Here is a 57,671-nt window from a genome sequence, read left to right as displayed (position 1 = left end):
CTTCTCCGAGAGTGGATTCTCTTGAACCGAGTCCAAGGAAGAGAGCATACATCTTCTCACGGTCGGGCTGTCCGAGACGTGTCGAGATAAGGTCCCAGTGCTCGTCGATCTCCTTGTAGAGAGCGTATTTTACTTCCTGAACGGTCATTTTGTGATTGATAGCACGTATCTCTGCCGCAGAAGCATTGGCGGGAGTATTCCTTTCGCCAAAATTCAGCGGATTGCCCACGCCCTCATTCTGTATATCGCGTGAGGTATCGTGCAGGGGCTCGCAGGTCTCACCTGCATAGCACCATTCGTCGGCAGTAGCGCGGAGGCCGCTGTCGCCCAGACTTGTGACAGTTGCAGTGGAAGTGCACAGAACTGCTGCTGTCAGAAAGCCGAATAATTTTGTCAGTTTCATAGGTATCACCTCAGAAATTCGATCCGTTCCAGCCCCAGTCGTTGGTACCTGTGTACTTTACGTACACTCTGTCGGACGGTATTCCGATATTGTCCGTGAGTATTCCTGTGATATGGCTGGTGAGAGTTGTAAGTGCATTGGAAGAAGCACTTCCGAATATGGACACCTCCACCATTGCGGCAGGAGCATCCTCGCCCTTGAACCAGAGGTCGTACTCAGGTTCGATGCCTACCATGAGCCAGCCCTCGGATTTGCCGGGGATAGCAGTGATCGCGCGTCCGAGAGCGGACTTGATACTTGTTTTCTGTTCCGCTGATACGGAAACATTGGTCTTGACGTTGATGAATGGCATAATAATTCCTCCTCTTTTTTTAATAAATCAAAATTAATTTGTAGGGGCTGCCTTTGGCGGCCCGCGCCTTGCATTGCAGCCAACATGACACATTTTGCAGGGGGCGATGCCTGCATCGCCGCGCAAATATAATTTTTGTATCACGGGCGGATAATATCCGCCCATACAAACGTAAATTATGATTTATATAAGTCCTTCTGAAAATAATATGGGCGCAGCGAATACATTAATTCTAAATTTTAAGCAGTCCTTCTGAAAGCATTTCCTGTGCCGCGAGCATTACGCCCAGCTTGCCGCTTGTGTAGGTTATGCCGCCCTGCATCCATACAGCGTATGGCTCGCGGAGCGGAGCGTCTGCGGAGAGCTCGATTGAAGCGCCGTTGGTAAAGGCTCCTGCCGCCATGATGACCTGACTTGAATAGCCAGGCATATCCCAGGGCTCGGGAGTTACAAAGGAGTCCACGGGAGCTCCCTTCTGTATACCGCGGCAGAATGCACAGAGGTGCTTTTCGTCACCAAGCTTGACGGCGGTGATAATGTCGCCGCGGGGAGAGTTCTTGTCGGGAGAACACTCAAAGCCCAGCATAGTGAACAGCTCACTGGCAAAGGTGCAGGTCTTGACTGCATTTGCCACAACATCGGGTGCAAAGAAAAGTCCCAGCAGCATCTCGCGGTTCATGCCGAGAGTGCAGCCTACCTCTTTTCCCATGCCCACGCAGGTGAGACGATAGGAGCAGAGCTCCACAAGGTCGGCTCTGCCTGCGATATATCCGCCTGTACGGGCGATGCCGCCGCCTGCGTTCTTTATGAGGGAGCCGATGATGACGTCAGCGCCTGCGGCTGTGGGCTCACGGTCCTCGATGAACTCACCGTAGCAGTTGTCCACCATGACGATAATGTCGGGATTTCCCTTTCTGGCAGCCCTTACCATGCTCTCAATGTCGGCTATGGTGAAGGCTCCGCGGAGTGAATAACCTCGGGAGCGCTGTATATATGCGACCTTTGCGCCCCTGACAGCCTCGGTTATCTCTTCAAGTCTGGGAGTACCGTCGCTGTTCAGGTCTACCTGTCCGTATTCCACGCCGTAGTCCATGAGGGAACCGTTTCCTTTGCTGCCGCTGAGTCCGATGACCTCCTCGAGGGTGTCGTAGGGCTTGCCTGTGATCGAAACTATCTTGTCTCCTGTGCGGAGAACTCCGAAAAGTGCTACTGAAAGGGCGTGTGTGCCAGACACGAAGTTGAAGCGAACCAGTGCGTCTTCAGCGCCGAGAGCCTGAGCAAAGACCTTGTCGATGACCTCACGGCCCATATCTCCGTAGCCGTAGCCTGTTGAGCCGTAGAAGCAGGGCTCGCTGACCTTGTTGTCGGAGAATGCTTTCAGCACCTTGGCTCCGCAGTATTCGGCGTTGGAATCTATTTTTGCGAAGGCTTCGGCGCAGTTCTTTTCCGCCTGAGCTGCCAGCTCTGCAAGTCTGCTGTCGAAGCCATATAATTCGTTTATCCTGCTGTTCATTATTTGTCCTTTCTAAATCATAATTTATCTGTAGGGGCTGCCTTTGGCGGCCCGCGCCTTGCATTTCAGCCAACATGACACATTTTGCAGGTAGCGATGCCTGATCGCCGCGCAAATATAATTTTTGTATCACGGGCGGATAATATCCGCCCATACAAACGTAAATTATGATTTATCTTACTTAGATTATATCCTTTTTCGGTTATGATGTCAACGTATTTCCGCTAAAAAGCCTCAGACCCTGTAGCTTTCCGCTTCCTTGATGAGCTTTACGTCCACAAGGGCGTCGATAAGAGTGCCGTTTTCGGCGTATTCCTCGGAGAATATCTTGCCGTCCTGTCTGATCCTGCCGAGAAATGCTCCCTTATCGTAGGGGATAAGGAGCTTCATGCGCTTGGCGGTCTCCGGCAGATTCCTCATGATACATTCCAGAAGCTTATCGAAGCCCGTGTGCTCCTTTGCACTTATCATGACCGTGCTTTCGTCCTCGAATACCGTATCCGTGAAGGGGGCGGCGTCTGCTTTGTTCATAACGAATATCTGTGGTATACCCTCACAGCCCAGCTCGCTGAGCAGACTTGCCGTTACCTCTGCCTGTTCCCTGATCTCGGGGGAGGACAGATCCTGAACATTGAGGATTATATCCGCTGCCGCCGCTTCCTCCAGGGTGGATTTGAAGGCTTCTACCAGATTATGGGGCAGCCTTCTGATAAGGCCTACCGTGTCTATGAGCATGACGCTCCTGCCGTCGGGAAGTTCTATGGAACGCGAGGTTATATCCAGTGTGGCGAACAGCTTGTTCTCCGCAAGCACTCCCGCGTCTGTAAGGGCGTTGAGCAGAGTGGACTTGCCCACATTTGTATATCCCACAATAGCCGCACAGAGGATGCCGTCCTTTTTGCGGCGTGAGCGTGAGAAATTACGGTGCTTTTTCAGCTCTTCCAATTCTGCTTCAAGGTAGCTTATACGTTTGCGGATATGGCGTTTGTCGGTTTCGAGCTTTGTCTCTCCGGGACCTCTTGTGCCGATACCGCCGCCCAGTCTCGAAAGTGCCGTTCCCATACCCGTAAGGCGGGGGAGACGGTATTTCTGCTGTGCAAGCTCTACCTGAAGCTTACCTTCCTTAGTCCTTGCGCGCTGTGCGAATATGTCAAGTATCAGCGTAGTCCTGTCGATAACGCGGACGTCCAGTATCTGCTCGATATTGCGCACCTGAATTCCTGTGAGCTCATGGTCGAATATGACCAGCTCTGCTTCAATGGCTTCCAGCTGTTCTTTCAGCTCCTCCAGTCTGCCTGTGCCCATGCAGGTCGCGGGATCGTAGGAGGGGCGCTTCTGTATGACAGTGCCCACGACCTCAGCCTGAGCGGTGGATGCCAGCTCTTCGAGCTCCTTTATGGAGACCTCGGCGTCGAATTCGCCGGTGTCCACACAGGCAAGCACTGCTTTTACGGGACGTTCTTCGGTTTTATTCTCGTACATATCTGCTCCTTTGTATGTCCTCACGGCGGTACAGTCCGGCTTCATCCGAACCGAAAAGCTCCGCAAATAAACTGTTATCGGTTATAAGGCGGAGCTTTTTAGGCTTTGTGAGCTGTTTTATTCGATATTCAAGTCTGGAAGCGAGGCTGCGGTCAGGGCAGCTCCAGAGTGCTTCCAGTGAGAGTGCCCTGTGGGAACGGGTGAATTTTGCACATTTGTCCGTCCTGCCGAAATGCTCGTCCATACGTCTTTCCACATCCGTGGTTATGCCTGTATACAGCAGGTCACCCTCGCATTTTATAATATATATGTAATACATCGCTTATCAGGTCCAGAATGCGAACAGACGCTGTACCTCATATGCCATTTCAGGGAAATCGGGAGCATAGTCGTCATATCTGAACATCTGGTTGAATTCCTGAGTTCCCGCAACTACCAGTGCCCACATGAGTGAGAACCACATGAAGCCGTTCAGGAATTTTTTCTTGGTGGGATCGGTTATCCTTCCGTAAAGGAAGAAGATTATGGCAAAGGCGCCCAGCAGTGACTGCCATGCAAAGTCGGTCATATAGCGTGCTGCATAGCCGCTCTCCCATACCGAGGCGACAATGCCGAAGGGTATGAGCAGACATGGGATGCCTATGTATATTGCGGTCGATATCCTGTTTGCCCTGCCGCGTACAGCCTCCAGTGCCTTGACCGAGAAGAGATAGGCGAACATGGGGAGAGCAAGGAAGAATACACCTGATGTATTGTATGTGCAGCCGGTGTCGGCATAGAAGAAGCCGCCGCTGTTGAGGAACTGGAAATCGGTCCTTATGCCGGGATAGCCGGGAACGAAAACAGGCGGATTGAAGAAGTAGTTGTATATAGCCACCCATGAAAGACGAGGGTGAAACTGAGTTCTTGTAAAGTCGTTGATGGTGAGGGAATACTGTATGCCGAATTCAAAGGGCGAACCGAAACGGTCATAGTTGTACCACATCTGTACAAGTCCTATACATACCATTGGCAGGAGCGCGCAGACAAGGTAACGTATGCCGGAAGCGTTGAAGAGCTTATTTTCTTTTTTCTTTGCAGGAGCTTTTCCGTCTGCTGCGGCTCTGGGAAGAGCCATAAGCAGGAAGAGTCCCGCGGCAATACAGTAAAGCACAAGGGTAGGACGGCACAGTACCGAGAAAGCAAAGAGCGTTGAAGCTATGGCTGTTCTCGGAAGAGAAGGCTTGTCCTTGCCGATTATACCTGCCGAGATCAGGAAATAAGCTGCCCACGGCAGTACCGCAAAGCCGGCCGAAAGGGCTATCTCGTAGAACAGCGGTCTTCCTATGCTGAACCATATGCCGCTGACTGTCTGAATAATGATAAGTCCGATTATTGTAAAGCCTGCGGTGGTCTTGGGAAAGAGCTTCCTGATAAAGGCCATATACAGCTTGGTAAGTCCGATTATTCCTATAAGGGCAAACAGGAGTATTGCCATGGAATCGGGAAAATAGTACCCCGTGAGCTTATGATAGGGCAGGAAGAGCAGAACTACCGGACCTATGCCGTAGTAGCTGTAATACTTCTTGCCGAAGTATACGTGATCCCAGCTGTAAGGTATGCCCTCGCTGTCGAGATAGCTTGTTACATAGGGATCTGAAAGTGCATTGAGCTCCTTTGATGGCTCCTCCAGAAGATGAGTGCTGCCGTGCTCAAAGGCGTCTACCAGCTCCTGAGTCATCTGGTTGCCCGAGGAGCATTTCATTATGTCAAGAATGGAGTAGTTGTCAAGCTTTACGAAGGTGACCAGCACTGCTGCAAGACAGGCTATGTCGGTTATGAATATTGCCGCTGTACGGCAGAGGTTCTTGCTCTTTGAGTAGCTCTTCTGCATGGTCTTGCTGTACATCATAAGGTGCCAGAAGCAAACAGCCAGAACTATCAGGGCTATCCTTATCCATGATATGCTCATGGATATCTGCTTGTTGAAGCTTATCCCCTTTATGTAAACGGTGCCTCCGTAAAGAGGGAAGATATTCACCTTCATGCTGCTGATATTGCCCGAAAGGTGGAGCTGTGTGTAATGCGAATGGGGCTTGTTCCTTACAATGTTGTTTGATGCAATGCCGTATCTGTAAGTATCGGGAGTTGTCTCGTCACTGGCGTCTATGGAGACTCTTGCGGCCTTGGTGCCCTTTTCAAAGTCTATATCCACGTATACGTCAGCTACTTCTTCGCCGATATTGTCGAAGGTGAATACAGTGGAGTGATCTCCCTGAAGGAGTATATCGTTATTTCCGTGGCGCAGGGTCACGCTGCTGCTTTTTGCACATTCCTCCGCAGAGAAGCTCATCTCGCCGTAGCTTCCGAACCATAGGCGGTATGTGGGGATATTGAACAAGGTGACCTCGAGTATCACTGCTGCGAGGAGAGCCTTTACTGCTGCTGCGGCTGTATTGTATCTGCGCTTCTTGTTGAGCGTACATATAAGCATGGAGATGCCTGCCGTTGCGCCCAGAAGCAGAAAGGCGCCTTTGTACTCGGTTATCTTGATTATGCCGATGGCTTCTGCGGCTGCGATGAATATGAGCAGAACAGCTGTGCATCTTGCAAGTCCGCGCAGCTTAGCGAGTTTATCGTCAGCTTTTTCCTTGACTTTGAGGTCGCTTTTTATCTCATGCAGAAAAACTGCGGTCACAGCGACAGAGACCGCAAACATTAAAAGAAACAGGAACGTATTCATATTAACTCCGTTTTTTCGGCTATGGCCGTATTTATATCCTTGTAGCGAGAAGCTGGGAATATTTTCCGCGGAACTGCTCGAAGCGGTCTTTGTCAATGGCTTCTCTGATCTTTTCGGTCAGTGTATTGTAGAAATACAGGTTGTGCTGTACTGCCAGCCTGCCTGCCAGCTGTTCGTTGGCTTTGAAAAGGTGGCGTATATAGGCTCGTGAGAAATTGCGGCAGGTAGGGCAGTCGCACTGTTCGTCCACGGGGCGGGGATCGGTCTCATAGCACTTATTGTTAAGGTGCATGATGCCGCTCCAGGTGAATACCGTGGCATGGCGGGCGTTTCGGCTGGGCATTACGCAGTCGAACATATCAACGCCTCTTGCGACGGCTTCGATGATATTTGATGGAGTTCCCACTCCCATGAGGTAACGGGGCTTGTGTACGGGCATATACGGCTCCACAACGTCGATTATGCGGTACATCTCCTCGGTGGCTTCGCCTACGGCAAGTCCTCCTATGGCGTAGCCGTCAAGATCCAGAGCGGCTATGTCCTCCATGTGCTTTATGCGCAGATCGTCAAAGGTAGAGCCCTGATTTATGCCGAAAAGCAACTGATGCCTGTTTATGGTATCGGGAAGGCTGTTGAGACGCTCCATTTCCTCCTTGCAGCGTATGAGCCAGCGTGTGGTGCGCTCTATGGAGGCTGCCACGTACTTGTAAGGGGAGGGATTTTCGATACATTCATCGAATGCCATTGCAATGGTCGAACCCAGATTCGACTGTATCTGCATACTCTCCTCCGGTCCCATGAATATGCGGTGACCGTCTATATGAGAAGCAAAGTATACTCCTTCTTCCTTTATTTTCCTGAGCTGAGCCAGTGAAAAGACCTGAAATCCGCCGCTGTCGGTAAGTATTGGCTTATCCCAGTTCATGAACTTATGAAGGCCGCCCATCTGCTTTACCACATGGTCTCCCGGGCGAAGGTGAAGATGATAGGTATTGCATAGCTCTACCTGCGTCTTTAGTTCCCTGAGATCCACGGAAGAGATACCGCCTTTGATAGCGGCAGCGGTGCCGACGTTCATGAAGCATGGCGTCTGGAAGGTGCCGTGGACAGTCTCAAAGCTGCCGCGTCTGGCTTTATTGTCGGTTTTAAGAAGTGTAAACATAGCTTCTCCTTTATTGTTTTTTGGGATACCTGACCTGTCAGTCAAGGTCAAACTGCCTGCCCCGATCTGGATTTCTGTCCTCACGGCGTCCGTAAAAGCCGATGAGCTTTTCATTATGCTTCCTTATGGCAAGGATATACATATCTACATTATGTTTGCTGTCATGGAGTGCATAGACTTTATTGTTCTTTTTGTCCTCCTTGAACCATTCAACGCTCATAACCACCTTACTCATCATTTCCTCGTCCATAAGGCTTTCCAGGAGCTTTCCCTCAAGAGGTGAAACGGTTGAGTAGTAGGTGTTGGCAGCAGGATTTGCATAAACTATCCTGTAATCAAGATTGCAGATGACGATCGGTCCCTCCTCCGAATCGACGATCCCCTTAAAAAAATCAAAATATTCGGTATCTGACATTTTTATCTCCTTTTCCGATAGAATATTGCTTTCAAAGAATACACATACTGTCTCCGAAGCTGAAGAAACGGTAGCGTTCCTGCACAGCGGTCTTATAGGCATTCATGGTGTTTTCGTAGCCCATAAATGCGGAAACGAGCATAATAAGCGTACTCTCGGGAAGATGGAAATTGGTTATGAGTCCGTCAATGCATTTGAACTCATAGGACGGGTATATGAATATATCCGTATAGCCGTCGTGCTCCGAGATCTCGTTGTAAAAGGTAGCAACGCTTTCAAGGGTGCGGCAGGTGGTAGTGCCCACGGCAATGACTCTTCCGCCGTTTTTTCTGGTCTCGTTGATGAGATCGGCGGTCTCCTGAGGGAGAAAATAGTGTTCGCTGTGCATTTTATGATCGAGTACGTTGTCCTCCTTGACGGGACGGAAGGTTCCCAGTCCCACATGGAGTGTCACAAAGGCGGTCTTTATGCCACATGATCGCAGATCGTCCAGCATCTCGGGAGTGAAATGCAGTCCTGCTGTGGGAGCTGCTGCCGAGCCCAGCTCTCTGGAATAGACTGTCTGATAGCGTTCGCGGTTCTCCAGCTTTTCCTTTATGTAAGGCGGCAGAGGCATCTGTCCGACGTCCTCCAGAGCGGTGAAGAAATTCCCCTCGCACTGAAATTGAACTATCCTGTTGCCGTCGTCCTTTACCTCGACGACCTCGGCTGTGAGCCTGCCTCCGCCGAAGGAAAACCTTGTGCCCACCTTGGCTTTTTTTCCGGGGCGGCATATGATCTCCCACAGCTTGTCCCCCTTCTGCTCAAGCAGCAGGAACTCGATAAAGGTGCCGTTGCCTATTTTTTCGCCGTAGAGTCTTGCGGGGATAACTCTTGAATCGTTCATTACCAGCAGGTCACCTTCTTTGAGGTGATCGCATAGATTATAGAAGTGATCGTGAGTTACAGCTCCCGTCCTGCGGTCAACGCACATCATGCGCGAGGCATTCCGGGGCTCTATGGGAGTCTGAGCGATCAGCTCTTCGGGCAGATCGTAGTAAAAATCGGATTTGAGAAGTTCCATTAAGTATTTGTCTCCTTTGGGGCAGCTACTGTAGGGATAACTGCCGTCTGAGTGGTATCATGACCGCGTATCCGACGCGATCTCGTGGATAATATCCGAGAATTCTCCTGATCTTGTCTCAAGGAGTCCGTGAGTGGAGCCCTTCATGATGTAGAGCTTCTTATAGGGAGCTTCTACGGTTTCAAAGTATTCCTCGGCAAGGATATGATTGGTCTGATAGTCCTTGTCGCCGTTGATGTTGTAGAAGGGGACCTCATAGTGATTCCTGCCTGTAAGGGAGAAGCGGGCGAACTCGTCGGAGTTTATAAAGTTGAGATACGGTGTGAAATCATAGGTGAGCATCTTTGCAAAGTCGCCTATGGAGTAGTAGGGATTGAATATGACAGCCGCACCGATGCTGTAATCGGCGCCGTCTGCCAGCATATCGTAGCCGTAGCGCTTCATAAGGGCATTTCTCGCCTGAGCGTATTCCATAGTGAATTCATCGCCCTGAAGCTTTCCGAGGAGAGCAAGGCCTTCCTTGTCACCCTCTGTCCATTTTGCGGCTTCTTTTTTGAAGGCTTCCTCGTTTTTTCGGAAGTCGATGAGCTGTCCCGTGCCTATGTATGCGTCGTAGTACTCGGGGTGAGCCATGACCAGATTGCAGCCGTAAATAGAGCCCCAGGAATGTCCGAGAATGGTGAGCTTTTCCTTGTTGAGATGCTGAAGTATCAGCTTCGTGACCTCTTCGCCGTCCTTCATCAGAATATCATAGGTGAGGGGATCGTCACACTGATCCTTTGAAAAGCTCTTGCCGCAATTACGCTGATCCCAGGTGACTACGGTATATACGTCCGACCATTTTCTGGTAAAGGCGTAGTCGAAGAAACTTGTGGCCTCTCCCGGGCCGCCGTGAAGATAGAGCAGCACGGGATTGTCAGTATTCTGTCCGTAGATGCTTATCCACTGCTGCGTTCCGTTTATATCTGCATAGAATGTTTCGTTGATGCCGCCGTCGGGAGTTTTGCTGTTTATCCTTTTTCCTATGAAGCGGACGATCAGGAAGATGACAAGGATGCCGAGAAGGACGATGCCTGCCCATTTCAGGATCTTCAGCAATAAACGGAATAATCTTTTCATTTAGTCCTCCTTAAATAATGTATAATGCTTATAAAAATGAAAAAATGTATTGACAACGGAAAATTAAAGTGCTATTATAATAAACAAGGTAGAGGCGCGGCTGCGAAAAGTACCTGTACACGGGATTACCTGTCCGATGGTGTACAGCGAAAGGCAATGCCGCCGAAGGGCTGTTTCCGGTAAATTCAGCTCTGGCTGCATATTCAATAGGTATGCAGTTGTCATCATGGTTTGATGGAGAGCTATCGGCATATTTCGTTATTAATATGTCAACATTTCTATTATAACGCATGATGAGCCGGTTTGCAACCGGTTTTTATTATTTTATGCAAATTATGCAAATTTTTTTAAGGAGAGGTCGATATGAAACAGTATAATGTTGGTATTATAGGTGCAACGGGTATGGTAGGCCAGAGATTTGCTACACTGCTCGAAAATCATCCGTGGTTCAATGTGAAGGTGCTCGCAGCTTCACCGAGGAGCGCAGGCCAGACATATGAGCAGGCAGCAGGCAGCCGCTGGAAGATGGCAGTCCCCATGCCGGCAGCTATGAAGGATATGGTCCTCATGGACGCAACTTCGGATATAGAGAAGATCGCAGGCATGGTAGATTTCTGCTTCTGTGCCGTTGATATGAAAAAGGACGAGATAAAGGCTCTCGAAGAGGCTTATGCCAAGGCTGAGTGCCCTATCGTTTCAAATAACTCCGCACACAGATTTACTCCCGATGTTCCTATGGTAGTGCCCGAGATCAACCCCGAGCACATTGAGATCATCAAGGCTCAGAGAGAGCGCCTCGGAACAAAGAGGGGATTCATCGCTGTTAAGTCAAACTGCTCTATCCAGAGCTACGTTCCCGCACTCCACCCCCTGAGAAAGTTCGGTCTCAAGAACGTTCTGGCTTGTACTTATCAGGCTATTTCGGGCGCAGGCAAGAACTTCGAGACATGGCCCGAGATGCTTGATAACCTTATCCCTTACATCGGCGGCGAGGAGGAGAAGTCCGAGCAGGAGCCCCTGAAGGTATGGGGCGAGATCAAGGGCAATGAGATCGTAAAGGCTGCAGCTCCCAATATCACTACACAGTGTCTCCGTGTTCCCGTATCCGACGGACATACGGCTGCTGTATTCGTAAGCTTCGAGAACAAGCCCTCCAAGGAGGAGATCCTCAAGCTGTGGGCTGATTTCAAGGGCGTTCCCCAGGAGCTTGAGCTCCCCAGCGCTCCCAAGCAGTTCATTCACTACTTTGAGGAGAATGACCGTCCTCAGGCTAAGCTCGACAGAAACCTTGAAGGCGGTATGGCAGTATCCACAGGACGTCTCCGTGAGGATACACAGTACGATTATAAGTTCGTATGCCTTTCACACAATACACTGAGAGGTGCAGCAGGCGGCGGTGTTCTCCTTGCAGAGCTCCTTGCAGCAAAGGGCTACTTTGATTAAGCGGTGAGCAGTTCAATGGGCTGTCGCGGACGCCAGCCCTTACATTAAATATCCTGCATGGGTCTATCGCAGGGTAGGGCGCTCTCGCCTTCATGCGGTACAACAACAGTTAGTACGGGCGGATAATATCCGCCTCTACACCTTGAATTTAATGAAAGGAAAATAGCTATGAAGAATACAATTTTCACCGGTGCGGCTATTGCTATCATAACTCCTATGAATGCCGACGGTTCTATAAACTACGACGAGCTGGGACGCCTTATCGACGACCAGATCGAAAAGGGCACTGACGCTATCGTTATCTGCGGTACCACAGGCGAGTCAGCTACAATGACGGACGACGAGCACCGCGACTGCATCAAGTTCGCTGTAAAGCATACCGCAGGCAGAGTTCCTGTTATCGCAGGTGCAGGCAGCAACGATACACGCTATGCGGTAGAGCTCTCCAAGGAGGCTGAGGCAGCAGGCGCAGACGCTCTGCTCCATGTTACTCCCTATTACAACAAGACTACACAGAATGGTCTTATAGCTCATTTCACTGCTATTGCAGACGCTGTGAATATCCCCATAATCCTTTACAATGTTCCCAGCAGAACAGGCTGCGGCTTTGACGTTGCTACAGTAAAGGAGCTGGCTAAGCACAGGAATATTGCTGCTATCAAGGAAGCAAGCGGAAATATCAGCTATGTTGCAAAGCTCGTATCAGCCTGCGGAGATGATATAGATGTGTACAGCGGCAATGACGATATGGTAGTTCCTATCATGTCTCTGGGCGGAAAGGGCGTTATCTCGGTAGCTTCCCATATTATCCCCAAGGAGATGCACGATATGGTTCAGCTCTGTCTGGACAATAACTTTGCAGAGGCTATGAAGCTTCAGATCAGATATCTTGAGCTTATAAACGACCTGTTCATCGAGGTGAACCCCATTCCCGTAAAGGAAGCTATGAATATGCTGGGCTGGAAGGCCGGCAAGTGCCGTCTGCCTCTCTGCGATCTTACACCCGAGCACAGAGAAAAGCTCAGAGCTTCCATGAATAATCTCGGTCTTATCAAGTGATAAGGGATCCTGATAAAAACAAAGGAGAGTTAAAATGACAAATATCGTTATTTGCGGTGCTAACGGCAAAATGGGACATAACATCTACAATTGCGCAGATGAGCGCGATGACTGCAGGGTTATCGCAGGTATTGACCTTTACACCAAGCAGTATGCGGATTTTCCAATATTTGAGACTCCTGCGCAGCTTCCCGAAAAGCCCGATGTTATCATAGATTTCTCTAATCCTGCTTCTCTGGACGGACTTCTTGATTACTGCCTGTCTACGGGAACTCCCCTTGTTATCGGCGCAACGGGCTATACTGACGAGCAGATCGCAAAGATCAGGTCGGCTGCACAGCAGATCCCCGTATTTTTCACATTCAATATGTCACTGGGAATCAATCTGCTGGTAGAGCTTGCCAAGAAGGCAGCCTCGGTACTGGGAGACAGCTTCGATATAGAGATAGTTGAAAAGCATCACAACCAGAAGATAGACGCTCCCAGCGGAACGGCCATTATGCTTGCAAACGCTGTAAATGAGACTCTTGACAATTCAAAGCACTACGTCTATGACCGCCATTCACGCCGTCAGAAGCGCGAAAAGTCCGAGATAGGAATGCACGCTATCCGCGGAGGCACTATCGTAGGAGAGCACGATGTTATATTTGCAGGCCATGATGAGGTTATAACCCTTTCACATTCCGCAGCTTCAAAGGCAGTATTTGCCGCAGGAGCTGTAAATGCAGCGGTTTTCCTCAAGGATCAGCCCGCAGGACTTTATGATATGTCAAAACTGGTATAAAACATAATTTCCCCTGATATAGCTTCTATGTCAGGGGATATCTTTTAGGAGAGATGACAATGCTTACACATATCGGAACACAGACAATAGAGACGGAAAGACTTATACTCAGGCGCTTCGAGTATTCGGACTGTGAAGCGGTATTCAGGAACTGGGCAAGCGACGAAAAGGTGCAGATCATGTACTCTGAGCCCGTATACCGTACAGAAGAGGAAGTAAATGGCCTTCTTGACAAGTACATCGGGAACTATGAACGCGAGGACTATTACCGCTGGGCAGTCATCGACAGGGAGAGCGGCGAGTGTATCGGCCAGATAGCATATTTCCTCGTTGACAGCAAGAACCATTTTGCGGAGATAGAATACTGTATAGGTGTGGAGTTCCAGTGCAGGGGCTATGCGACGGAAGCCACAAAGGCGGTGATAGCCTTCGGATTTGAGAAAATGAACCTGCATAAAGTACAGATATGTACAAAGACTATAAATGCGCCTTCAAAAAGAGTTATCGAGAAGTGCGGCTTCACATTCGAGGGCACTCTAAGGGACTATTTCTTCATGGACGGCAGCTATGTGGGAAGGCATTATTTCTCCATACTGAGAGATGAATACGAAGACAGGAGGTAATACAATGACTGATAATGAAACACTTGAAAAGGTACGCGGATACTTCCGCGGAGACCGATTTGCCACAGAGGCAGGCGCGGTAATAGACGAGATAGGCGATCATTATTCCAAATGCAGCCTTGTTCTCAACGAGCATCACATGAATGCCGTGGGCGGTGTCATGGGCGGAGTATACTTTACTCTTGCTGATTTTGCTTTTGCGGTCGCTTCCAACTGGCAGAACGGGGGAGTAGTCGGCCTGAACTGCGACGCCTCCTTTATCGGAGTTCCGAAGACAGAACGCATAATTGCAGAGGCAAGGCTGATAAAGGACGGCAGGACTATCTGCTGCTATAATGTGGATATAAGAGATGAGCTGGGAAACCCTGTTGCCGCAGTACAGTGCATGGGCTTCCGAAAGGCATAAAAAATTAACAGCCCCGAAGCGTTTTGCCTCGGGGCTGATTTTCTGTATTGACGCCGTAATACGGCTTTTTTTATATCTTTTCGGATTTTCTTGCAGCCTTTTTTGCTTTTTTGATCTCATACATCTTGTCGTCAGCCATTTTGATGATGCTGTAAAGAGTATCGTTCTCATTGGCCAGCGTGAGGATGCTGCCGATACTTGCAGATATAACATAGGGCTTTGTGATGAGATTATTTATATTCTCAAGCTCAAGATTGAATCTGTGTTCAAGAGACGTTACGTCATTGTCTGTGGCATTCACTGAGAATATCACGAACTCGTCACCGCCGAAACGTGCACATATACTGCCTTTTCCGCAGCAGCTGCTGATAATGTTCGCAAGGCGCTGTATTGCGAAATCGCCTTCGTTATGGCCGTAATTGTCGTTTATGAACTTCAGGCCGTCCATATCTATGAAGCTGAGCATTATCTGCTGTTTTTTTGCTACGCACTCCCTGAACATATCGTCAGCAAGGTTTATGAAGCCGTTGCGGTTGTATATATTGCAAAGGGGATCTATAACGTAGAGACGGTTGAGCTCGTCCATTGCCTTGTTGAGGTGGAAAAGCTTTCGGATATTCTCTATGGAGTTGCTGAGCACCATAGTCAGGGTATGACAGAGGAGACTGTATATAGGGAAATCTCCGTTGGTTATTATGTAATAGCCAAGACAGCGGTCTCCGAAATGGAGCGGCAGGAAATAGTTCACGCAGCTTCTCTCCTCGAAGCCCTCGGGGAACATATTGCTGCTGGGGTAGTAGCCCACGCTCCTGCGCTGGCCGTTGTCCCAGATGAGGGGGGCGGTCATATATCCCGAATAGCCGTTGTGGGAGGTTGTAAGCGAGCCTGTATTGAAAGCGTCCTGCCAGTCCTCGGTCAGACAGAACTGGAATTTCTCACATTCCAGCTCTGAGATAAGAGCGTTGATGACGTCGAAGAACTCTGAAGCCGTTTCGGTCTCGGCAAGGCCTGCTGTAAGTCGGTTTACCATAAGGATATTGTTGTTGGTGGCCTCTATTTTTCGGTACGTTGTCTTCTTGTAGGAAATAAGATCGTCGGTTTCGGCGTTCTTGCAGCCGCAGCTCTCCGTAAAGACCGCAGTTGCTTCAAGAACCGTGGAGCGCGGCTGCTCCCTGCCCTCGATTACATTGAAGAGCACGTTCATGGCTGTATATCCCGCACTGTAAAGCGGACGCTTTACCGATGTTATGGCGGGACTGCAATTTCTCGCGTTGAAAGTGTAATCAAAGCCCGTGACCATTACGTCATCGGGTATCTTGTAGCCGAGCTTCTCCAGTGAGGAAATGGCTGTAAGAGCCATACTGTCATTTGCACATATAAAGGCGTCTGGCAGCGGCAACTTTGAGTTCACAAAGTCATCTATTGCCAGCTTGCCGTCATAGCTTTTGAAATCGCCGTAATAGATGCGCTTTTCCTCTGTGGTGAGCCCGTTTTCCTCCATAGCGCTGAGAAAAGCGTCATATCTGGCCTTTCCCTCGGGATTGGCGAGAGGACCAGAGATATAGTTGATGACCTTTGCGCCGTGGTGGCGGATGATATGATTAACCAGATCCTTCATTACGCTGAAATTATCTATCCTGATGTCGTAAAACTCAGGGTATTCATGGCTCTCGAACACGATCACAGGTATGCCCGAGCTGCGGACCTTACTGAATATATTCTCGCGTATCTCGGCTGAACCGAAGGTGTTTGTCATGAGGAGAGCGCCGTCAAAGCGCGAATAGTCAACGAGATTATAGATGCTTCTTTCCCCTATGTCAAAGGTCTTGCTTCCCACCATTCCGACGAATGCGGCAAAATAAGAGACATTGATATTATGCTCCTCGGCAAACTTGTTCATGCCGAGAATTATATTATACTGATACTCTTCGTCAAGGCCTGAAACGACTACTACAATGTTTTTTATCTTTTTGGAATCCATGCTATCCCCTCTTTTAATGGATTAATATGCTTAATTTTATTATACCATATATGTGAAAAAAATAAAGGCTTTATTGAATTTTTGGAGAAATTCACATTAAAAGACAATTTCTTTTGTGCAGAACAACGAAACAGGCTGGACATCTTTATGTACAAAGAAAAAAGTGGTAGGACAAAACGGTGGTTATCACAGCTGGAATCGATGACTTATTGTGCTTATCAAAAGTAGCTTGCGACACCAAAAAACTGTATAAACAAACGCAGAATGTACAGCCTGTTTAGCATAATAATATAAGAGCACATAACATATTGCGCTTGGAATGTTGCGATTAAACACTGCTGCCTTGTGAATTGTATAAAAAAACGCATCAAAAGTAAGCTAATATGTACAAAAAGAGCAAAAAATGAGCAAGCCCAAAAATTGTTAGCAAAATTTGACTTGAATAGTTCACAGAAATGTAATAAAATGAAGTCAGAAGCTGAAGAAAAGGAGGGACACAAAGGCAGAGTTGTGCTTTTGCGCTTTTCTTTGGTTGTACGCTAATTCAAAATCACGATAATGAAAGTGAGGAATGATTAAAATGAAAAAGGGCATCTTCAAGAAGCTCGTCAGCGTATCTGCAACAGCTACGATGATCGCTGCAAGCCTCCCTTGTATTCCTTCTGCTTATGCTGCCGATCAGCAGCAGAGAGGAAACATCGGCGGTTACGACTATGAGATGTGGAATCAGAACTATACCGGTACAGTTTCCATGAATCCCGGCGCAGGTTCATTTACCTGTTCCTGGAGCGGTATAGAGAACTTCCTGGCTCGTATGGGAAAGAACTACGACAGCCAGAAGATCAACTACAAGGCACTTAACGGCATCACTCTTACCTATGACGTTGAGTACACACCTAGGGGAAATTCTTATATGTGCGTTTACGGATGGACAAGAAATCCCCTTATGGAGTACTACATCGTTGAAGGCTGGGGCGATTGGGAGCCACCCGGAGGCGGTGACAATTACGGTAACGTAACTCTTAACGGAAACGGCTATAAGATCCGTAAGTCAATGCGTTACAATCAGCCCTCTCTTGATGGTAATGCAACATTCCCTCAGTACTGGAGTGTTCGCCAGACCAGCGGTTCAAGAAATAATACCACAAACTACATGAAGGGCACTATCGACGTAAGCGGCCACTTTGACGCATGGTCAAAGGCAGGCCTCGATATGTCAGGTACTCTTTATGAGGTTTCACTCAATATCGAAGGCTACCGTTCAAACGGTTCAGCTAATGTTAAGAGCATCACTGTTACCACCGGCAAGGGTGGCGGCGGAGAGGTTACTCCTTCAACACCTTCAGTTGAGCCCGATAAGAACGGCAACTACTTCCAGAGCACTTTCGAAAGCGGCGAAGACAGCTGGACAGGCAGAGGAAGTGCTTCAGTTTCCGCTACTTCGGATGTCAGCTATGACGGAAGCAAGGCTCTCGCTGTAACTGGCAGAGAGAAAGAATGGAACGGCGCAGCTATCACTCTTGATTCAGCAGCATTCGTTCCCGGACAGACCTACAGCTTCAGCGTAGGCGTTCTCCAGAAGTCAGGCAAGACCGTTCCCATGCAGCTTTCACTGCAGCAGGGCGACGGCAACAGCGCTTCTTATACAGCTATCGCAAAGGAAGACGTTAAGAGCGGCGTTTGGACAAAGCTCGAGAATACTTCCTTCAAGATCCCCAGCAACAGCGGTGATATGATACTCTATGTTGAGACTCCCGAGGATTCCGGCGAGCTCACAGATTTCTATATTGACGTTGCTCAGGGTTCAAAGTCAGGTACAAAGTCACCCGTCGTTGAGGGACAGGGCAAGGTTGGTTCTACATCTTCAACTGTAGATCCCGGTACATCCACAACCGATCCCGGTACAACAGTTGCTACTCCGACTACTTCTACAGGCCACGCTAACCTCGATTACACATATGTAAAGGGCGGCTCGGGCTTCAAGGATCATGCAGGTCCTCACTTCAGACTCGGTACCTCTGTAAGCCAGGGCGAGATAAAGACTCAGCAGGGTCAGGATTTCATCCTCAAGAATTATAACTCTATTACCTGTGAGAATGAAATGAAGCCCCAGGATATAGTTGCAGGCGTAAGCGGCGACAACATCAGCATCAAACTTGATACTGCAGATGCAGCTCTCAAGTTCGCTGAGAAGAACGGTCTCGGCGTTCGTGGCCATACCTTCGTATGGTACAGCCAGACTCCTAACAGCATCTTCCAGGAGAACGGCAGAGATGTTTCAAAGGACAGAATGAACAAGCGTCTCGAGAGCATGATAAAGAATACATTCTCGCTGATCAAGCAGAAGTATCCGAATCTTAAGCTCCATTCATATGACGTATGTAACGAGCTCTTCATTCAGGACGGCGGTAAGATGAGACCCGGTTCTGAGTCAGGCTGGACAAGAGTTTACGGTCAGGACAATCCTGAGTTCGTAATCAATGCGTTCAAGTATGCAAGAACTTACGCTCCTTCAGATTGTAAGCTCTACCTCAATGACTTCAACGAGTACATTGAGCCCAAGACTACAGACCTCTACAATATGGCTAAGAAGGTAATGGCAGAGGGCGACTATATCGACGGAATCGGTATGCAGTCACACCTTGCTGATGATTATCCTTCTGCAAGCACATATGAGGCAGCTCTCAAGAAGTTCGAGAGCCTCGGACTTGATGTTCAGGTAACAGAGCTTGATATCACTAACAAGACTGGTCATAACGACAAGGCTTATAAGGATATCTTCCAGATACTTGCTAACCACTCCAAGAATATCTCTTGCGTAACCCTCTGGGGTACAACAGATGAGAGAAGCTGGAGAGCAAATCAGAACGGTGGTTCACCGCTTCCTTTCAGCAGCTACCAGCCAAAGTCATTCTATAATGACCTTCTCAAGATACTGGACGATACAGCTCCTGTAACAACTACAACTACTACTACAACCACAACAACTACAACAACTACAACTACAAAGCCTATCGATCCTAAGGAAGAGCTTGAGAAGAAGGTTTCCAAGTGGGGCGACGCTAACTGCGACGGTACAGTTGACCTTGCAGATGCTATCTTCATCATGCAGGCACTTGCTAATCCCAATAAGTACAAGCTCAGCGAAACAGGAAGAGCTAACGCAGACGTTTGCGAAGCAGGCGGCGGCGTAACAAATGACGATGCTGTTACTATCCAGAGAAAGCTTCTCGGATTAGTAAGCACTCTCCCTGAGAGCTATTCCAGCAGTCTTACAGTAAAGACTACTACAACAAATGCTCCTATAACAACCACAACTACAACTGTTGCTACACCCAGTGCCAAGGGCTCGATAAATGATAACTTCAATTCAGGCGCAGGCAAGTGGGAAGGCAGAGGCAGTGCTTCAGCTACACCTACAAGCGATGCTTACTATGGTACATCAGGTAAGTCACTTGAGGTTTCAGGCAGACAGTATGAGTGGAACGGTGCAGCTATAAGCCTCGGTTCCGACTTCAAGGCTGGCGAGACATACAGCATCAGTGCTGCAGTTGGCCAGAATTCAGGCAAGACAGCTACATTCCAGATCTCACTCCAGCAGGGCGAAGGCGATGACGCAGTTTATACTTCAATCGCTAAGGCTGACTGCAAGAGCGGTGAGTGGACAAAGCTTGAGAATACTTCATTCACAATCCCCAGCAATTCCGGCGATATGGTTCTCTATGTTGAGACTATCCAGGATTCAGGTGACCTTATGGACTTCTACCTTGACGATGTACTCGTTGCTGCAGAGGGCACAAAGTCTTCAGTAGTTACAGGCGGCACAGGTACTCTCCCCGAGAAGAAGACTCCTGTTCTTACAGGTAAGAAGCTCTGCGCTATCTCATTTGATGACGGTGCATCAGCTACAAACAGAAGTGATCCTGCTTACAGAATCATCGATGCTCTTATCAAGAACAATATGACAGCTACATTCTTCATCGTAAGTGACTGGATCAAGACAACTGATCAGATCAAGTACGAGTATCAGAATGGCATGGAAGTTGCTAACCACACTAAGTCACATCCCGAGGGCGGTCTCAGCACGCTGAGCTCTAACGATATCAGATATCAGTGGGAGCAGTGCAACAGCAAGCTCAAGAGCATCATCGGCACTGAGCCTTCACACCTCATGAGACTTCCTTACCTCGATGGCGGCGGAGCAGTTAAGTCAGCTCTGTATGACGTTCCGCTTATCGACTGCGGTCTTGATACAAGAGACTGGGCAGGCGCTTCATCCAGCGAGATCGTTAACACTATCAAGCAGGCTGCACAGAACGGTTCACTTGACGGTTGTATCGTACTCTGCCACGAGAACTATGCTGCAACAGCACAGGCTATGGAAGAAGTTCTTCCTTGGCTCGCACAGAATGGTTACCAGAACGTAAGCATTTCTGAGATGTTTGCTGCAAAGGGTAAGACTCTCCAGGGCGGCGTAATCTACAAGCGCTGCTGATAAAGCCTTAAAGCTTATCAATGATTTAAATGTGCCGATCATTTCGGTGGTCGGCACCCTAATTAAGATTTCTCCAAATTTTAATATCCCCTGAAAGGCAGTCGGTGCAAATCGGCTGTCTTTTCATTTTCTCAGAAAAATGTTATAATAATGTGACTTTATTTTTTCTCCATGCGTATTGTTAGTGAAAGGAGTTGATGATGCAATGCTTACAAGCGACTGCGCTCGCGAGGCGGTCGGAAAATACAGCGATATGCTGTACAGGATATGCCTTGTTATGTTAAAAAACTCTGCCGATGCCGAAGACGCCGTACAGGAGACATTTATAAAACTCTTTGAAAAATCTCCCGAGTTTGAAAGCGAAGGCCATGAAAAAGCCTGGCTCATCAAGGTGGCTTCAAATAAATGTCGAGATATGCTGAGATTCCGCACCCGCCATCAGACTGAAGGAGAAGAAGCTCTTATGAGCTTCACTGTGGAAAAAACAGACAGCGGTATACTCGAGGCGTTGATGGAGCTGAAGGAAAAATACAGGATTATACTTGTTCTTTACTATGTTCAGGACTATAATATCAACGAGATCGCTGAGATCACGGGTTTGAGTCAATCCGCAGTAAAAATGCGCCTGTCCAGAGGCAGAAAGCTGCTTAAGGAAAAGTACAGAAAGGAGTATATGTGATATGAAAAACAAGCTTAAAGCAGAAATGGAGAAAATAAAAATGTCTGATAAAACAAAAGAGAGAATCATTGCAGCCTGCGAAGAGACTGCAAGGAACAAAACGATCAAATTAAAGGATAATGACGAATATACAGATTATGTGTACAAAGCTGAGAGAGTTAAGCCGAAAAACAATATCATACGCTTCGTCAGTGCAGCAGCTGCCTGTGCTGTTGTTGCAGCAGGTATAGGAGCAACAGGTATCATGATGAACAGAAACGGAAGCGTATCGTCCACAGAAAGTACTCCTTCCACCGAAAGCGTTTCCGTGACAGAGACGACTGAGCCTGTAGTATTATCACCCTTCGGTGATTTTACTTCTTTTGATTACAAATTGGACAACTTTAACAGAAGACGCGGCCAGTACTCTGATGCGACATACAGCAGATTCGACGAATTCCTTAACAAGTTTGACTGGGGCGACGAGCTTACCGAAAATGTGACAAGAACAGAGGAACAGATATATGAGTCGCAGAGATACCATATTACGTGGACCAAAGGGGATACACCTCCTGTTGAATGTATGATCCGTATTGACAATGACGGCTTCGTAACATACCAAGAAAGCATGATGAGCTTCGAGACAGTAGAGGACGAGCCCATCGAGAGCAGATACTATAAGATCGACTTTGACGCATTTGAAAGTGCTGTAAATGAGATACTCAAGGACGAGGATTACGGAGAAACAACTCTCGGAGTTTGTGAAAAGTCTCCATTCAGTGATATACTTGCCAAGGATTATAAAGTAGCTCCGTTCACTCTTGACTATGTTGAAGCAACACAGGAACAGCGTGATAAGACAGCAGAGCTGTTTGATTCGCAGACATGGTATGAGTTTGACGGCCTGAAAAATTACTATGACTGGACGCTTTTTCCAAACAGGAACAACTTCCTTGCAGAATACCATGAAGGCAGCAGCGCTTCGTATATTTCAACATTTTTCGATGATTTTGCTACCGTATACAACGTAACATACGATGATAACGGACGTATTGAGAGCTATGACTGGAAGTTCTATACCTGCAAGGATTTGGACTTCGGAGAAAAGCTTACTGATATATACAATATAGAAGAGCCTGACCCAATAAAGGATGACGGCAACAAAGTAACAGCCGATCTTATTCCGCCTCTGACACAAACAAGAAGTATGCTGGAATTTGTAAGTGATGAAAATACTAAACTCAGTGAAGAAAAGCGCAGCATACTTGTGGATTTTTTTGAAAATCACGAGCTGAACAGCATCATTCCGAATACTTTCGGACCATGCTATGGTGATGAGATGGACGCAGAATTTGATGAGGCAATGGTAGCAATACTTAACGAGACTACCAATGAGATGAGAAGCATATACATCTCGAAGGACAGACAGTTCTTAGCTCTGTATGATCCGGATGATATGGGATATGCCACAGCCATGGGATTGACGATCTACAAGGTAGACGGTCTTGAAGAGCTGTACAACAAGCTTGTTCAGTAAGTCTTTCCGCATCATGCTGATGCTCATATAAAAGAAATAAGCCATAGTATTCCTGATAAAGCGTCAGGAGTACTATGGCGTTTCTGTTTTTTGGAAAACAGAGGATAATATGTTAAAAAGCCCCGAAGCAAGTGCTCCGGGGCTTATGTATTAACATGGAAAGACGGATCTCACCTCAGAGAATAGAGCTTTTTGAAATCCGTAGGCGTACAGTGCTTTATCTCCTTGAAGATACGGTTGAAGGTGGTAAGGCTCTTGAAGCCGGAACGCATCGCTACTTCCGTTATAGGTATGCTGGGATCCAGCAGGAGAAGCTCCGCCGCCTTTGTACGCCGTGCATTTATATACTGCAAATACGACATAGCGTTGTACTGCTTGAATATTCGGGAGAAGTGATACTTACTGTATCCCGCCACGTCTGCAAGCTGTTCGAGAGTGATATCATACATATAATTACTGTCGATATACTTCAGTACAGTGCCGAACTTTTCACTGTACTCGTCGATCTTCTCATCATCACAGTCCATGACGATCTTCTGCTGTTCGAGCTGATACTCGCGCAGAGCCATAAACAGCTCTATGACCTTGACATAGATCTTGACGTCAGCCAGCTCTGATTTTGAATTATAGAGCGACAGGATATCCAGCATTGTCTTTTTTGCAAGAACATGGAGCTCCTTATCCATATCGGCATTTATGAGCACAGCTGTATTCAGTGAGCGCATAACAGGCTCAAGAGCAGAGATCTCGCCGAGGATACTGTTATCACACTGAAAAATAATACGTCTGCCGGGGATTGCGGGCATACCGTGAAGCTCTCCCGGAGGAACGATGAGAACATCGTTTTCAGGGATAAGGTAGTCTACGCCGTTCACAGTGACAGTGTATTCATTTTTCAGCGGCATGAGCAGCTCAACTGCATTGTGCCAGTGGACAGGATAAGCCTCATTTTCATTGTTGTCGTAGAGCATGGCATATTTTTGAGTGTCATACTCAACGGTCTCGAAGTCTCCCGAGAGATGTTTTATCATTTTAATACCCCCCCTCTGATCTAAACTAACAGAGGTCGTGACCAAATATTGCTATCATTTGGCGCTGCTATTTCTTAATTACTATTATCATTATAATCTATATGACGTTTTTTGTAAATGGTTTTTGCACAACTTTGTGAAAACTATACAAATAGACTAACCAAATTTTGCGCAAAATGATTTGCTTCAAATCGCAAAAATCCGTCAAAATTACAGATACATTACAGGACAGAAACAGCCGTATTACAAAAAATCTCCCCTGACGACCGCATATCGTCAGAGGAGAAAATGATGTTTTATGCTTTTTACAGCTCAGGTGTATCGTCGTCGCTGTCACCGTAGAAGTAGCTGTCCTCAGCACCTGCTTCGGGAGCTTCGTATACGGTATCGTCATCAGTGTCTGCTGCGGACTCAACGGGAGCAGCTGCCTTAGGAGCAGCCATCTTGCCGCCGAGGAAGCCTGCAAGCAGTGATCTGATGTCAACGCCTGTTGCTTCTGTAAGACCGTCTGTGATCTTGGTAGTTGAACCGATGATGTCGCCCACAAGTCTGCTGGAGTTGCCATCACCGTACATAGTGATCTTGTCAACCTGTGAAAGGGGAGTAGCAGCGTTCTTAACGACCTCGGGAAGAGCCTTGAAGTACATTTCGAGTACAGCAGCTTCGCCGTACTTCTTCATAGCCTCAGCCTTGGCGTTGATACCCTCAGCCTCAGCAAGGCCCTTAGCGCGGATAGCGTCCGCCTCGGCCTTACCTACTGCAGCGATACCTTCAGCTTCCTGCATTTTGGCGAATTTCTGAGCTTCAGCCTCAGCCTTCTGAGCCTCAGCCTCCTGCTCACGCTGGAAACGATCTGCTTCAGCTTCTTTCTTGAGCTGATAGAGTTTTGCGTCGGCTTCCTGCTGAGCCTTGTAGCGGTCAGCCTCAGCCTTTTTCTTGATCTGGGCTTCGAGAGCCTTTTCTGTTACCTCTGCTTCACGAGCCTTGAGCTCAACGTCCTTTTCGGAAGCTGCGATATTAGCGTTAGCCTTTGAAACCTCAATGGTCTTACGCTGTTCCTCTCGCTGGATCTCGTAAGCAGCATCTGCGATAGCGAGCTGAGTGTCGGCTTCCTTCTTGAGTTCTGCCTGACGGATAGCCAGCTCGTTGTTTTTCTGAGCGATCTCGGTCTCAGCCAGTATCTTGGCGTCATTAGCCTCTTTCTTGGCCTGAGCCTTGGCGATCTCGATCTCCTTTTCGGACTCAGCGCGTGCGATAGCGGCCTTCTTCTGGATCTTTGTGGTATTGTCGATACCGAGATTTTCGATCAGGTTCTGATCGTCTGTGAAGTTCTGAACGTTGAAGGATACTATCTCAAGTCCCATTCTGTTAAGGTCCGGAGCAGCATTTTCCTGAACCTTCTCAGCGAAAGCCTTACGGTCGTTGACCATTGCCTCAAGGGACATCTGACCAACGATCTCACGCATATTACCTTCGAGCACCTCTCTTGCAACCTTTGCAACGTAAGCGGTGTCCTTGTTGAGGAAGTTCTCAGCGCCCAGCTTGATGAGCTGAGGATCGCTGCTTACCTTAACGTTAACGTTAGCGTCAACATTGATGTTGATATAGTCTGCGGTGGGCACAGCGCTTGAAGTCTTGACGTCAACAGCTATGAGCTGGAGCTTCAGCTTATCCACACGCTCAAAGAAGGGTATGCGGACGCTTGCCTTACCGATGATTATCTTTCTCCTGAGACCGGAAATTATGTATGCTGTATCCGGGGGAGCTTTGATATATCCTGTAATGATTATTAGGAGAAATAAAATGATACCTACTGCGATGGGGATAACTATGCCCCAGTTGATGTTGTCTAACATATAAACCTCCATATCATAGAACGGTGCTTATGCGGAACACCAATAGTTTAACGGCAGACTTGTTTCTGCCGTATGACAGTATTATACTACAATTTCCCTATTTTGTCAATATGCTACAAAATTAATACCGCAGGTATAGGACAATATATGTAATTGTGCAGAATATACAGAAAACAGGATCGGAATTATAAGTTCATATGAACCTTTTGTATAGTTTATAGACCTTAAATTGTTCCGCTCCGTATTAAAAGAGCTCCACGGTCAAATTATTACAGTTTGATTACAGTTTTGGGCATATCATTGACTTTGTAGGGCAGTCCGATTATAATAATGCCATATTCTGAGAAAGGAAGGTGAACACCATGACCATATTCACAATATATTATGAGATAACAAGATCAAATACCATAACGGATAAGCATGGAGTTTGCCACGGATGTTCAGCCATGTGCTGATTTTTTGCGCAATTATGAGCGTTAAGCACTCCTGTGGGAGTGCTTTTTTTATTGGGGCAGCTTCGGAAAGGAAGAAAAAATGATCGAATTAAAAGGTAAATACAATTCCGCCAGGGTTTTTACGAATGTGATAGAACAGGACGCTGTCACCCAGATCATCGCTTTTTGCAGCCAGCCGATGAGCGAGGGGGCTAAGATACGAATCATGCCCGACGTTCATGCAGGTGCGGGCTGTACGATAGGCACTACAATGACCATCACCGATAAGGTAATACCCAATCTTGTGGGCGTGGACATCGGCTGCGGAATGGAGACGGTAAGACTAAAGGAAAAGCATATCGAGCTGCAGAAACTTGACAAGCTCATTTACGAGAAGATCCCGTCGGGTTTTGCAATACGTGAAAAGCCTCATCGGTACAGCGAAAAGATAGACCTTGGAGAGCTTTACTGTATAAAGCATATTGATCCCCTCAGGGCTGAAAAAAGCATAGGCACCTTAGGCGGCGGAAACCATTTCATCGAAGCTGACACAGGCGAGGATGGCAGCATATATATCGTTATCCACTCAGGCTCCCGCCATCTTGGCGTAGAGGTGGCGAAGTACTACCAGAACGAGGCATACAGAAGGCTCAACAAGAGCTCTGACAAGGAAGTGAACGAGCTGATCGCCCGTCTTAAAGCCGAAGGCAGACAGAAGCATATACAGACCGAGCTGAAAAAGCTTGAGAATACAAAGACAACGGATGTTCCAAAGCACCTTGCGTACTGCGAGGGAGAGCTTTTCGATCAGTATATCCATGATATGAAGATAGTCCAGCAGTTCGCCATGCTGAACCGTCAGGCCATGATGGACGAGATCATCAAGGGTATGCACCTCCACGTAACGGAGCAGTTCACTACCATACATAATTATATCGATACCGATACGATGATACTGCGCAAGGGAGCTGTTTCCGCAGAGGCAGGAGAGAAGCTGCTCATACCCATAAATATGCGTGACGGAAGCCTTATCAGCACAGGAAAGGGAAATCCCGACTGGAACTGCTCGGCACCTCACGGTGCAGGACGTCTTATGTCGCGTTCGCAGGCAAAACAGAGCTTCACAGTGTCGGAGTTCAAAAAGCAGATGGACGGTATCTACACCACATCGGTAAATGCACAGACGCTTGACGAGTGTCCCATGGCATACAAGTCCATGGAGGATATCGTAGACAATATCGGCGATACTGTGGAGATAAACGAGATCATCAAGCCTATTTACAACTTCAAGGCGGGAGAGGAATAAGTTGATTGAGCAGGGGTGGTGCCAACATTGCCCCGAATAATTTGCAGTATTATTAACAGGAGAAAATATGGAAATATATACAATGACAAATGCCCATGAAAAATGGAAGAGAGTTGCGGCTTTTGCTGAAAAATGCTCATGGGGAGCAGGGAAGTATCTCGCTGAGCTTATGCGAAAGAGCTTTTTCAAGGATTGGGAGCGTGTCTTTGCAGCCTTTGAGGACGGCAGTCCCGTGGGCTTCTGCACACTTACCGAAAAGGACGAGCTTTTGCCGAAGTATCCTTACACGCCGCTTATTGGCTTTGTATTCGTTGACGAGCTTCACCGCGGAAAGCGGATATCGGAGAAGATGATAAAAGCAGTCCTTGAATACGCAAAAACAATCGGATATGACAATGTGTATATTATGAGTGGCGAAAAGGGACTTTACGAGAAGTTCGGCTTCAGATACATGGGCGACTTTGAGTCAATACACGGCGGTAAAGATCAGCTTTTCGTCATTGATCTCTGACGGAGGTAAAAATGGATAAATTTGTATCTTATGATAAAATGAGCAAAAAGGAGAAAAAGAAGGTGGATTCGGTCAGACGCGGCAGCTGGAACGGCGTTGATCCTTCCACAAAGGTGGTCGAGACCGACAAGAAGCGCTACAGGCGCAAACCCAAGCACCCCGGCAGATATGAGGAATGAATGCCGCGGTGATATTATGAGTTTTTCGTTTCTGCAGCGTGTATCATGATTGACAAAAGAGCAACAAGATGATAAAATAGAATAAGCTTGGAAACTGCGGCAATAATACCCAAATTACTGCCGCAGTTTTTGTGCAGGCGTACAAAGATAAGACTTCGTGAGAAAAAGTTGGCAGTTTTCAGACATTTATATTACAGAAGCTTATCGACGGAAGGAAGTGAGACTGTTGATAGAGCCTGAACAATGCACGCTGATAATAGAGAAGTACTATCGTGAGATATTCAGCTACTGCTACGCAAAGCTCGGTTACAGTCATCACTCCGCAGAGGACTGCACACAGGAGGTCTTCGTGGTATTCTTCTCAAAGCATGAGAAGCTGGACGAGACCGACAATATACGGCTTTGGATGTACAGAACGGCAGATAACATCATAAAAGCATTCCTGCGAAGATCACCGCCTGTGGTGAGCCTTGAGGAAAGCTATGAGGCTATGAATATTGCTGACAGCGGCGGCTTCAGCGATAAGGACAACAGTCCGCTTGATCTGCTAACACAGGAGGAGAAGAAACTTCTGGAGCTGTATTATGACAGCGATTACGGACAAAGGAACGAAGCTGCAAAAAGGTTGGGATTATCCCTGCCCGCACTTTACAGAAAGGTGCATAAGATAAAGAAAAAGCTTCGTGGGGCAGAGAAGTAAAATGCGTACGTTATCATTATCAAGGAGTGATATATTTGAAAGAGAATGCGATCACCGATAAGCTTTCGGATAAGAATATGCTTGACGATCTGCAAAAGCTTCTCGATGAGGAGCTTGCAAAGCCATGGGAGGAGCGTGATCTTGATGCCATTGAGGAAATTACCGCCGCTATGGTCGATATTAATGACGAAGAAGTTCCGCAGCCTGTTTCAGCAGAAACAGTCCTCGGAGAAACAGCGGAAAGGAAGCGCAGACGCATGGTGCTGTTCCGCAGATGGGCAGCAGTCATCAGTGCCTGCTTCGCAGTCTGCATCGCCCTCAACTTCTACACCATCAGGACCTACGGCTCAAACGTCGTCGAAACAGTGATAAAGGCAGCAAGATCAGGCTTCAGCATAGACCTGAAGGAGCTCATGGACATAGATACGGATAATTATCCTGTTACTACTACTGCTGCTATAACAGGAAGCACAGTTATGACAACAGCCACAACAACAGCTACGGGAAGTTATTGGTATACCTCTGCCACGACTGCTTTTGTAGGCACCTATACAGAGTACACCACGACTATGATCACTTCCGCAACAACAGCTTCCGGCGGAGCAAGCGTGACACCTCCATCTTCTACCAGTTCGGGCGTGATTGATCTGTGTGACGAGAATGCAAGAGGCTTTGCGGAGCAGCTGATCACGGCTGCGGCAAAATACGGTATAGAGCCATGTGTACCTGTGTATATGCCCGCGTTTCTCAGAGATATACGTATTACCGATGTGAATTATGAGGAGCTGAGCGATTCAAAGGACTTCTATGCTTCCTTCGCAGCAGACGGCGCAGCGGTAGATGTTATCATAGAGCACTATGCTTCCGAGGATGTAATGCCCGAAGTGCTCATACCCAGTGATGCTCTAAGCAGCAGGACTTTCAACAGCGGCCGGCTGAAGGGTATCATCATTGAAGACGGAGACAGCTGTACTGTACTGTTTATGGACGGGAATACAGCCTATACCGTGCATACCTCAGGTATAAGCGCGGACGATGTATACGATATATCAACGAGCCTGCTTCCCTATTCCTCGGCAGAAGATAAGTGAGGGCAGCGGCATGAAGATAAGATACATCACGGCTGCCCTGTTGGGTGTGGCAATACTCAATGCACCTTTACAGCTGACAGCTGACGCAGTAGATAACAGTGTATACGAGCAGTATGAAAGAGCAATAGGCCTTATAGAGAAGTGCTCACTGAGATGCACATCTCCCGAGCGCGGCGTGCTGGAGATCACAGCAAAGACTCAGGTCGCAGGAAAGCTTGACGAGGTCGGTTTCAGGAATATGGTAGTTCAGCGCAGCAGCGACGGCGAGAACTGGAGTGACGAGCTCATGCTGGGAGATCAGATCAGGAGAAATGTCAGGAATTTAAGTATAGACCGACAGAAGGTTGAGGTAAAGGGCGGCGGATATTACAGGCTTTCCGTAGTGCATTATGCCAGCGACACAGACAGGTACAGCTCCTCGCCGAAGACGCAGGCTGCGATAAACACCTCATCACCTGTATGGATAGAGGCAAAGCCTGTCGTGACGACAACACAGCCTACCACAAAGAGTACGACGACGACCACCACTACGACAAGGCTTACAACAACGTCAGTGACCACAAGAAGAACAACTGCGCTGACCTCGGCTGAAACGGTCACTTCGACCACAAGCAAGGTCTCTGCGGACAGGAACGGTATAAACAATATAGTCTCCTCGTCTGTTACAAAGTCGGGATCAACGACAGCACCGCAGCAGACGTTTGCAAGGACAACTGCCACATCAGCGGTTACCTCGGCGCAGAACAGCAACTCGCCCAAGACAGGCGACAGAGGTGCTGTAATGGAGTTCACTGCTCTGTGCAGCGCAGGAGCGGTGGCATTGTTCCTATACGGCAACAGGAAAAAGAGAAGCTGACGATTCAATGCTTGATAGTCCTGTAAGGGGGACATATCATAGATAACAAAATGCTGAACAAGCAGCTGCGGAGCACAGTGAGACCGCGTATACCGAACTTAAGCACGGGGAGGATATGCGGGATCGCTGCACTTCACAGAGATGCTGTTTTTCGGACGCATAATAGGTGCGTATTTATTCAGAGAGCGAAGATCTTAGGTCTTTCGGGGGAAAAGTGCCGTCGGCTGTCATTCGGGCAGTTTCACACGGCATAAAACACGGCAGCTTGTTCAGAATAAAAACCAGATGCAGAGCGGTGTTATCGCCGCTCTGCACACAGACAATAAGTTTTTCTTGAAAATGCCCTGTCCGCAGCACTCGGACAGGGCATTTCACTTTTTGCGATGCAGGCATCATGAACGGATAATATTGCAGGTGTGGGCATCACTGAAAACTCCGTCCTGATATCTGATGGCAGGATAATAGCATGAAAAAGCCCCGGGGCAGAGCCTCGGGGCTGAACTGCTGTATGGCTGCCGAACTTATAAGACAGATATACTTATTCTCCGTGAAAGAGAAGCGTATCAGCTGAACAGCTCCACCAGCAGATCCCAGTACATATGGAGCGCAATGGGAATGAGTATATTCCTGCTTTTGAGGAATACAGATCCGAAGATCATCCCCAGAACTATTATCATAATGAAGCCCAGGGAAGTAAAGACCGATACAAGTATGCCCTGGGTTATCCAGATTGGGATGTGTATGAGCATGAACATCACCGAAATGAGAATCAGCATGGGCAGCTGTTTCCTTTCCTTGCCCGCAAAGGCGTTGAGCAGCCAGCCGCGGAATACCATTTCCTCGGTGAGACCGACGAAAAGAATCATTATTATCTGAGGAACACCGAAATCGCTGTTAATCTTCAGCCTTCCGGTCCTTATAAATGCGGGAACAAGAATATATATGGTAAAAGCGGCGAATATCGGCAGATACTTCAGCCAGCTGACCCTGGCGCTGAACATTTCCTTCAGTCCGACATACAACTCGGACGAAAAATGCCGTACCAGAAGAGCTGCCGGGACAGTCCACACAAGGTTTTTGATTATGCCGTCCCGTATAAATCCCGAGACAGCCTTGTTATTTATGGTATTGTTCAGCGGTTCTTTTACGATCAGCTCAAAAACAGCCCAGACTGCATAGAAGATAATAGTATATATTATCAGCGTAGGAAGCAGAGATGTTTTTTTGGTTTCGTTTTTCATTGTTTTCTCCTTATTGTTCTTTTTATCCGCAGTATGCGGGAGTTTTAACAGAAATGCCACAGCACTTCCGATATACCGTCAGAAATGCCGTGGCTTAAAGCTGTTTGTGATATTACAGCAGGGTGATGCCGTTTTCCGCACATTTTTCGATCATATCCTCAGACCAGATAGAGGACTGAACTTCACCTATGTGAGCCTTTTCAAGGAGAAGCATACAAAGTCTTGACTGACCGATACCGCCGCCGATAGTCAGAGGGAGAGTTCCGTCAGCTATCATCTGGTGGTACTTGTACTGCATCCTGTCCTCAGCGCCGCACTCTGCAAGCTGCTTCTTAAGTGACTCAGCGTCAACGCGGATACCCATAGAGGATATTTCAAGGGAGTCGTCCAGTACCTCGTCCCAGAAGAGAATATCGCCGTTCAGTGACCAGTCGTCGTAGTCGGGAGCTCTTCCGTCATGCTTTTCGCCGCTGGAGAGCTTGCCGCCGATACCCATAAGGAATACGGTCTTGTGCTCCTTGGTGATAAGGCGTTCACGCTCGTGGCCGGTCTTGTCGGGGTACATATCCTCAAGCTCCTGAGTGGTGATGAAGTAGGGCTCGTCGCAGATCTTGCCTGCGATCTGGGGATAGCGGAGGCTTACCTTGCGCTTTGTATAAGCGATAGCCTTAACTACGGATTTTACAGTATCCTTGAGAAAATGGATATTTCTCTGCTCGGGAGTAATGACCTTTTCCCAGTCCCACTGGTCAACGAATATTGAGTGGGTGTTGTCTGTATCGTCATCGCGGCGGATAGCGTTCATATCGGTGTAGATGCCTTCGCCTGCATTGTAGCCGTAGCGGTAGAGAGCCATACGCTTCCACTTTGCAAGAGACTGAACGACCTCGGCTTCCGAGGCAATTTCCTTAATGTCGAAATCGACCTTGCGCTCAACGCCGTTGAGGTCATCGTTTATACCGCTGCCCTTTCTTACGATAAGGGGAGCCGAAACTCTGTCCAGAGTCAGTGCAAAAGAGAGAGCCTGCTGAAAAACGTCCTTGATGTATTTGATAGCGTGCTGAGTTTCTCTCAGCGTGAGGACCGACTTGTAGTCCTTTGGGATATACAGCGATCTTGACATGATAATCACTTTCCTTTACTTGATATTTTTTACAGGAAACAGCGCCATTGATGCTTCCTGTGCTGTACTTTTACGGAGTTGAGAGCTGTGGTGCAGCCAACGGTGATATAATAATGTCAGCGAAGCGAACACATCAACTCTCAGCTTTAACGGCTTTGCCGATAAATTATCTGATAGAACCTACTGTTCTCGGGAAGAGTATAACGTCGCGGATATTAGCCATACCTGTTGTATACATGATAAGTCTCTCGAAGCCAAGACCGAAGCCGCCGTGAGGAACGGTGCCGAACTTTCTCAGGTCGAGGTAATCGCTGTAGAGATCGAGGTTCATATTTCTCTCGTTCATGGCAGCGATGAGCTTGTCGTAATCAGCCTCACGCTCGCTGCCGCCGATGATCTCGCCGACGCCGGGTACAAGGAGGTCAACAGCCGCAACGGTCTTGCCGTCGGGGTTCTGCTTCATATAGAATGACTTTATCTCCTTGGGGTAGTCTGTTACGAATACAGCCTTCTTGAATACCTTCTCGGAGAGGTATCTCTCGTGCTCTGTCTGGAGGTCGCAGCCCCACTCAACAGGATATACGAAGTTCTCGCCTGAGTTCTTGAGAAGCTCTATTGCCTCTGTGTAGGTAACTCTGCCGAAATCGTGGGAGATGAGCTCCTCAAGTCTTGCGCGGAGTCCCTTTTCAAAGTGTGCATCGAAGAAAGCGACCTCATCGGGGCACTTGTCGAGGAGAGTGCGGATAACGTGCTTGAGCATATCCTCGGCGATCTCGATAACGTCGTTGAGCTCTGCAAAAGCCACCTCGGGCTCAACGTGCCAGAATTCTGCAAGGTGCTTGGGAGTATTTGAGTTCTCAGCACGGAATGAAGGACCGAAGGTATAGATTTTTCCCATAGCTGTTGCAGCCATTTCGCCTTCGAGCTGTCCTGATACCGAGAGACCTGCCTTTCTGCCGAAGAAATCGTTGGTATAGTAGTCCTCTTCGTTCTTGTAATCGTTGCTGTAGCCTATTGTAGTTACCTGGAACATCTCGCCTGCGCCCTCACAGTCGCTGCCTGTGATAAGGGGAGTATTTACGTATACATAGTTATGTGTCTGGAAGTACTCGTGTATAGCGGCTGCCAGTACCGAACGCACACGCCATACAGCGTTGAAGGTGTTCGTTCTGCCTCTGAGGTGGGGGATAGTACGGAGGAATTCAAGGGTATGTCCCTTCTTCTGGAGGGGATAGTCTGTGGGGGCGTCGCCGAGAACGGTGATGCCCTCGGGAACAGCATTGATCTCGACAGTATTGTTTCTGCCTTCAACAACAGTACCTGTTACCTTGAGTGCCATACCTACTCTGGGCTCCTTGTAGTCGCTCTCGCCCTTTTCAACTACGACCTGAACGTTTTTCAGAGAAGTACCGTCGTTTACCTCAACGAAGGCAACGCTCTTTGAGTTACGGGAGGTACGTACCCAACCGCAGATGGTTATTTCCTGGCCAATAAATTCCTTTGAGGAGATTATCTCCTTTACGTCGATGTGCTTCATAAGTGTTCTTCCTTTCAATATTAAAAATATTATGCAGGACGAGCAGAAATACAAAAAGCCCCGTCCTGAAACTACAGGACGGGGCATAATACCCGTGGTGCCACCTGAATTACCGCAAAAGCGATCACTTTTGAGCCGCTGTAACGTGCGGAATACGTCGCCCCTACTTGAAGCACTGAATACATCGAACCGCCCTTCTCGGCAAGCTCCGCTGAATCCGGCACTCTTTCGGTTTGCTGCTCGGGAGTGTTATTCACACAGACTCTGATATGCGGCTCTCACCATACCCGCACTCTCTGGGAACGAAATTCCATGCTACTTCTCTCCGTCGTCGCATTTGATTTGCTTGTATTATATCACTTTTTTCCGGGGTTGTCAATAGCGGTTTTAAAAATTTTTTCACAATTTCATCAGACAGGAAGTGATATTATCATATTTCCGCGTTATTTCACACAAAGCTTTCCTCAGGATTTCACATTCCAATAAGATATTTTACAAAAAAACGGAGTATATTATAACTATGGAAGAGATCCCGTCCTCACAGACTATAATGGCGGGATAGTATAAAAAATATCCGGAAAGAATGATCGTGTGCATGGCTGCGCTTTTTCATTGTTCTCCTTCCTTATATAAAAACGGGAGCTTTCAAAGCTCCCGTTCTGCTTATATGAACAATGTGCTGAAGCCGTGCTCGCGGGCGTAGCGTTCAGCCTTTTTGCGGTTGATCTGTTTAAGTATCCTTATGGTCTGCTTGTGGCCCTTCTTGATACTGTCAAGGGGGATATTCTCGTCCTCGAATTCGAGGATATTGATATTGCAGAGAGTTTCGCAGCCGCAGAATGCGTCCTCCTTGATGTCCTTGGTGTTCATGCTTATGGACAGGTCGGTGAGGTTCTGACAGCCGTAGAACGCCCAGTTGCTGATGCTCTTGACTGTATTGGGTATAACTATCTTTTCAAGGGATCTGCACCATGAGAAAGCGCTTTCGCCGATAGTTGCCACAGAATTAGAGATAATGACCTTCTTCAGACTGTAACATTCGGAGAATGCGGCATTGCCGATGCCTTCCACAGAGCCTGATATAACTATTCTTCTCAGCTTCTTGCAGGAGAAGAACATCAGGTCGCTTATCCTCTGGAGATATGCGGGGAGAACAACGTTTTCAAGGCTGTTGCAGCGTCCGAAGGCGCCCTTGCCCACTCTCTTGACGGACTCGGGGAAGTTTATCTGCTTCAGGCGCAGGCACTTGAGGAAGGCGTTCTCGCCTATGGATTCAAGATTCTTTGAGAGAACTATCTCTTCCAGGTTGAAGCAGTGACAGAAAGCAAATTTATCTATCATGCGAACGCTGTCGGACATTGCCACACGTCTTACAGTCTCGTTGCCGCGGAAGGCGTATTTGCCGATTATCTTTACCTTTTCGGGGATAGTTATGGATTCTGTGGTACCGACATACTTTACGAGGGTTCCATTTTTGTCAATAGCCATGTTATTGACGTCATCTATCTCGATATTCTCGTCGTTGATGAGGTCGCCGTATTTGTCATAGTTGTCGTTTTTCTCAGCCTTGATCTCTTTTGAGGCTTCCGACTTCTTATCCTCGGTCTTGATCTCCTTGGGAGCCTCCGGCTTCTTATCCTCCGCCTTGATCTCCTTGGGAGCCTCCGGCTTCTTATCCTCGGCCCTGATCTCCTTGGGAGCTTCAGACTTCTTATCCTCCGTCTTGATCTCCTTGGGAGCCTCCGGCTTCTTATCCTCCGCCTTGATCTCCTTGGGAGCCTCCGGCTTCTTATCCTCCGCCTTGATTTCCTTGGGAGCTTCAGACTTCTTATCCTCCGTCTTGGTCTCCTTGGGAGCTTCGGCCTTCTTATCCTCAGCCCTGATCTCCTTGGGAGCTTCAGACTTCTTATCTTCAGACTTCGGGACATCAGTTTTTACTATGAACTCTTCTTCAAGTTTAACGGTCTCGGTCTTTTTTTCGTCCTTTTTAGCGGAGCTTTTGTGCTCTTCATACTTTTTGGTTTCTTTCGGACGGAATATGCTGTTCCTGTCGTTGAACTGGTCAAGCTTTATCGGCGCAGGAGAATTATCTGCGTGTTTGCGGCTGGAGAAAACCAGTTCCTGAGGTACGGTCGTAGTGGGGAATTTTACCTTTTCCGGCGCAGGAATGGATTCCATGATTTCCATAGCAAGCTCGTCGCCGTCATCAGTGCGGACAGGCTTGTTTTTTGGTGCAAATAAAGATCCCTGATGTTTCTGCTCGGGCTTGGAAACTGGTTTAGTCTCCAATGGCTTCATTTCAGCTTTGGGGGCAGGCTTAGTCTCAGCGGGCTTCTGCTCAGCCTTTGGAGCAGGCTTAGTCTCAGCGGGTTTCTGCTCAGCTTTAGGAGCAGGTTTAGTCTCAGCGGGTTTCTGCTCAGCTTTAGGAGCAGGTTTAGTCTCCAATGGCTTCATTTCAGCTTTTGGGGCAGGCTTAGCCTCCACGGGCTTCATTTCAGCCTTGGGGGCAAATATAGATTCCGGACGTTTCTCCTCAGCCTTTGGAGCGGGTTTAGCCTCAACAGGTTTCTGCTCAGCCTTTGGAGCAGGCTTAGCCTCGATGGGTTTCTGCTCAGCCTTTGGAGCAGGCTTAGCCTCGATGGGTTTCTGCTCAGCCTTTGGAGCGGGTTTAGCCTCAACAGGTTTCTGCTCAGGCTTGGAAGCAGGCTTAGTCTCTACGGGCTTCATTTCAGCCTTGGGGGCAAATATAGATTCCGGACGTTTCTCCTCAGCCTTGGGAGCTGGCTTAGTCTCAGCGTGCTTCTGCTCAGCCTTTGGAGCAGGTTTAGTCTCAGCGGGCTTCTGCTCAGCCTTTGGAGCAGGTTTAGTCTCAGCGGGCTTCTGCTCAGCCTTTGGAGCAGGTTTAGTCTCAACGGGCTTCTGCTCGGGCTTGAGAGCAGGCTTTTCTTCAGCATGATATGCCTTGACAGCCCTGACCTTTACGACCTTTACCTTTTTAGGTGTCTTGTCGCTTTCGGGATCAACTCTCAACAGTCCTGAACAATACGGACAGGTCTTGTACTCGTCAGCATCGTAATAATGCTTATTAGAACACCTTTCTATTTTCATTTTATTATCACTCCAATAGTATCTCTACGGATTTCAATTCTGATAGAAAATAAATTCAACAATATAATTATAGCATTTCATCTACGGAAAATCAATAAATCGAGCCGTTTGAGGCTGAAATTTGTGAAAAATAACAGAAATTTCCGATTATGTGGTCGGCAAATGCGGATTTTGCGCGTGTGAAGGGGACATGGTTTAGACAAAATGCACAAAGCAAAAATCAGCAGCTTATGCCTGTTCGTGACTCAGACTATCAACTCTGCGCAGCTGCCGCCGTTTTTGTCCTTGCGGACCACTATCTGCTTGTCGATACGTTGTTTAAGTGCCTGTACATGGGAGATTATGCCTACAAGGCGGTTGCCCTCGGAGAGCCCCGAAAGGGCGCGCATTGCCTGCTCTATAGAGTTTTCGTCCAGAGAGCCGAAGCCCTCGTCCACGAACATGGTATCAAGGCGTATACCTCCCGAGGAGCACTGTATCTCATCGGAAAGTCCCAGAGCAAGGGACAGGGAGGCCTTGAAGGATTCTCCTCCCGACAGTGTTTTTACGCTTCTCACGGAGCCGTTGAAATGGTCTATGACGTCAAGCTCCAGACCTACCTGAGACTGCTTGTTGTCATATTCTTTGCGGCGTATAAGCGTATACTGACCGTCGGACATGACCTTCAGACGCTCGTTTGCTCGAGAGATTATCCTGTCGAAGTAATTGGTCTGTATATAGGTCTCAAGCATGAATTTGCTCTGGTCGCTGAGTTTCCCGTTGGCTGTGTCGGAGAGATTTTTCAGCCATTTATAGCGGCCTTCAAGCTGTATGAGCTCATCGGAGCCGCTGTTAATATTCTTTAAAGCCGAGCAGTTTACGGCTGTGCGTGTGTGGAGCTCCCTGATACGCGCGAGAACATGGGCTTTTCTTTCATTGAGTCTGTCCCTTTCGGCAGTTTCCGTGTCAAGGTCAATGTCACCGAAGGCGCTGATTCGCTCAGTGAGCTGTTTGAGGCTGCCTGCCAGTTCTGCGGCGGTCTTTTCTGCGCTCCTGAGAGCGTTTTCCGAAGCCTCCGCTGCGGATCTTATCTCTGTGCTTTCTTTGCGGAGAGAGGATATACCGAGACGTGCCTGTTCGCCGTTTGGGAAGGTGAGTCTTGCTTTCAACTCCGCAAGGCTGTTTTCAAGTCCGCCGATACGTTCCTTCCGAGCCGCCTGTGCAGCAGTGAGTTCGGAAGCTTCGTTGCTGAGCTCCGACAGCCTGCTTTCGGTGGCGGGTATAAGCTTTTCCACATCTGCCCTGCGCTGGGCTCTGGCCTTTTCCTCTGCAAGCTGTGCGGCATTGTCGGAAAGGTGTGCATTTACGTTTAGATGCTCGGTCACGGTTTTTTCCCTGACCTCCTCCACGGGGCATGAGCCTATGAGCTTGGCAGCCTCTTTTTCAGCGGTGCTGCGAAGCTGTTCCGCAGTGCCTGCGGCCGAGCCGTGAGCAGTTCTGAGCTCGCCCAGTGACTTGTCGGTCTCGGCTATGGCAGCCATTATGCCTGTGAGCTGCTTTTCAGCCGAGACTATTTCCTTTGCGAGCCTGTCATGTTCGGCTTTGAGTTCGCCTGTCCTTGCCAGCTTTTTGCCCAGCTCGTCGTGCTGAACTGCACAGCCTTCCAGCTCCTGTGAGCAAAGCTCCGCGGAAACGTCTTCTCTGCCGAGAAGCTCCTGCATTTTCTGCTTTACGTTTTTTTCCTGTTCCGTGTATGCGGCTTTCAGGGCAGCTGCCTCTGCGCTGAGGTCTTCGGCCCTGCTTCTCGCCTCTGCAAGCTGTTCCTTCAGCTCATTCAGCTCCGATTCCGTGGGAGCTCCCACGGTTTTCTGAGCAGGCTCGGGATGGGTCTCGGAGCCGCACACGGGGCATTTCCTTCCGTCCTCCAGTTTTTCTGCCAGAACGCCCGCAAGGTCTGAGAGAAAGGCGGTGTAGCCTCTGTCGTAGGCTCTGCTGAGCTCAGAGGCCTCCTTTGCGGACTCCAGATAGCGTTGAGCGGCAGCTTTATATGCGGTATTACGGTCTTCAAGCTCACAGGTCTCAATGTTGAGCTTTTTCAGATCTTCAATACGTTTTTCCAGCTTTTCCAGTGCGCTGAGGAGCTTTTCTGCTTCCGCACCCGCTCCCTCGAGCTCGGCATGGCGGGCTCTGAGACCTGCCAGCTTTTCTTTGAGAGCTTCCGAGCTGTCCATCAGCTCCTGATGCTCGTGCTGCTTGTCCTTGAGGGCGTGAGCAGCTTTGCTCAGGCTTTTCAGACTGTTTTCATACTCGTTCAGCTGCTCCGAGAGTCTTTCCAGCTCATCAGCACGCCTCTGCAGCTTCTCACGCTCCGCGCTGAGCAGAGTTATTTTCTCGCCTGTGCTGCCAAGCTCCGAAAGCTCTGCCCTGAGTGCCTCCAGCTGTTTTGCGGAAGCGGTCTGTTCTGCGGCAGCTGCGGAGAGCCTTTCCGAAAGCTCGGACAGGGCAGACCTTTCACGGGCTATATTGCCTTCATAGACGCTGAGCTTTTCGTATTCGGGCATTTCGGCCTCAATGCGTGCTGTTTCGGCAGCTATTTCGTCAAGCCGCGGCTGTCTGGACTTATGGGCTTTAAGCTCCTCTTCCAGAAGCTTTATGCGGTGTTGGGCTTCTGTGAGCTGTTCTGAGGCTTTTTCCCTTTCCGAAGCGGCTTTTTCCTTTTCTTCGGCCATAGTGATACGTGAAGCCGCCTCGGAGAGCTTCTTTTCGAGCTCCTCGTTTTCACGGATAAATACCTCGGAACGCGCCTTGTCGCGGTTTATGAGCTTCTCCATTATCTCGTTTATGTACTCCACGGGAGGCATTTCTGCCTTTATACGGTCTATATCCGCAGCAAATTCGTCGTCCTCGCCGCAGATTATGCCTCCTGCGTACTGCCGCAGACCTTCGCGGCGGCTGATGCATTCGTTTTTCAGCTCCGCGGCGTCGTTTTTGAGAGCCTCCTGCAATCGCTGGTAGTTGGCGGTCCTGAAGATATGCCGCAGTATTTCACGTCTTCCTGCGGTGTTCTCGGTTATGAGTTTCATAAAATCGCCCTGGGCTATCATTACTATCTGTTTGAACTGCTTGTCGGAAAGGCCTGTTATCTCGTAAACAGCGGCGTCAACGTCCCTTTTTCCCGAGAGCTCCCTGTCGTCGGGATAGGTGAAAAAGGCGTTGGCGGCTTCCTGTGTTTCTCCTCCTCCGCGCTTTGCGGGACGGGGATATGAGGGATTGCGGCGGACTTTATAGCGCTTTCCCGCATATTCAAAGGTCAGCTCAACATAGGTGGGAGTTTCAAGGGCAGAATACTTTGAGCGCAGCATATTGTCGTTGTCACGGTTCTGACCGCTGGCAGTACCGTACAGAGCATAGGTTATGGCGTCGAATATAGTTGTCTTGCCAGCTCCTGTATCGCCTGTAATGAGATAAAGACCGCTGCCGCCCAGAGCCTCAAGGTCCAGGACCGTATGTCCCGAGTAGGGGCCGAAGCCGGATATTTCAAGCTTTAATGGTCTCATGCTTCTTCCTCCCATATCTTTTCTATAAGAGAGCGGATGTATTCATGCTGCTGAGGAGACATCTCCGTGCTGTTTGCCGCGGCATAGAACTCCTCAAACAGTTCAAGGGGCTGTTTGCTGTCGGCTTCCGCAGTCTCAAGGCTGTCGTGAACGCTCCTTGTACGGCGGTTATCGTATTCGAGGCTCATCACATTGGGGTAGACAGTTCTGAGTCTGCCCATGGCCTCGGGTATCTCCTCCTCATCGGTGAGGATCACATGGATATAGTCGTCTGTGCTTCCCTGTCCGCTGACTTCCTTTGAGATGACATGGTCAAAGCTGCCGCGCAGCACTCTCATGTCACGTTTCGGACTGAGGGGGACGGTGCGCAGGGAAAGGCTGCCCTTTTCCCGTATCTCAGCTACAGTGACGGACTTCTCCTGAGATGCTTCGGAGAAGGAATACTTCAGGGGAGTTCCGCAGTATCTTATACGTTCACTGCCTACGTTCTGGGGGCTGTGGATATGGCCGAGAGCTACATAGTCGAAGCCGTCGAAGGCGAAGCTGTCCACATTGTCAAGGCCGCCTACGGAGACTTCTTCGGAGTCGCTTTTCACGGCTCCCGTAACGAACTGATGAGCGATGATGATATTCCGTTTTGAAAAATCGGCGTTCATAGCGTCAACAGCGGTGTTCACCGCGTCTGTGTAGGAGTTTATCTCAGCCTCGGGGAAGAATCTCCTTACGGTAACGGGCTTCACAAAAGGCAGCATATACACGCAGAATTCACCGTATTCGTCGTTAAGCACCGCGGGAGCTATGCTGCCGCTGTAAACAGGAGACATATGTATGCCGCTCTTTTCCATTATATGTGAGCCGAAGGCTATTCTTTCGGCGGAATCGTGATTTCCGCTGATAACGAAAACGTGTCCTGTCCTCTCCGATATTTTTGTAAGGAAGGTATCGAACATCTTTACGGCCTCCGCAGAGGGAACTGCCTTGTCGTACACATCGCCTGCGATTATGACAATATCGGGCTTTTCGTCGGAGATTATGCTGTATATCTCGCGCAGAACGAACTCCTGATCCTCCATAAGCGAGAATTCGCTTAGTCTTTTGCCGAGGTGAAGATCGGATAAATGGATGAGCTTCATGACCTGCCTCCTTACCTGACGATAATATCGTATTCCTCGTTGTCGGAATAGTGCCACCATTCGTTGAAATAGCCGGTGAAACCGAATTTTTCCATGAGCTTTTCCAGCATAAGAGCGTTTTCCCTTGCATTTTCTGGGATATTGGTATAGCTCCTGTCTGCACGGGAGGAAAAGTCATCAAATTCCGAGGGCATCTCCACGGGAGTTCCGTCAGCCCCGGTGAGACTTATATCCACGGTATTTCCTCTTGCATGAGCGGTTATCTCCCTGCGGGGATCGGCTACGAAGGTGGGATCGGGACATACCTCCCACAGCCTGAACTGCGCTTCCATAGGGCGGTAGGCGTCCCAGACCACTATGCGGAGCCCCATAGCGTCCAGCTCCTGCTGAACCTTTATGAGCTTCTTTACTGTGCCGAAGCACAGCAGTGCTTCACTGCTGCTGTATATCCTTTTTCCCGTAAAATTATTTTCCGTGGCGTATCTCAGGTCTATGACCGCCTGAGGGATATAGTCTGAAATACGCACAAGCTGCCCGTCGGGAACAGGCAGCTTTGTGTTATCATTCTTGGTATTATACATATTTTTCAGTTTTGTATCGTTTGCGGCAGCTTGGGGCATCAGCCTCTGAGCTCTGCGCCGATGGCATTGAGAGCCTTCAGTACGCGCTTCATGGCACCGTCAGCCTGCTCGTCAGTGAGAGTGCCTTCATGTGAGCGCATAGAGATAGAGTAAGCTATACTCTTCTTGCCGTTCTTCTTCATATCTTCGCTGCGGTATACGTCGAAGAGAGTAACCTTCTCCAGTATCTTTCCCACAGCGCCCTTTATAGCCTTTTCAAGGTCTGCAACAGGTGTATCCTCATCAACAAGGAGACTGAGGTCACGGGTAGTAGCGGGGAACTTCGGCAGGGGCTGATAGGTTATCTTATCTGCGGCAGCTGCCATGAGCTCGGGGATATTGAGCTTTGCAACATAGGTCTTTACGCCTATCTCGTAGGTCTCCTGCACCTCGGGGTGAACCTCGCCCATGATGCCGAGGTGAGCGCCGTCCTTGAGGATAACTGCGCTTCTGCCGGGGTGGAGAGCGTACTTCTCGTCGAATACCTCGCAGTCGCCTGCGCGTACATACTCAACGTCCTCTATCTTCAGCTCTGCAAGGAGCTGCTCCACCATGCCCTTTAGGGTATAGAAGTCAGCGTCGCCGCCGTACGTACCGATAGTGAGTCTCTGGGGTTCGTCGGGGAGAGAGTAGTTGTACTTATGCTTCTGTTTGCCGCTGTTTGCAAGTGTATCACCGTTGATGAAGGGCTTTTCTTCCTCAGCGGGGAGGTACTCTTTGGAGATCTCAAAGAGACAAGCCTTTTCGTTGCGGTTGTTGTAATTGAATGAAAGAACGTCCAGCATTGAAGGGATAGTGGAAGTTCTCATAACACTGGTGTCCTCGCCCAGAGGATTGACTATCCTTACTACCTTGCGGAGCTTGCTGTCCTGAGGAAGACGTATCTTGTCGAAGTACTTGGGAGATACGAAGGAGTAAGTAGCTATCTCGTAGCCGCCGAGAGATACTACTGCATTTCTCAGTGTGCGTGCGAACTTCTGCTCCTCTGTGAACTCTGCTCTTGCAACGCCGCGGAAGTCTGTTGAGGGGATATTGTTATAGCCGTAGATACGTGCAACTTCCTCTGCGATATCAGCCTTGCAGCCGATGTCTATACGGAATGAAGGAGCGATGACCTTGCCGTTCTCCACCTTGAATTCAAGGCGTTCGAGGTACTTTATCATATCAGCCTCGGAGATGTCAGTACCGAGGAAATTGTTTATCCACTCTGCGCTGAACTCAACTGCAGCAGGAGTCTTGTCTGTATAATCGCGGTCTATAACTGTGTTGAGAACTTCGCCTGCGCCAAGCTCCTCCACCAGCTCAAATGCTCTCTTCAGACAGGTCATGGAGATAAGTCTGTCAACGCCCTTTTCGTAGCGTGAGGAAGCGTCGGATTTGAGTTTAAGAGCCTTTGAAGTGCGTCTAACCTGTGTGGGCTCGAAGTATGCTGACTCGAATACAACAGTTGTGGTATCGTCCATGATGCCGCTGTACTCACCGCCCATGATGCCGGCAACGGCAACGGGCTTCTTCTCGTCTGCGATGACCAGCATATCCTCTGTGAGCTCACGCTCAACTCCATCGAGAGTCATTATCTTTTCGCCGTTCTTTGCGTTGCGGACATTGATATGAGCTCCCTCAACGTAGCGGAGATCGAAAGCGTGCATAGGCTGACCGTATTCCAGCATAACATAGTTTGTTATATCAACGAAGTTATTGATAGGACGGACGCCGCTTGCACGGAGCCTCTCTCTCATCCAGCGGGGTGAGGGGCCTATTTTTACGTTCTTTACGATACCTGCGCAGTATCTCTGGCACTTTTCTGTGTTGAGGATATCCACCTTCAGCATGGAGTTGATATCGCCGTCCACGCCCTTGAACTCGGGAGCCTTTACATTAAGCTCCGTGCCGTAGGTAGCGGCAGTCTCTCTTGCGAGACCGATAACGCTGAGGCAGTCGGGGCGGTTAGAGGTTATCTCGAACTCAACAGAGGTATCGTCCAGACCGATGGCTGTGTGGATATCCTCGCCGAGCTTGCAGTCCTCTTCGATAACGAATACGCCTTCGGGATCCGCATAGGGGAAATCATGTGCTGTAAGGCCGAGAGTATCCAGTCCGCAGAACATACCGAAGCTCTCAACTCCGCGCATCTTGCACTTCTTGATCTTGCCTTCGGGGAGAACAGCTCCGTCAAGAGCAACGGGAACGAGGTCGCCTTCCTTGACGTTCTTGGCGTTTGTAACGATCTGTATGGGAGCTTCCCCGCCGATGTCCACCTGACATACGAAGAGCGCATCGGCATTTTCGTGAGGTCCCTTTGAGAGTATCTTACCAACTACAACGTTGGAGATATTGCTGCCCTCTTTTTCATAGCATTCAACCTTTGAACCGCTCATTGTGAGAGCATGGCAGAAATCTTTTATCGGCATATCGGCTTTAACATAATCGCCGAGCCATTTCATAGATAAATTCATATCTTTTTTCCTTTCGTCTTAATTGATGACGGCATCAGATGACAGCGCCGGGATCGCCGGACCATTTCACGGACAGATCCTTATCGCAGATCATTTCCGGACGGATATGTATTATCAGTCAATGTCGTCATTGCCTGTTATGCGCGTATAGGCGCTGAGTATCCTTTTATAAGCTATCTTGCGGTCGATAGAGTCACTGAAGGCCATTTCGTCCTTCCTCGGCATTTTCGGAACGCGGTTGAGCTTAATTTTAAGGTAATAATCCTTATTGCTTCCATCGCTGCTGTGGTCGGACTTTCTTAGCTTTTTCAGGTCCTTGATCCTGTAAGCCTTCAGCGACTGGAAATTGATAATGGTATCTTCAGTTATAAAGAGCTTTGAGGTCTCGGCAAACTGACCGAGAGGCTCGCTGTTTTCAATTATGCTGCTCATTTCTTCCTCTGAATCGACGCCTATCCTGCTCCACATACTGCGTATCCTGGAATTATAGGTGCATATCTCCACGATACAGCCTGCGATGAGGATAATGCCCGCGAGAACGCATAGCAGCTTCTTGTTGAAGGCGAGATCGGCTGCGATGAATGCGGCCAGACAGCCGCCTGTGAACAATACCACCACTAGAGCGATGATGATATAGAAAGCAGTGTGCTTACGTCTTAATTTTTTTACAAGTTCTTTATACATAGCTTTTTACCCTGTCAGATAATGTTTTCGGTGCCGCAGGAGCGTATTTACTCACGGAGAGTATATGATTGCGCCGCCGCGGCTGCTTATACTGCTGAAATGCATACGGGTTTTGCGGTGGAGCTTGTGATGCTTCCGCACTCAGAAGAGCTCCTTGTGCTGCGGAAGCTTTTATATTTATTGAAAAACGCTGACTATCAGAACTGCTCCAGGAATCTGACGTCGTTCTCGTAGAGGAGTCTGAGGTCGTTGATGTCATAGCGCCCCATAACCATACGTTCAAGACCGAGGCCGAATGCGAAGCCCGAGTACTCGTTGCTGTCGATGCCGCAGTTCTCGAGGACCTTGGGGTGTACCATGCCTGCGCCGAGGAGCTCGATATAGCCCTCGTCCTTACACATTGAGCAGCCCTTTCCGCCGCAGTTGAAGCAGCTTATATCAACCTCACAGCTGGGCTCGGTGAAGGGGAAGTGGTGAGGACGGAAGCGGAGCTTGCAGTCGTTGCCGTAGAGCTTCTTCATGAGCATTTCGAGAGTGCCCTTGAGGTCGCTCATAGTGATTCCCTTGTCAACTACCAGTCCCTCTATCTGGTGGAAGAGGGGAGAGTGAGTAGCATCAACGGCGTCTGAACGGAAAACTCGTCCGGGAGAGATTATGCGGATAGGGGGCTTCTGGTTCTCCATAACGTGTACCTGTACAGAGGAGGTCTGTGTACGGAGGAGAACGGTCTCATTTGTGCCCTCGATATAGAAAGTATCCTGGGTATCTCTTGCAGGATGATCGGGTGGCAGGTTAAGAGCCTCGAAAACGTGGTAATCGTCGTCGATCTCGGGACCATCTGCGATATTGAAGCCCATGCCTATGAATATTTCTCTGATCTCATTCTCGACCTTTGTGAGGGGGTGGAGCTTGCCGAAGGGAGCACGCTTGCCGGGGAGAGTGATGTCGATCTTTTCCTCAGCCAGCTTTGCAGCCTGTGCGTTTGCCTTCAGTGAAGCGAGCTTGCTTCCGAGGGCTTCTTCGATGTCTGCTCTTACCTTGTTGGCGAGCTGACCGATAACAGGTCTTTCCTCTGCCGAGAGCTTACCCATCTGCTTGAGTATGGCAGTGAGCTCACCTTTTTTTCCGAGGAATTTTATCCTCAGGTCATCCAGCGCCTTGATCTCAGTGCAGGATTCCAGCTCCTGCTTGGCCAGCGCTTCGATTTTTTCAAGCTGTTCTTTCATTGTTTCACCTCAAAAAATTTGTTTTGCTGCATGGAAACGATGCCCGTGCAGATAGTTCATGTGTCGTGACTAAATAAAAAAGTCCTGTCCAACAGGACAAGACTTGAAGCTTGCTTTTATACCACCCATTGTCAGGAGAGCCGACACTCTCTTGTCTTTAACGCAGACCTACGTTGCAGTCTACACGGGCTCTGCCGGTTAATATCAGCCGCACCCTTTCAACTGTACCCCTCGTGAGTGAACTTCGGACTGCATTATGACGGAGCGCTCGCACCATTGCGCCCTTCTCTGAAGACATGATCGCAGACTTACTCTCTCAGTCATCGGGTTATACACTTATTATATACGCAGGAAATAAAAAAATCAAGCGTTTTTGCAAAAAATTTCCCGCGGGGAGAAAACTGTTGTGAAATAATACGACAGAATTGAAAAAATTGAATTGATTTGTTGCAATCTGACGGAAAATGTGGTATGATATAATTATCTGTAAGATCAAAAAAAGAAACGGAGAAAAAATAATGGATAATTTTGCTGAACAGCTTGTAAAAAAGAACGAGACATCAGCCGATAAAACAAGAAGGATACTTATGATAACGGTGGGCATATTGTTCACCATTGCCATTGTCCTGTTGGCAATTCTCCAGCTGGGACGCCCCCTGGTGGCGCTGCTGGGTTTTGCGCTGGCAGTTGCGTCGGGCTACGGCACATACCATATCGTGCAGAACACCTATGTGGAGTATGAGTACGCCTTCACCAACGGTGATCTGGACGTTGACAAGATCATCGCAAAGAAGAAGCGCAAGGAAATGGTATCGGCAAATATCAGACAGCTCACGGACTTCGGAAAGTATTCCGACGGCATGGAGGAGACTGAGGATATGACTGTGATATTTGCTACGGACAATATAGCGGAGCACGAATACTACGCTGATTTCACGGACGAGAGCTACGGAAGCACAAGGCTCGTTTTCGCCCCGGATGAGCGTATGCTGGAGAATATACAGAAGTTCCTTCCCGCCAAGCTGAGGCACAGATCCTGACCGTGCAGGCCGGGGCGCACTTTGACGGAAAAACCAACATATATCACATCGGGACGCTCGGGGGAGTGTCCTGTTTTATGACGTTTTCAGCAATACGGACGGATATTATCCGCCTCTAAAATAATGATTATGATCGGTCATTGTATCCTGATCCCATAAGGAGGTATGTATATGAAGATAGTCACACCAAAGCAGATGTGCAGACTTGAGGAGCAGTCGGAAAAGCTGGGAGTCTCCAAAAGACAGCTGATGAAGAATGCAGGCAGGAAGCTTGCGGAGCTCATAGACAGCTATTGCCGGAATGAAGCGAAGCTCATACCCGAGGAATGTTCGGTGGTATTCCTTGCAGGTACGGGCAATAACGGCGGAGACTGCTATGCAGCGGCGGATATACTGCTGTATAAGGGCTATAAGCTTACGATAATACACATCGGCGGTCTGCCGAAGACTCCCCTTGCGCAGGAGATGCTGAGCATACTCCCCCGTGAACGCATAACCTTCATAGAGGGCTTCCGCAGCGGAAATGTGGAGGCTGCCATAGAGGCTGCCGAGCTTGACTATATGACTATACAGCCAAGGAGCGCAGAGACCTCCGACGACAGCAGAGAGCATAATCCCCTGGATGATCTGCTCATTGCAGAGAAGAAGCGCATGGGACTCATCAAGGGCGCAGTGGTAGGCGCACAGGTCATAGTTGACGGTGTTTTCGGCACCGGCTTCCACGGGGAGCTGGACAAGGACACTATGGGGATATTCGGTATAGGCTCGGGAGCTTACCGCATAGCTGTGGATATACCCAGCGGCGGTGACAGTGCTTCGGGCAGCATATCCGCAGGCATATTCAAAGCCGACGAGACCATGACCTTCGGATTCATAAAGACAGGTATGTCGCAGTTTCCACTGAAGAAATACTGCGGCAGGATAACTGTTGCCGATATAGGTATACCTCAGGAAGCCCTGAAGATACTGGGCGGCGAACGTCAGTATCACCGTATAGAGCGCAATTTCCTTGCCTTTTACCCGCCCAAGCGCGAGCGTGACGCTCATAAGGGCGAATTCGGCAAGGTGCTTGTGATAGCGGGAAGCTCCTCTATGCGCGGAGCAGCTGCCTTTGCGACTCTCGGAGCGCTCCGCAGCGGTGCGGGACTGGTGCGTCTGGCTTCCGTTGAAAAGTGCATAGATACAGCGTCTGTACTTACTCCCGAGGCGACCTTCATAGAGCTGGACAGCGACGATTACGGATATATGCTCTATGACAGCAGCCGCGAGCCTCTTGCTGAGGCCATGGACAAGGCCGACGCCATAGTAATAGGCTGCGGCATGGGAGTTACTCCAGATACTGTTGAGCTTACGAAATATGTGACTTCAACGGCAAAATGTCCCGTTATTATAGACGCGGATGGAATAAACTGCATAGTGCAGGACATAGATATTTTAACGAAGAAGAATTCGGACATCATCATCACTCCCCATATGGGCGAGATGGCAAGGCTGCTGCGGTGTGATGTGCCAATGATAGCCGATAAGAGGTTCATTGTTGCCGAGAGGTACGCGGCTCAGTACGGCATAACAGTGGTACTGAAGGGCGCAGGCACCATCGTTGCCGACAGCAACAGAGTTGCGGTCAACCATACAGGCAACGCAGGCATGAGCGTGGGAGGCAGCGGAGACATTCTTGCGGGAATTATAGGAGCTGCCGTTGCACAGGACTGCGGCGTCTTTGACGGAGTATGCGCGGGAGTATATATGCACGGCCTTGCAGGGGACGCAGCTGCCGCACGTCTGGGCATGGAGGCCATGCTGCCCAGGGATATAATCAGCAGTCTGCCCGAAGCCTTCAGTCTTTTAAAGGAAAAGAAGAATAATATGACCGTATGATATGCGGAAGGATGTAAAAAATCAATCTTTCATTACTGTGATCGGAGCTGGTATTATGAAAAGGATTTTTACATTCGTTATTACAATTGCGGCAGTCATCTGTCTTACCGCCTGTACCGTTCCTGCGGGAGGCGGCAGCGGCTGTCGGAAAAACGGGCTGGGAGACGCATTTTCGGCAGATGTCAGCATAACTATGGACAGACTTGAAGCTGCGGGAGCGCTGAAGCGCTTCGGCGAGGGAGTCTGGGAGATAGAATTCTCCGAGCCCAACACTCTCAGCGGAGTAAAGCTGGAATTCAGTGAGGGGAACGTCCTTGCCTCCTACAAGGGGCTGAGCTTTTCCGTGCCTCAGTCCGCCGTACCCGTCAAGGCTATGATGCTGGGACTTATAAAAGCAGTCGAAGATAATGCAAAGCTTGATGAGCTGAAGGGCGAGGAAAAGGACGGGAACCTCGTTGTCAGCGGCAGCCTCGAAAACGGCGGCTATAAGCTCATTGTAGATAAGGACGGCTGTCTCAGCGGCTTTGATATGCCGAATCATAAGCTTACCATGAGATTTACCGGGATAAAGACTGCGGAAATAACAGCAGAGCCGATGACAGTTCAGACTTCCGCAGAGAATACAACAACTGTCGCATCAGATGTGACAGCTGTTACAACAGTATCGCAACAGTAAAAAGGGATCCGCAGGTCTTGCCTGCGGATCCTGTTTCTTATGGGGATATTCAGGTTCTCCTCTTTTATTTCTGCCATGAAAACGCACTTTGTATATCTGAACAAAAAGCCTTGTTATATATATATTTGTAAAGGTATACAGTTCGGGGCGGGACTGGCAGAAAAAGCCTGTTGCGAAAAATCGCCTTCTGTGATATAATAATATAAATTACCCATTAAGGAGGTCAATATGAAAAAGAGATACAGCATACCTCTGATTATCATAGCCATTATGGTCATATTAAACGTTATCTCACGTTTTTCAAGGCAGTTTTCGGACTTTTATGTTTCAAAGATATTCCCGTACATATCCTCGGCAGTTTCTTTTGTCACGGGACTCCTGCCCTTTTCTCTGGGAGAGATGCTCACAGCGGCAGCGGTAGCCCTTGTATTCATAGGTATCCCGCTTTTCCTGATACTTCTCATCTTCATGAAGGGCAAACGGCGGAGACTGGCTGCTTTTGCAGGCACCCTCGTCCTGTGGATCCTGTGCTACATAACTACTACCGAGACCATGAACTGCTTTATCATGTATCAGTGTACGCCTCTTTCCGAGAAGTATTTTCCCGATTCTCACGAGCATACCGACCGGGAGCTCACAATGCTTTACGGTGCTCTCATAAACAAGTGCAACGAGCTTGCTTTGCAGGTGCCCCGTGATGAGAACGGCTGCTTTGAGGTGACCTGCGATGTGAAGGCGGAGGCAAAAAAGGCGATGAAGCGTGCAGGCGGGAAATATCCGCAGCTCCGCGGCTATTATCCCGATCCCAAGCCGATACAGTTCTCGTATTTCATGAGCCAGCTGCATCTGACGGGGATATATATGCCCTACACCATCGAAGCCAACTACAATGACGATATGATACGGGCAGTCCTTCCCTCCACACTATGCCATGAGCTTGCACACCTGAAGGGCTTTATCCAGGAGGACGAAGCGAACTTCCTTGCCTTTGCTGCGTCGACGGGCAGCGATAATGTGGAATTCCAATATGCAGGCTATCTGGACGCTCTTGAGTACGTACACAATACGGTATGGGACAACGAGGTGGAAGAGGCGTACCCGCTTTCGGAGACTATTTCCGATGAGGTGCTGCGTGACTGGTTCAGGTTCATGCCCGAGAATTACTGGGAGGAGAACGCAGATAAGGAAGTAATATCCACTGAAGCAGTCAGCGAAGCTTCAACGGCTGCAATAGATACGAATATAAAAATGAACGGCAGAGAAGAAGGCATAAAGAGCTATTCCATGATGGTGGATCTTCTGCTGGACTATTATTTCCCGTGATGGCACTTGCGGCAGGGTTCACGGCTGATATTAACGGAGGATAAAATGAAAAGGATCATAGCAGGACTTATTGCACTTACCGCAGTTATATGTTCATTTACAGGCTGTACCGACAAGAAAGGATCAAAGGATACAGGCTCTGGCAGTACACAGAACACAGCTTCTGCGTCGGAAAATACCGAAGGAACTTCCACAGGGGAGACTGATCCTTCAGTATATTCCTCACAGGAGGAGGCGATAAAGGCGTTCATCGAGGCCTTCAACGCCAGGGACTACCGCAGGACATTTGATATGCAGATGCCCGACGATATGGGAGATGTGATAAAGGTCATTGTCAAGTCCCAAAAGGATCACGGCATTGAGACCACAGAAGAGGAGCTCATAAAGTCCTATCAGTATTCCCTCTATTACGGAGACGAAGACAGGAAGATCAGATTAGACCATATCATAAGCTCCGATCCCGCCGATGAGAGCGAGCTGGCCGATCTGAAAGAAAATTTCGGTATGTTCGGCTATGTAAGGAAGTATATCGCCGACAAAGGCGGAGTCGACAAGGTGGATTCAAGTGAGCTGGACAAGGAATACAGCGCCGTACCAAAGGATAAGATCGCGGAGTATTCAGGCATAACCGACGCTTACTGCGTTGTTATGGAGCTTGAGAACGAGGTCACGGGAGATATGTACGAAGGGATCATGTACGTTCTCGGCTATAACGGCGGCTGGAAGATCAACGCTCAGTATTTCCGCGGGGTAGAGATAAGAGCCCGCAGCAAGACGCTTACCAATGAAGCTTCAATGATATATAAGGCTGCGATGACATCGCTTGTGGAAATGGAGGCCGAAGACAGCCTGGGTGATACCTCGGAGGGCTTCATAATACATTCCGATGAAAGCAGGGATCACAACGTTCCTCAGGGCTTTGACACGGAGAGCTTCCGCAAGAAGCTGAAGAAGTACTATGAAAATGAGAATGAAAGAAGATGGTTCGTTGAGATAAAGGATGGAGCAGCAGCTGCCGCAGCTGTCTGGGATCCCGAAACTCCCGGATTTGCCGGCATTTATTCCGGCAGTGAAGACAATGACGGCGAGAAACGCCTCACCGGTGACGCGTATTACGAGGAAAAGTGCAGGGAGCTTGACGGCTGAGCATAAAAGACGCCTCCTGTGAATATACTTCAACTATCAAGTATTTCGGAGGTAAGACCATGCAGGACAAGACCGCTTCAGAAAATCAGAACATCATCCTCGAAAACCGCAGGAGCCTTAGCATATCGGGGATAACGGACGTTGACAGCTTCGACGAAAGGGAGATAAGCCTTTATACCCAGCTGGGAGAGCTTACTGTAAAGGGCAGGGAGCTCCACATCGACTCTATGAGCACGGAAACGGGCGATATGACCATTACAGGCGATATATGGGCTGTTATCTATGGGGACAGGGACAGAAAAGGGCCTGTTTCTGCTCTGGGAAGGCTGTTCAGATGAATATGCCCGAGACCTTCTTCACGGTCAGCGAGGAACTGAGACTTTTCGGTATGTCGTGCATAATGGGAGCCGCCCTTGGCCCCGTATTCGATGTTTTCCGCGCCTTCAGGCTGATACTTCGGCACAATGATGCTCTTACGGCAATTGAGGACGTACTCTTTTTCATGCTGTATGCAGCAGCTCTCATTGTCTTTTCGCAGCTGGCTGCAAGGAGCGAGATGAGGCTGTATTTCGCGGTCGGGAACGTTCTCGGCTTTGCGGTGTACCACTTTACCGTGGGGAGTGTTGTTCTGCGGACAATCAGTAAGCTCATCGGCATGATCAGGGCTGTTTTCAGACTGTTTTTCATGCCTCTCAGGAGTTTTTTTGCACCGCTATGTGCAAAAGTCGGTGTTAAATTTGTAGGAATTTACCGAATTATTGTTAAGAATTTTAAAAAAGCGAGAATAGTATTGCGAAACAGGCAGCATCTGTTGTATAATAAAATGGAAAATAATAAGAGAAAGAACGTGAAGAGCGTTGTCGAAAAAAATGAGACATGAAAAGCAGAGGAAAAAAGGTCTGTTCAGCCGCGGACTTGTAAAGCTTGTAGCAGTAGCCGTTATCATAGGCTGCGGCGTGCTTATTGCGGCCACTCAGAAGGACTGCGCCGAAAAAGAGGAGCAGATGAAACTGATACAGACAAAAATAGACGCTTACGAAACGGAAAATGCCGAGCTGCAGCGTGTCCTTGACAGTGACGATCTGAACGCTTACATGGAAAAGGTCGCACTTGAAGAGAGAGGCTATGCCTATCCCGACGAGCGCAGATTCTACGACACTACAAGGGATTAATAGGGCCTGAGGAAGGGTCCATAAAAAGGAGTAATAAATAAGTATGCAGCTGGAAATTGGTAAGATCTATAACGGCAAGGTCAAGGGAATCACACAGTACGGAGCTTTTGTTGACATTGATGGCGGCGGCACCGGAATGGTACATATTTCCGAGATCGCCAATACATATGTCAGCGACATCCGTGAGCACCTGGCTGAGGAACAGGAAGTCAAGGTCAAGGTAATAGGTATCAATGAGGCAGGAAAGGTCAGCCTTTCCATTAAAAAGGCTTCTGAGAACGGCGACTCCCAGCCACGTCAGAAAAGATTTGACGGCAAGGGCAGGCCGGATAAAAATGACAGGAGCGGAGACAGGGGTGACCGAGGCGACAGAGGCGGAGACAAGGGCGACCGCGGCTACGATAAGGGCGAGCGCAGCAATCAGCGCAGCAAGCCTATAATCTGGGAGCCGAAGAAGCAGATCCCTCAGTCTGAAATGACCTTTGAAGATATGATGTCACGCTTCAAGCAGACCAGCGAGGAGCGTATGTGCGACCTCAAGCGCAGCACCGACAGAAAAAACGGTACAAGAAGAAAGTAAACATGAGCCGTCCGTAAGGGCGGCTTTTTTATATCCCTTCAAAATTCGAGAAATATATTTACATCATGACGGAAAAGTGATATAATAAAATAGATCATACTTTTTGTATTGGAGAATGATATGGAATTCAAAAAAAATCCAGAACTTGCGGAAAAGCCGAATCATCTTCATTATCCCATATGCCGCGGCAGACTTGACGCCATAAAGGCTACCAGTCAGGATATTATGACTTATACGATGGTCACAAGCGTTATTCTTGCACTTTTATCGCTTGTTCAGGCACCTATCCATGTGGTAGGCTGGATCCCGCTGATGTATACTGATATTTCCGAAAGCAGAATGCTTGGTAACAGCGGAGCCATAATACAGGCTCTGATCTGCATCGTTCCTTTTGTCATGGGTGCTCTCGGATATGGCAACAGGAAGTTTTTCCATGTGATACTGTTCTTTTATTATATGCTGATGTTTGGTTTTTCCATTTTTATAAGGCTGAGTGCGTTTGATATTATAAGTGTATTTATCGGCGGTATCGGTCTGGTAAAGACCTACCCTATACTTTCGGCATATCCCGACTTCAAACAGCTCAGGAATACAGAGGGCTATCCTATGTTCATCGAGACTTATCAGCCTCAGCCGTATAAGACCAAGTACGGTCAGGCTGCGGCCGCACGCTATGACCAGCTGAAAAAACAGCAGATGCAGCAGAACAGCTCTGCTCAGCAGAATAAGCCTTTACCCCAGCAGGCCCAGCCCTTTGCGGGCCCCGAGAGAAGAAAGCGTGCTTTCGACCGCTTTGCCGAAAGAAAGGCGGGAACCGTCGATGTGGATATTCTCGGTAACAGTACCGCAGGAGAAGTGCCTGCGGATAAGAGCTCGGCACTCAATTCCATGCCGGGACTGAGTGTTTCGGTTTCAGCGCCGGTCGCCGCTCCGGACAGGTTCTGCCCGCCCAGGAACAAGGATAACTGCATCAAGGACAGCGGAATAAAACTAAGATAGGGGGACAAAATATGTTTGCCAAGGTTTCGAGTCTCGGGCTTTTCGGCCTCAACGCCTTTCCTGTTGACGTTGAAATAGATATCAGCCGCGGAAACCCTCAGTTTGAGATAGTCGGTCTTCCCGACACTGTTGTCAGGGAGAGCCGCGAGCGTATCCGTGCTGCTCTGCGCTCATGCAGTATAAGCTTTCCTGTGGCTTCGGTAATGGTGAACCTTGCTCCCGCAGATACCAGAAAAAGCGGCTCTGTACACGATATGGCCATATTCATGGCTGTGCTCCTGTGCATGAGAATGATAAGCACCGAGCCCGACGGCTGTGCGTTTATCGGAGAGATCTCTCTCAACGGCGATATACGCCGTATTAACGGAGTCCTACCCATGGTCATGCTTGCCCGTGAAAAGGGCATAGCATCGGTGTTCGTCCCTGCGGAGAATGCCAGAGAGGCTTCCGTGATCGACGGTGTGGACATATATGCGGTACACAATGCTGAGGAGCTCATAAAGCACTTCCGCGGTGAGGAGCTGCTGACGCCCTGCGAGCATTACATACCTCCCGAGGCTGCGTATAACGAACCCCTTGACTTCTCCGACGTGAGAGGTCAGCAGTCGGCTAAAAAGGCTCTGGAGATAGCTGCGGCAGGCGGCCACAATGCCCTGCTCATCGGTTCGCCGGGAAGCGGTAAAAGTATGCTTGCCAAGCGTATGCCCTCCATACTTCCGCCTCTTACCTTTGAAGAAGCACTGGAAACTACAAAGATACATTCCATTTCGGGACTTCTTACTCCCGAAATGCCCATAATAACAAAAAGACCTTTCCGTTCGCCTCATCATACCATATCCTCGGCAGGTCTGGCAGGCGGCGGCACTGTTCCGCACCCGGGAGAGGTATCGCTTGCCCATAACGGCCTCCTCTTTCTGGACGAGCTTGCGGAGTTTGACCGCAAGACGCTGGAGATACTCCGTCAGCCCCTTGAGGACAGAAGGGTGACTATTGCCCGCGCCTCGGGTACGGT

General features: G+C 48.8%; 48 protein-coding genes, 1 riboswitch and 1 other annotated feature (2 of these 50 running past the window's edge). Of the genes, 25 read left to right on the top strand and 23 right to left on the bottom strand.

Going from position 1 to position 57,671, the window contains the following annotated elements:
* The 10 genes from RF007C_RS02550 to RF007C_RS02505 all read right to left on the bottom strand — a co-directional run.
* Positions 1-403, bottom strand: partial view of a dockerin type I repeat-containing protein gene (locus tag RF007C_RS02550; RefSeq protein ID WP_037296951.1) — the beginning only. 863 nt of this gene lie to the left of the window's left edge; the window shows 403 of its 1,266 coding nt (coding positions 1-403); its start codon is at positions 401-403; its stop codon lies beyond the left edge, outside the window.
* 10 nt (positions 404-413) lie between these two features.
* The gene (locus RF007C_RS02545; protein ID WP_019679208.1) at positions 414-755 is read right to left on the bottom strand and encodes a phenylpyruvate tautomerase MIF-related protein; all 342 of its coding nucleotides are present in this window, start codon (positions 753-755) and stop codon (positions 414-416) included.
* Positions 756-987: 232 nt separating this feature from the next.
* Complete coding sequence (locus RF007C_RS02540) at positions 988-2,268, bottom strand: aminotransferase class I/II-fold pyridoxal phosphate-dependent enzyme (RefSeq protein ID WP_019679209.1); 1,281 nt, start codon at positions 2,266-2,268, stop codon at positions 988-990.
* Positions 2,269-2,502: 234 nt separating this feature from the next.
* Complete coding sequence (gene hflX / locus RF007C_RS02535; RefSeq protein ID WP_037296949.1) at positions 2,503-3,750, bottom strand: GTPase HflX; 1,248 nt, start codon at positions 3,748-3,750, stop codon at positions 2,503-2,505.
* Positions 3,737-4,069, bottom strand: a complete 333-nt coding sequence (locus RF007C_RS02530; RefSeq protein WP_019679211.1) for a GIY-YIG nuclease family protein — start codon at positions 4,067-4,069, stop codon at positions 3,737-3,739. The genes hflX and RF007C_RS02530 overlap by 14 nt, the downstream gene beginning before the upstream one ends.
* A gap of 6 nt (positions 4,070-4,075) precedes the next feature.
* Entirely contained in the window at positions 4,076-6,472 is a 2,397-nt protein-coding gene (locus RF007C_RS02525; RefSeq protein ID WP_037296947.1) for a hypothetical protein, read from the bottom strand.
* Positions 6,473-6,503: 31 nt separating this feature from the next.
* The gene (gene tgt, locus RF007C_RS02520) at positions 6,504-7,634 is read right to left on the bottom strand and encodes a tRNA guanosine(34) transglycosylase Tgt (RefSeq protein ID WP_037296944.1); all 1,131 of its coding nucleotides are present in this window, start codon (positions 7,632-7,634) and stop codon (positions 6,504-6,506) included.
* 37 nt (positions 7,635-7,671) lie between these two features.
* Positions 7,672-8,049, bottom strand: coding sequence for a hypothetical protein (locus tag RF007C_RS02515; RefSeq protein ID WP_037296941.1), 378 nt, complete (start codon positions 8,047-8,049; stop codon positions 7,672-7,674).
* Positions 8,050-8,080: 31 nt separating this feature from the next.
* Complete coding sequence (gene queA / locus RF007C_RS02510; RefSeq protein ID WP_037296938.1) at positions 8,081-9,112, bottom strand: tRNA preQ1(34) S-adenosylmethionine ribosyltransferase-isomerase QueA; 1,032 nt, start codon at positions 9,110-9,112, stop codon at positions 8,081-8,083.
* A gap of 57 nt (positions 9,113-9,169) precedes the next feature.
* Positions 9,170-10,231 carry an alpha/beta hydrolase gene (locus RF007C_RS02505; RefSeq protein WP_037296935.1) on the bottom strand — a complete coding sequence of 354 codons (1,062 nt, stop codon included), beginning with the start codon at positions 10,229-10,231 and terminating at the stop codon, positions 9,170-9,172.
* 81 nt (positions 10,232-10,312) lie between these two features.
* Positions 10,313-10,484: riboswitch (Lysine riboswitch) on the top strand.
* A 110-nt stretch (positions 10,485-10,594) separates the two neighbouring features.
* Here RF007C_RS02505 and asd point away from each other — a divergent pair.
* The 5 genes from asd (at position 10,595) to RF007C_RS02480 (ending at position 14,546) form a co-directional block, all read left to right on the top strand.
* Positions 10,595-11,674 (top strand): aspartate-semialdehyde dehydrogenase, encoded by a 1,080-nt coding sequence (gene asd / locus RF007C_RS02500; RefSeq protein ID WP_019679217.1) that lies wholly within the window; start codon positions 10,595-10,597, stop codon positions 11,672-11,674.
* Between the two features lie 168 nt (positions 11,675-11,842).
* The gene (gene dapA, locus RF007C_RS02495; RefSeq protein WP_037296933.1) at positions 11,843-12,733 is read left to right on the top strand and encodes a 4-hydroxy-tetrahydrodipicolinate synthase; all 891 of its coding nucleotides are present in this window, start codon (positions 11,843-11,845) and stop codon (positions 12,731-12,733) included.
* 34 nt (positions 12,734-12,767) lie between these two features.
* Positions 12,768-13,517 carry a 4-hydroxy-tetrahydrodipicolinate reductase gene (dapB, locus tag RF007C_RS02490; RefSeq protein WP_037296931.1) on the top strand — a complete coding sequence of 250 codons (750 nt, stop codon included), beginning with the start codon at positions 12,768-12,770 and terminating at the stop codon, positions 13,515-13,517.
* A 59-nt stretch (positions 13,518-13,576) separates the two neighbouring features.
* A complete protein-coding gene (locus tag RF007C_RS02485; protein ID WP_037296929.1) occupies positions 13,577-14,140 on the top strand; it encodes a GNAT family N-acetyltransferase in 564 nt (187 codons plus the stop codon).
* Positions 14,141-14,144: 4 nt separating this feature from the next.
* Positions 14,145-14,546: a PaaI family thioesterase gene (locus RF007C_RS02480; RefSeq protein WP_037296927.1), complete on the top strand. Its 402-nt coding sequence runs from the start codon at positions 14,145-14,147 to the stop codon at positions 14,544-14,546.
* Between the two features lie 70 nt (positions 14,547-14,616).
* Here RF007C_RS02480 and RF007C_RS02475 read toward each other — a convergent pair whose 3' ends face one another.
* On the bottom strand, positions 14,617-16,527 hold the full coding sequence (locus tag RF007C_RS02475; protein WP_037296925.1) for a diguanylate cyclase: 1,911 nt from the start codon (positions 16,525-16,527) through the stop codon (positions 14,617-14,619).
* A 580-nt stretch (positions 16,528-17,107) separates the two neighbouring features.
* On the opposite strand from RF007C_RS02475, the gene RF007C_RS16235 reads away from it, so the two are divergent.
* The 3 genes from RF007C_RS16235 to RF007C_RS02460 all read left to right on the top strand — a co-directional run bounded on the left by RF007C_RS16235 (position 17,108) and on the right by RF007C_RS02460 (position 23,217).
* Complete coding sequence (locus RF007C_RS16235; protein ID WP_051456483.1) at positions 17,108-21,022, top strand: endo-1,4-beta-xylanase; 3,915 nt, start codon at positions 17,108-17,110, stop codon at positions 21,020-21,022.
* 205 nt (positions 21,023-21,227) lie between these two features.
* Entirely contained in the window at positions 21,228-21,701 is a 474-nt protein-coding gene (locus tag RF007C_RS02465) for an RNA polymerase sigma factor (RefSeq protein WP_037296923.1), read from the top strand.
* Between the two features lies 1 nt (position 21,702).
* Complete coding sequence (locus RF007C_RS02460) at positions 21,703-23,217, top strand: hypothetical protein (RefSeq protein ID WP_037296921.1); 1,515 nt, start codon at positions 21,703-21,705, stop codon at positions 23,215-23,217.
* 170 nt (positions 23,218-23,387) lie between these two features.
* Here the strand turns inward: RF007C_RS02460 and RF007C_RS02455 are convergent, their stop codons facing one another.
* Both RF007C_RS02455 and RF007C_RS02450 read right to left on the bottom strand, forming a co-directional pair.
* Complete coding sequence (locus RF007C_RS02455) at positions 23,388-24,248, bottom strand: AraC family transcriptional regulator (protein WP_019679226.1); 861 nt, start codon at positions 24,246-24,248, stop codon at positions 23,388-23,390.
* 305 nt (positions 24,249-24,553) lie between these two features.
* Complete coding sequence (locus tag RF007C_RS02450) at positions 24,554-26,104, bottom strand: flotillin family protein (RefSeq protein WP_082316668.1); 1,551 nt, start codon at positions 26,102-26,104, stop codon at positions 24,554-24,556.
* Positions 26,105-26,638: 534 nt separating this feature from the next.
* Here RF007C_RS02450 and RF007C_RS02445 point away from each other — a divergent pair.
* The 6 genes from RF007C_RS02445 to RF007C_RS16230 all read left to right on the top strand — a co-directional run bounded on the left by RF007C_RS02445 (position 26,639) and on the right by RF007C_RS16230 (position 31,181).
* A complete protein-coding gene (locus RF007C_RS02445) occupies positions 26,639-27,844 on the top strand; it encodes an RtcB family protein (RefSeq protein ID WP_037296919.1) in 1,206 nt (401 codons plus the stop codon).
* A 67-nt stretch (positions 27,845-27,911) separates the two neighbouring features.
* Positions 27,912-28,355 carry a GNAT family N-acetyltransferase gene (locus tag RF007C_RS02440; RefSeq protein WP_037296917.1) on the top strand — a complete coding sequence of 148 codons (444 nt, stop codon included), beginning with the start codon at positions 27,912-27,914 and terminating at the stop codon, positions 28,353-28,355.
* A gap of 11 nt (positions 28,356-28,366) precedes the next feature.
* A complete protein-coding gene (locus RF007C_RS17670; protein ID WP_019679231.1) occupies positions 28,367-28,534 on the top strand; it encodes a hypothetical protein in 168 nt (55 codons plus the stop codon).
* Between the two features lie 226 nt (positions 28,535-28,760).
* Complete coding sequence (locus RF007C_RS02435) at positions 28,761-29,234, top strand: RNA polymerase sigma factor (RefSeq protein WP_037296916.1); 474 nt, start codon at positions 28,761-28,763, stop codon at positions 29,232-29,234.
* Positions 29,235-29,269: 35 nt separating this feature from the next.
* The gene (locus RF007C_RS02430) at positions 29,270-30,325 is read left to right on the top strand and encodes a hypothetical protein (RefSeq protein ID WP_037296913.1); all 1,056 of its coding nucleotides are present in this window, start codon (positions 29,270-29,272) and stop codon (positions 30,323-30,325) included.
* 10 nt (positions 30,326-30,335) lie between these two features.
* The gene (locus RF007C_RS16230) at positions 30,336-31,181 is read left to right on the top strand and encodes a hypothetical protein (protein WP_051456482.1); all 846 of its coding nucleotides are present in this window, start codon (positions 30,336-30,338) and stop codon (positions 31,179-31,181) included.
* A 563-nt stretch (positions 31,182-31,744) separates the two neighbouring features.
* Here RF007C_RS16230 and RF007C_RS02420 read toward each other — a convergent pair.
* From RF007C_RS02420 to pheS, 10 genes are all read right to left on the bottom strand, one after another.
* Positions 31,745-32,422, bottom strand: a complete 678-nt coding sequence (locus tag RF007C_RS02420) for a CPBP family intramembrane glutamic endopeptidase (RefSeq protein WP_037296911.1) — start codon at positions 32,420-32,422, stop codon at positions 31,745-31,747.
* A gap of 112 nt (positions 32,423-32,534) precedes the next feature.
* The gene (gene asnA / locus RF007C_RS02415; RefSeq protein WP_019679237.1) at positions 32,535-33,545 is read right to left on the bottom strand and encodes an aspartate--ammonia ligase; all 1,011 of its coding nucleotides are present in this window, start codon (positions 33,543-33,545) and stop codon (positions 32,535-32,537) included.
* A 166-nt stretch (positions 33,546-33,711) separates the two neighbouring features.
* The gene (asnS, locus tag RF007C_RS02410; protein WP_019679238.1) at positions 33,712-35,082 is read right to left on the bottom strand and encodes an asparagine--tRNA ligase; all 1,371 of its coding nucleotides are present in this window, start codon (positions 35,080-35,082) and stop codon (positions 33,712-33,714) included.
* A 71-nt stretch (positions 35,083-35,153) separates the two neighbouring features.
* Positions 35,154-35,423: a binding site (T-box leader), on the bottom strand.
* Between the two features lie 322 nt (positions 35,424-35,745).
* The gene (locus RF007C_RS18170; RefSeq protein ID WP_051456481.1) at positions 35,746-38,190 is read right to left on the bottom strand and encodes a leucine-rich repeat domain-containing protein; all 2,445 of its coding nucleotides are present in this window, start codon (positions 38,188-38,190) and stop codon (positions 35,746-35,748) included.
* Between the two features lie 245 nt (positions 38,191-38,435).
* Positions 38,436-41,726, bottom strand: a complete 3,291-nt coding sequence (locus RF007C_RS02395) for an AAA family ATPase (protein WP_037296908.1) — start codon at positions 41,724-41,726, stop codon at positions 38,436-38,438.
* Positions 41,723-42,859: an exonuclease SbcCD subunit D gene (locus tag RF007C_RS02390; protein ID WP_037296906.1), complete on the bottom strand. Its 1,137-nt coding sequence runs from the start codon at positions 42,857-42,859 to the stop codon at positions 41,723-41,725. Before RF007C_RS02390 ends, RF007C_RS02395 begins: the two co-directional genes overlap by 4 nt.
* Positions 42,860-42,870: 11 nt before the next feature.
* A complete protein-coding gene (locus RF007C_RS02385) occupies positions 42,871-43,479 on the bottom strand; it encodes a M15 family metallopeptidase (protein WP_037296903.1) in 609 nt (202 codons plus the stop codon).
* Positions 43,479-45,935 carry a phenylalanine--tRNA ligase subunit beta gene (gene pheT, locus RF007C_RS02380; protein WP_037296900.1) on the bottom strand — a complete coding sequence of 819 codons (2,457 nt, stop codon included), beginning with the start codon at positions 45,933-45,935 and terminating at the stop codon, positions 43,479-43,481. Before pheT ends, RF007C_RS02385 begins: the two co-directional genes overlap by 1 nt.
* Before the next feature lie 114 nt (positions 45,936-46,049).
* Positions 46,050-46,619, bottom strand: coding sequence for a hypothetical protein (locus tag RF007C_RS02375; protein ID WP_019679245.1), 570 nt, complete (start codon positions 46,617-46,619; stop codon positions 46,050-46,052).
* A gap of 197 nt (positions 46,620-46,816) precedes the next feature.
* Positions 46,817-47,845 carry a phenylalanine--tRNA ligase subunit alpha gene (gene pheS / locus RF007C_RS02370; RefSeq protein WP_019679246.1) on the bottom strand — a complete coding sequence of 343 codons (1,029 nt, stop codon included), beginning with the start codon at positions 47,843-47,845 and terminating at the stop codon, positions 46,817-46,819.
* A gap of 518 nt (positions 47,846-48,363) precedes the next feature.
* Between pheS and RF007C_RS02365 the strand changes: the two genes are divergently transcribed.
* The 11 genes from RF007C_RS02365 to RF007C_RS02315 form a co-directional block, all read left to right on the top strand.
* Entirely contained in the window at positions 48,364-48,885 is a 522-nt protein-coding gene (locus RF007C_RS02365) for a hypothetical protein (RefSeq protein ID WP_019679247.1), read from the top strand.
* Between the two features lie 171 nt (positions 48,886-49,056).
* The gene (locus RF007C_RS02360; protein ID WP_037296897.1) at positions 49,057-50,763 is read left to right on the top strand and encodes an NAD(P)H-hydrate dehydratase; all 1,707 of its coding nucleotides are present in this window, start codon (positions 49,057-49,059) and stop codon (positions 50,761-50,763) included.
* 55 nt (positions 50,764-50,818) lie between these two features.
* Positions 50,819-51,439 carry a hypothetical protein gene (locus RF007C_RS02355; RefSeq protein ID WP_037296895.1) on the top strand — a complete coding sequence of 207 codons (621 nt, stop codon included), beginning with the start codon at positions 50,819-50,821 and terminating at the stop codon, positions 51,437-51,439.
* A gap of 228 nt (positions 51,440-51,667) precedes the next feature.
* A complete protein-coding gene (locus RF007C_RS02350) occupies positions 51,668-52,762 on the top strand; it encodes a DUF3810 domain-containing protein (RefSeq protein ID WP_037296894.1) in 1,095 nt (364 codons plus the stop codon).
* A gap of 45 nt (positions 52,763-52,807) precedes the next feature.
* Positions 52,808-53,908, top strand: a complete 1,101-nt coding sequence (locus RF007C_RS02345; protein ID WP_037296891.1) for a hypothetical protein — start codon at positions 52,808-52,810, stop codon at positions 53,906-53,908.
* Positions 53,909-53,967: 59 nt separating this feature from the next.
* The gene (locus RF007C_RS02340) at positions 53,968-54,246 is read left to right on the top strand and encodes a YabP/YqfC family sporulation protein (RefSeq protein WP_037296888.1); all 279 of its coding nucleotides are present in this window, start codon (positions 53,968-53,970) and stop codon (positions 54,244-54,246) included.
* Positions 54,243-54,788, top strand: a complete 546-nt coding sequence (yabQ, locus tag RF007C_RS02335; RefSeq protein WP_037296886.1) for a spore cortex biosynthesis protein YabQ — start codon at positions 54,243-54,245, stop codon at positions 54,786-54,788. The genes RF007C_RS02340 and yabQ overlap by 4 nt, the downstream gene beginning before the upstream one ends.
* Positions 54,778-55,080: a hypothetical protein gene (locus RF007C_RS02330; protein WP_037296883.1), complete on the top strand. Its 303-nt coding sequence runs from the start codon at positions 54,778-54,780 to the stop codon at positions 55,078-55,080. Before yabQ ends, RF007C_RS02330 begins: the two co-directional genes overlap by 11 nt.
* Positions 55,081-55,123: 43 nt before the next feature.
* Positions 55,124-55,660, top strand: a complete 537-nt coding sequence (locus tag RF007C_RS02325; protein WP_037296882.1) for a S1 RNA-binding domain-containing protein — start codon at positions 55,124-55,126, stop codon at positions 55,658-55,660.
* 120 nt (positions 55,661-55,780) lie between these two features.
* Positions 55,781-56,659: a hypothetical protein gene (locus RF007C_RS02320; protein WP_037296880.1), complete on the top strand. Its 879-nt coding sequence runs from the start codon at positions 55,781-55,783 to the stop codon at positions 56,657-56,659.
* Positions 56,660-56,670: 11 nt separating this feature from the next.
* On the top strand, positions 56,671-57,671 hold the 5' portion of the coding sequence (locus RF007C_RS02315; RefSeq protein WP_037296879.1) for a YifB family Mg chelatase-like AAA ATPase. The gene runs 526 nt beyond the window's last position; only the first 1,001 of its 1,527 coding nucleotides appear in the window; its start codon is at positions 56,671-56,673; the stop codon falls past the right edge of the window.

This window comes from Ruminococcus flavefaciens 007c (assembly GCF_000571935.1).
Lineage (GTDB): Bacteria > Bacillota > Clostridia > Oscillospirales > Ruminococcaceae > Ruminococcus > Ruminococcus flavefaciens_F.
This window is presented reverse-complemented; position numbering and strand designations above follow the sequence as displayed.

Bases quoted from the DNA above. Each gene is read 5' to 3' on its own strand.
- asd (WP_019679217.1), top strand. From the start codon at position 10,595: ATGAAACAGTATAATGTTGGTATTATAGGTGCAACGGGTATGGTAGGC.
- asnA (WP_019679237.1), bottom strand. From the start codon at position 33,545: ATGTCAAGATCGCTGTATATCCCAAAGGACTACAAGTCGGTCCTCACG.
- RF007C_RS02390 (WP_037296906.1), bottom strand. From the start codon at position 42,859: ATGAAGCTCATCCATTTATCCGATCTTCACCTCGGCAAAAGACTAAGC.
- yabQ (WP_037296886.1), top strand. From the start codon at position 54,243: ATGAATATGCCCGAGACCTTCTTCACGGTCAGCGAGGAACTGAGACTT.
- RF007C_RS02375 (WP_019679245.1), bottom strand. From the start codon at position 46,619: ATGTATAAAGAACTTGTAAAAAAATTAAGACGTAAGCACACTGCTTTC.
- RF007C_RS02485 (WP_037296929.1), top strand. From the start codon at position 13,577: ATGCTTACACATATCGGAACACAGACAATAGAGACGGAAAGACTTATA.
- RF007C_RS02325 (WP_037296882.1), top strand. From the start codon at position 55,124: ATGCAGCTGGAAATTGGTAAGATCTATAACGGCAAGGTCAAGGGAATC.
- RF007C_RS02330 (WP_037296883.1), top strand. From the start codon at position 54,778: ATGAGACATGAAAAGCAGAGGAAAAAAGGTCTGTTCAGCCGCGGACTT.
- RF007C_RS02545 (WP_019679208.1), bottom strand. From the start codon at position 755: ATGCCATTCATCAACGTCAAGACCAATGTTTCCGTATCAGCGGAACAG.
- RF007C_RS02475 (WP_037296925.1), bottom strand. From the start codon at position 16,527: ATGGATTCCAAAAAGATAAAAAACATTGTAGTAGTCGTTTCAGGCCTT.
- asnS (WP_019679238.1), bottom strand. From the start codon at position 35,082: ATGAAGCACATCGACGTAAAGGAGATAATCTCCTCAAAGGAATTTATT.
- RF007C_RS02450 (WP_082316668.1), bottom strand. From the start codon at position 26,104: ATGTTAGACAACATCAACTGGGGCATAGTTATCCCCATCGCAGTAGGT.
- hflX (WP_037296949.1), bottom strand. From the start codon at position 3,750: ATGTACGAGAATAAAACCGAAGAACGTCCCGTAAAAGCAGTGCTTGCC.
- RF007C_RS02340 (WP_037296888.1), top strand. From the start codon at position 53,968: ATGCAGGACAAGACCGCTTCAGAAAATCAGAACATCATCCTCGAAAAC.
- RF007C_RS02345 (WP_037296891.1), top strand. From the start codon at position 52,808: ATGAAAAGGATCATAGCAGGACTTATTGCACTTACCGCAGTTATATGT.
- RF007C_RS02515 (WP_037296941.1), bottom strand. From the start codon at position 8,049: ATGTCAGATACCGAATATTTTGATTTTTTTAAGGGGATCGTCGATTCG.
- RF007C_RS02420 (WP_037296911.1), bottom strand. From the start codon at position 32,422: ATGAAAAACGAAACCAAAAAAACATCTCTGCTTCCTACGCTGATAATA.
- RF007C_RS02455 (WP_019679226.1), bottom strand. From the start codon at position 24,248: ATGATAAAACATCTCTCGGGAGACTTCGAGACCGTTGAGTATGACACT.
- RF007C_RS02540 (WP_019679209.1), bottom strand. From the start codon at position 2,268: ATGAACAGCAGGATAAACGAATTATATGGCTTCGACAGCAGACTTGCA.
- RF007C_RS02465 (WP_037296923.1), top strand. From the start codon at position 21,228: ATGCTTACAAGCGACTGCGCTCGCGAGGCGGTCGGAAAATACAGCGAT.
- dapB (WP_037296931.1), top strand. From the start codon at position 12,768: ATGACAAATATCGTTATTTGCGGTGCTAACGGCAAAATGGGACATAAC.
- pheT (WP_037296900.1), bottom strand. From the start codon at position 45,935: ATGAATTTATCTATGAAATGGCTCGGCGATTATGTTAAAGCCGATATG.
- RF007C_RS16235 (WP_051456483.1), top strand. From the start codon at position 17,108: ATGAAAAAGGGCATCTTCAAGAAGCTCGTCAGCGTATCTGCAACAGCT.
- RF007C_RS02480 (WP_037296927.1), top strand. From the start codon at position 14,145: ATGACTGATAATGAAACACTTGAAAAGGTACGCGGATACTTCCGCGGA.
- RF007C_RS02525 (WP_037296947.1), bottom strand. From the start codon at position 6,472: ATGAATACGTTCCTGTTTCTTTTAATGTTTGCGGTCTCTGTCGCTGTG.
- RF007C_RS02440 (WP_037296917.1), top strand. From the start codon at position 27,912: ATGGAAATATATACAATGACAAATGCCCATGAAAAATGGAAGAGAGTT.
- RF007C_RS02360 (WP_037296897.1), top strand. From the start codon at position 49,057: ATGAAGATAGTCACACCAAAGCAGATGTGCAGACTTGAGGAGCAGTCG.
- RF007C_RS16230 (WP_051456482.1), top strand. From the start codon at position 30,336: ATGAAGATAAGATACATCACGGCTGCCCTGTTGGGTGTGGCAATACTC.
- RF007C_RS02460 (WP_037296921.1), top strand. From the start codon at position 21,703: ATGAAAAACAAGCTTAAAGCAGAAATGGAGAAAATAAAAATGTCTGAT.
- RF007C_RS02530 (WP_019679211.1), bottom strand. From the start codon at position 4,069: ATGTATTACATATATATTATAAAATGCGAGGGTGACCTGCTGTATACA.
- RF007C_RS02445 (WP_037296919.1), top strand. From the start codon at position 26,639: ATGATCGAATTAAAAGGTAAATACAATTCCGCCAGGGTTTTTACGAAT.
- RF007C_RS18170 (WP_051456481.1), bottom strand. From the start codon at position 38,190: ATGAAAATAGAAAGGTGTTCTAATAAGCATTATTACGATGCTGACGAG.
- RF007C_RS02365 (WP_019679247.1), top strand. From the start codon at position 48,364: ATGGATAATTTTGCTGAACAGCTTGTAAAAAAGAACGAGACATCAGCC.
- RF007C_RS02355 (WP_037296895.1), top strand. From the start codon at position 50,819: ATGAAAAGGATTTTTACATTCGTTATTACAATTGCGGCAGTCATCTGT.
- RF007C_RS02395 (WP_037296908.1), bottom strand. From the start codon at position 41,726: ATGAGACCATTAAAGCTTGAAATATCCGGCTTCGGCCCCTACTCGGGA.
- RF007C_RS02350 (WP_037296894.1), top strand. From the start codon at position 51,668: ATGAAAAAGAGATACAGCATACCTCTGATTATCATAGCCATTATGGTC.
- RF007C_RS02320 (WP_037296880.1), top strand. From the start codon at position 55,781: ATGGAATTCAAAAAAAATCCAGAACTTGCGGAAAAGCCGAATCATCTT.
- RF007C_RS02385 (WP_037296903.1), bottom strand. From the start codon at position 43,479: ATGCCCCAAGCTGCCGCAAACGATACAAAACTGAAAAATATGTATAAT.
- RF007C_RS17670 (WP_019679231.1), top strand. From the start codon at position 28,367: ATGGATAAATTTGTATCTTATGATAAAATGAGCAAAAAGGAGAAAAAG.
- pheS (WP_019679246.1), bottom strand. From the start codon at position 47,845: ATGAAAGAACAGCTTGAAAAAATCGAAGCGCTGGCCAAGCAGGAGCTG.
- tgt (WP_037296944.1), bottom strand. From the start codon at position 7,634: ATGTTTACACTTCTTAAAACCGACAATAAAGCCAGACGCGGCAGCTTT.
- RF007C_RS02505 (WP_037296935.1), bottom strand. From the start codon at position 10,231: ATGAAAAGATTATTCCGTTTATTGCTGAAGATCCTGAAATGGGCAGGC.
- queA (WP_037296938.1), bottom strand. From the start codon at position 9,112: ATGGAACTTCTCAAATCCGATTTTTACTACGATCTGCCCGAAGAGCTG.
- dapA (WP_037296933.1), top strand. From the start codon at position 11,843: ATGAAGAATACAATTTTCACCGGTGCGGCTATTGCTATCATAACTCCT.